The organism is Cupriavidus mimosae (assembly GCF_023952485.1).
In the GTDB taxonomy this organism is placed as follows: domain Bacteria; phylum Pseudomonadota; class Gammaproteobacteria; order Burkholderiales; family Burkholderiaceae; genus Cupriavidus; species Cupriavidus taiwanensis_C.
This window is the reverse complement of record NZ_JALHRY010000005.1, coordinates 1-56,058: the sequence shown is the minus strand read 5'-3', so window position 1 is coordinate 56,058 and position 56,058 is coordinate 1. Positions and strand designations below refer to the sequence as shown.

Genomic DNA, 56,058 nt, shown 5'->3' with positions numbered 1-56,058 from the left:
GTCACCAGCCCCGCGCCCGACTCGCAGGCGTGCAGGCGCGTGTGCTCGTAGCCTTGCTTCAGCGGCACGGCAAGCGGCGTGCCGTCGGTGCGGTAGGACCAGGCATGGTAGGGGCAGCGGAAGAACTTGCCGGTATTGCCCCGGACCTGGCACACCAGCCGCGCGCCCTTGTGGGCGCAGCGGTTCATCAGCACGCGCACGCTGCCGTCGACATGGCGCACCATGATCAGCGGCTGGCCGGCGATATCCGTGGTGTAGTAATCGCCCGCATCGGGCACCTGGCTTTCGTGGCCAACGTAGTTCCAGCTGCGCAGGAACAGGCGCTCGCGTTCGAGCTGGAACAGCGCCTCGCTCAGGCAGACGTCGCGATGCACGCGGTCTTCCTCCACCAGCGCGGCAATCGCGCCGGCGTCGTTGCGGTAGTCGGTCATGGTGAGACTCCTTGCGCGGCCGGCCGGGCCACGAAGCGGCATGTGTCATGCCCGCCCATGGCGGCGCATGCGGTTTCCTCGACTTGCACCGGGCAGGCCAGCACGGTCTCGGCGATGGTGCGGAACATGCCGGCAATCGGCGCGCAGACGGGCTGCGCGGCAGGGCCGTAGCCGGCGGCGAACGGGCTGTTGGCAACGGCGAGCACCAGCCCGTTGCCGCGCCGTGCCAGCTCCCAGCAGCCCCATCCGAGCGCCGGCGAGGTGCGGCGGATCAGGTCGAGCAGCGCCTCGCCGGCGTCCGGCCCCAGGCCGGCAACGTAGGCCAGGATGCTGCGCCGCCCGTGCACGGCCGCGGACTCGGCGAATGCAGCCAGCACGCACGCGCGGGTCGCGTCATCGAGCAGGCGCAGCGTTCCCATCAGCACGTCGGGGCGCATCAGCAGGTAGCGGCGGTCCTGGTCGCGCACCTCGCCGCGCTGCGCGTCGAACTGCAGGCGCTGCGCCAGCGGCGTTTCCAGGCGGGCGGCAACGGTGGTCATGGCAGGCTCCATCGGCTCAGGCCCGGTCCACGCCACGCGAGCCACGCGCGCTGCGCGCCTCGCGCGGCAGCGTTTCCGGCGTGAACAGCAGCGCGATCACGGTGACCAGCCCCAGCAGGATCAGGTAGATCGCCACCGGCGTGCCGGAGTGGTATTTGGCCAGCAGCGCGGTCGCGATCATCGGCGCGATGCCGCCGCCGATCACCGAGGACAACTCGCGCCCGATGCCCATGCCCGAATAGCGCACCTCGGTCCTGAACAGCTCCGCCATATAGCTCGGCTGCACGCCCACCATCGCGGCCAGCACCACCGAGTCGGCCAGCACATAGGCCAGCAGCACCAGCGACGGTTCGCGGGTATCGATCAGCCAGAAGAACGGGAACGCCACCAGCATCAGCCCGATGGCGCCGGCCATATAGACCGTGCGCCGGCCGAGCCGGTCCGACAGGTGCCCGTAGCACAGCGCCGTGACCGTGACGAGCATCATCGAGATGGTCAGCCCCTCGAGCATCACGTGGTTGGGGATGCCGCGATAGGCGCCGTACGCCAGCGAGAAGGCGAAGAAGATATAGGACGCGCCGCCTTCGGCCATGCGCAGCCCCACCACCATCAGGATCTGCTTCGGCTGCTGGCGCAGCACTTCCACCACCGGCATGCGCACGTCGTGTCCGCTGCGCCTGGCCGCGACGAACTCCGCGCTCTCCGGAATCCGGCTGCGGATGTAGTAGCCCGCCACCACCAGCACCATGCTGGCCAGGAAGGGCACGCGCCAGCCCCACGCCATGAAGTCGTCGGCAGGCAGCTTCTGCACCGCCCAGAACGCCGCCGCCGACAGCACGAAGCCGATGGTTGCGCCGCTGGGGCTCCATGCCGACAGGAAGCCACGCCGCGCCGGTGGCGCGTTCTCGCTGATGATCAGGATGCTGCCGCTCCATTCGCCGCCTGCCGCCAGGCCCTGCAGGAAGCGCAGCGACACCAGCAGCACCGGCGCCCAGATGCCGATCTGCTGGTAAGTGGGCAACAGGCCCATCGCGGTGGTGGCCACGCCCATCACCACCAGCGTCAGCACCAGCACCAGCTTGCGCCCGTAGCGGTCGCCCAGGTGGCCGCAGATCACGCCGCCCAGCGGGCGCGCGACAAAGCCCACGGCAAAGCCGCCGAATGCCGCCAGCGTGCCGACCAGCGGATCGGTGCCGAGCGGAAAGAACAGCTTGCCGAAGATCAGCGCCGCGGCCGTTCCATAAAGAAAAAAGTCATACCACTCGAGCGCCTGCCCGACGATCGACGTGATGATGGTCCTGCGCAGCGTGGCCTGCTGCGTACCGGCCGCCGCGGGCATGCCGGTGGTGATGCTTGCCTCTTCCATGCTCATGCTGTCTCCCCCTTGTCCTTTCTCGAATTTGGTCAGGTGTTGCCGGTGGTGGTCGCGTGGTCTTGCGGCATGGCGGCGCCCCGCCAGGTGCGCGCGCTGCCGTCGGTGCCGGGTGACGGAATTCCCATCGGGAATGGCCAGTCGGAGCCGAACAACAGGTGCGATGCGCCAAACACCTCCGCGGCCAGCCGCAATCCGGCCGGGTGGTGGGCAATGCAATCGGCGTAGAACCGCCTTGCCGCCTGCAATGGCGGTTCGATCCCGGCGGGCACCCCGGGCCGGCCGGTGTCGAAGCCGCGCTGCAGCCGCCCGCATGCCGCGGGGAACAGGCCGCCGGCATGCGCCAGGCAAAAACGGATGCGCGGGTACTGCCGCGGTACATCGGCCAGCACCAGTTGGGTGGCCGCCAGCGCGGTTTCGTAGGGGTTGCCGAGTAGGTTGTCCAGGTAGGCGCGCGCCAGCCGGCCATCGCCGCAGCGGCCCGGGTGCAGGAAAACGAAGGCGCCGCGCCGGTCCAGCAGCTCCCATAGCGGCCGATGCGCGGGATCGCCGTAGTCGAGCGCCGGGTTGCCGCCGGCCGCCAGCGCAAAACCCGCGCACGGTGCCCCGTCATAGCTGCCGGCAAGTGCATGCGCGATTGCGGCATGCTCCATCGGCAGGTGCAGCAGCGCGCCGAGCCGTTCGCGATGGCGCGAGGCCATCACCATCAGTCCGTCGTTCAGGTAGCGCGCCCACTCACGCGCCGCCGGCGCGTCCAGCTGCTGGCGGTACAGCGGCGGCGGCACCGACACCAGCGCACGCTGCACGCCCTGCGCTGCCATCCAGGCCAGCAGGCGCCCGGGGTGGTACAGGTCTGGCTGCCTGAGCGGCTGGCCGTCGATCACCAGCACGCCATCGGGGTCGCGCCACGAGACGCCGTCGAGCCGCCGCAGTGCCGCGGTGTCCACCGGCACCAGGTGCGCATGCACGTCCAGCGCGATCGCGGACGCGGTGCCGGCCTCGGATTGGATCGGTTCCATGGCTTAGCGCGGCTCGAGGTTGGCATTCATCTCGCCGCCCCAGAATTCCGGCGACCATTCCGGCCCCCAGATATAGGGCAGCACCGACCAGTCGCGGCTGACCCAGCGCTCGCTGATCTTGTCCATGTCGGCGTAGTACTCGACCCAGCTGCCCCAGGGATCGCGCACATACTGGAACAGGTTCGACGCCAGCGCATGGCGCCCCGGGCCGAAGCTGTCCCGGTAGCCGGCCTCGCGCATGCGCCACGCGCCCAGGCCGATATCGTCGATGCCGCCGACCTGGAAGCTGGCATGCTGGAAGCCGCGGTGCGTGCTGTGGACCAGGCCGAAACAGTGATGGTCGATCACCCCATCGCCGGCGGCGAGGAAGCTGACCTTGCCGACGGCGCGGTCGGCCACGCGCAGGCCCAGCACGTCGCACAGGAAGCGCTCGGCCTCGGCCAGCTGCGGCGTGAAGATCAGCACGTGGCCAAGCTTGCGCGGCGGTCGCGGCGCATCCAGCGCCTGCCAGGCGGCAACGTCGACGCGCGCGGCCCAGCCGGCATCGCCCGGGCCGCCTTCGCGGCGGCGCGTCGAGGCCGGAAGCTGCGGGCACAGGTGGATCCATGTGCCCCACGGGTCCTGGAACCACAAGCCGTCGCGGCCGCCGCCCGGCGGCGGCTGGTTCCGCACCGCGAGGCCGGCGCGGCCCAGCCGGTCGGCAAAGGCGTCGCGTTGCAGCGGGTCGAAGTAGAACGACAGGTGATGCAGGCGCTTGGCGCTGCCAGGCACCAGCACCAGCTCGTCGTTGCTGCGGCCTGGCGAGCGCAGCCGCAGCGCGCCCGACGGTTCGTCCGGCCCGCGCTGCGCCGCGACTTCGAGGCCGAAGGTTTCATAGAAGGTCCTGGCGGCGGCCAGGTCGGGCACTTCCAGGCCGAAGCCGTTCAGGCCCAGCACTTTGGGTCCGGCGATCATTGGGGGCTCCCTTGCGGCGCGGGCGCGCCGACGATGGCTGCATACAGGTCTTCGGCGCACCGCGGTGCGATCGGCACGATCGCGGCAACGTGGTCGTCGGGACGGACCAGCACCAGCGTGCCGTCGGGCACGCCCAGGCGTTCGCGCAACTGGTTGCCGACGTCGAGCAGCGCGCGCTCGCGCAGCCCGGAATCGAGCGGCGCATCCCAGCGCGACACCACGAAATGCCGCAGCGCCGGCGAGGTGTTGTGCGGAATCTCGGGCTGGCGGCGCACGTCGGCGAAGTACAGCGCCAGGAAGTTGCCGTCGACCAGGTCATGGAGCCGCAGCGGCCGTCCCGCCGGGCCGTGCAGCAGGAAATCCGGAATGCGCTCGCCCACGCGCAGCGGTGGCGGCTCGGCTTCGGCGCGGATCATCGACCAGTCGCCGCTGCCGTCGATGTCCAGGCGCACGCCCAGCAGCGTGCGGGTGCAGGCATTGCCCCAGTCCTGCAGCGCCGTGGGCGCATTGGCGCCGCCTTGCATGGCCATGTGGTGGCGCGCGGCCTCGGCCATCTCGCCGGCGCCTTCGGTCGCCACCGGGCGCTGCTCGCGCTCGTAGCCGTCGAGCAGGCTGCTGTCGGCCCAGCCGCGCAGCACCCACGCCAGCCGCCACGGCAGGCTGATGGCATCGAGCACGCCGGTATTCAGCCCGAGCGCCCACATCGGCGTGATCAGGTGCGCGGCATCGCCCATCAGGAATACGCGCTCGCGCCGCCACTGGCGCGCGATGCGGTGATGCACGCGGTAGGTCACGCGGCCGAGCAGCTCCACCTTGTCGACCTTGCCGATAAAGCGCAGCACCTTGGCGCGCAGCTCGTCGTCGCCGGGCTCGTCGGCATCCTTGGCCAGCGGATACAGGAAGCGCCAGCAATGCGGCTGCCGCACCAGGATCATCCACTCCTGCGCATCCGAGAAATACGCCAGGTACGGATAGTCGCGCGGGTTGGCCACGTCGAGGTCGAGCTTCAGGTCGACCAGCATGTAGCGCACGTCGAGCGACATGCCGTCGACCGTCACGCCGCATTGCGCGCGCACGGTGCTGCGGCCGCCGTCGCACGCCAGCAGGTAGCTGCCCTCGACGCTGCGCGGACCTGCCGGCGTATCCAGTTGGACCACCACGCCGTCCGGGCCGGAACTGAACGACTCGAGCCGGTGCTGCATATGCAGGCGGCCCTGCGGCACGCGCTCCACCGCCGCGCGCAGGATTGGCTCGAGGTGGTGCTGCGGCAGGTTGACCACGAACGGATAGCGGGTTTCGTCGCGCAGCACCGCGGTGCGCACCGACTGGCGCGCCAGGTTGGCTTCGCGCTCGATCTCGCCGATCTCTTCGACGCGCAGCGCGCGCGCCAGCACGTCGTCGGCCACGCCATAGCGGCGGAACGCTTCCAGCGTGCGCGTCAGCAGCGTGCCGGCCTTGGTGTCCAGCGACAGGCTGCCGTCCTCCTCGAAAATCTGGAACGGAATGCCGTAGTACGCCAGGCCGAGCGCGGTGGTCAGTCCGATCGGCCCCGCGCCCACGATCAATACGGGCTTCATGCCGGGGCTCATGGGGTGTCCTTGGTGGCGGCAGCGGGCGCGCTGGCGGGATAGGCATGGTCGCGGCTCAGCAGCGACGCGGTCATGGTGGCGGCATCCGACAGCAGGAACATCAGCGGGCCCACCACGTCTTCGGCCCGGCCCACGCCCAGGGTGTTGGCCCAGTGCGCGTCGTCGCTGCCGGCGTTGGCGTTGCGGTACTGCGCCGTGTCGATCACGCCCGGCGCAATCAGGTTCACGCGCACGCGGTGCTGCGCCACCTCCTTGGCGGCGCTCCTGACGAAGGCCCCCAGCGCGGCCTTGCTCGAGGCATAGGCCGCGGCCTGCGGCCAGCCGCTGTGGGCCAGTCCCGACGAGAACGCCACCACGCTGCCGCGCCGGCGTCGGATCATGCCGGGGACCACTGCCTGGTAGCACCACACCACGCCGTCCAGGTTGATCGCCAGTGCGTTCTGCCACGCCTGCGGCTCGGTCGCGTGAACCTCCCGGCGCGGCTGCACCGCGGCGCCGCACACCAGCCCGTCGATGCGCCCGTGCTCGGCCTCGATCGACTGCATGGCCTGCATCACCGCGTCGCGGTCGCTGACATCGAGCCGGCAGAAGCGCAGCCGCGGCTCGCGGGCCAGCAACTGGGCGGCGGCGCGCTCGTCGACATCGCACACCACCACGGTGGCGCCGGCCTGCGCGCAGCGGCGTGCCAGCTCGGCGCCGATGCCGTTGGCGCCGCCGGTGATCACGATCACATCGCCGGCCGCGTCAAAGATTGCCTGCATGGGCGCCTCCCGTGTCGTTGCCGGCCATCGCGGGGACGCTCGACTGGTGGTACAGGTCGGTGTCGACCAGCCGGTTCACCAGCTGGCCCAGCCCGGTGCCGCGCACGGTGACGGTGTCGCCAGCGCGCAGGAACACCTGCGGCTCGCGCGCATTGCCGACGCCCGCCGGGGTGCCGGTGATGACCAGGTCGCCGGCCTGCAGGGTCATGCCAAAGGACAGCTCGGCAATCAGCTCCGGGATCGGGAAGGCCATCTGCGCCACCGACGCGTCCTGCATCAGCTCGCCATTGACCAGGCACTGCAGCCGCACCGACTCGGGGTCGAGCTCGTCGGCGGTGACCAGGAACGGGCCCAGCGGCATGGTGCCGTCGATGCTCTTGCCCTTGAGCCACTGGCCGCCATGGCGCCGCTGCAGGTCGCGCTGCGAGACGTCGTTGGCCAGGCAATAGCCCCACACATGCCGCATCGCGCTGTCGGCGCGGATGCTGCGCCCGTCGGTGCCGATCACCAGCGCCAGCTCGGCCTCGTAGTCCCATTTGGCGGAGATGCGCGCATCGAAGGCGATATCGTCGCGCGGCCCGATCACGGTGTCGGGGCTCTTGGTGAAGAACGTCGGCGCCTGCGGCCGCGGCACGTCCTGGCCCTCGCGCTTGCCCTTGCCTTCGTCGAAGTGGTCCCAGTAGTTCCAGCCGACGCAAAGCACGTCGCGCCGCAACCGCTGCAGCGGCGGCAGCAGCCGCAGGCGGTCTAGCGCCAGGCGCGGCAGCTTGCCGCCACGCTGCGCCGCGGCCACCGCCTGCAGCGCGGCGCCGCCGCCCGCGATCACGTCGCGCAGGTCGCCCAGCGCCAGCGGCAGCAGCGCGACTTCCTCGCTTTCGACCACGCCGATGCGGGGCTGGCCGTCGCAGGTAAAACTTGCGAATCGCATGATTGAGTTCCGGTACGGATAAGGGTGGCGCTTCAGGCGTCCGGCACGACGGCGACGGCGCTGATCTCGATCAGGTAGTCCGGCGATACCAGCTTGCTGACTTCGACCATGGTCGAAGCCGGCAGCGGCGCGCGGAAGTATTCGCGCCGGACCTTGTGGATGCGGTCGAAGTTCTCGATGTTGCGCACATAGACGTCGACGCGGCAGATATCGTCGAGCGTGCCGCCGGCGGCCTCGACCGCCGCCTTCAGGTTTTCGCAAACCTGCCGCGTCTGCGCTTCGACATCGCCGATGCCGGCGATGCTGCCGTCGGGCCGCCGCGCGGTCATGCCGGAGATGAACACCAGCCGGCCGCGGGCCTCGATCGCGGTCGCTTGCGAGAAGTGGCCGTTGGGCTGGCGCAGGGCCTCGGAATGGATCTGGGTCTTCATGGTTGTGAGTCGGTAAGGTTGGCAATGGATGACGGAACCGGCGCCGCAAGTGCGCGCGCCACGCTGACGATTTCGGCCAGCACTACGCGTTCGATGCTGCAGCGGTTGCCGTGCCGGCAGCGCGTGACCCAGCCCAGTTCGCCGGGGCTATAGACGCGCTCGGCCCCTGGCGCGCGGTCTGAGCCGCGTACCGCGGCGGCGGCGGCGCTGGCGTTGCGCGCGAACGCGGCCGGGTCGCGGAAATGCGCCACGTCGAGTGCAAGGAAGAAATGCGCGCAGTTGTACGGGATGGCGCTGTCGCCATAGAGCGGGCGCACCGCCGCACCGGTGCCGCCGCCGGACAAGCCGCCGCACAGCAGGTCGACCATGAAGGCCAGGCCGAAGCCTTTCGCGCCCGCGGCCGGCAGCAGCATGCCGCTCAGCGCGGCCACGGCGTCGGTGGTGGGATTGCCCTGCGCATCGGTGGCCCAGCCCGGCGGCAGCTCGAGCCCCCGGGTCGCGGCCAACCGGATCTTGCCCATCGCGCTCGCGCTCATGGCCATGTCGAGTTCGATCGGAATCGGGTCGGAGCCGGGCAGCGCGATCGCCAGCGGGTTATTGCCGACCACGCTCTGCGCGCCGCCCGGTGCGGGCATCAGCGGGCGCGTGTTCGACATCACGATGCCGACGCAGCCCTCGCTGGCGAGCGCGCGCGCATACAGTCCTGCCGCGCCGAAGTGGAAGGCGTTGCGCACCGCCACGGCACCGAGGCCGTGGGCGCGCGCCCGGTCCCGCGCCAACTCCACGGCCTGGAACGCCGACAGCTGCCCCAGCATATTGGCCGCGTCGAGCACCACGCAGCCACCCTGGTCACTGACCACGGTGGCGCGCGCGGCCGGCGTGACCGAGCCGCTGCGCAGCCGCTGCGCATACATGGGCACCAGCATCACGCCGTGCGACGGAATGCCTTCGAGGTCGGCGTCGACCAGCGCATCGGCCACGCGCACGGCGTCCGCGTCGGCCACGCCAAGTCGCGCGAAGATGGCGCTCACGGCCGCGCTCAGCGCGCCCGCGTCGACTTCACAGTGGGTGAGCTGGCCGGGCGCGTCGGCGCCGGGAGTCTTAGTGGGCATCGCGTTCATCCGTGTACCAGCTCGGTTTCTGGGGATAGTGCGGACCGTCGTAGATCTCGACCACGATGGTGTCCTCATGCGCCAGCGTGGGGCCATGGACGTTGCCCTTCGGATTCCAGTAGAAGCATCCGGGCGTCAGCACCACCTGCGTGGCGGTGTATTCGTAGCGGCCCTGCAGGCAGAACATGAACTGGTTCGATGCATGCGAATGGGGCGCGGGGATCGACACCCCCTTATCGAAGCGGATCAGCGCAATCGAAGCGCCGGTCGCCTCGTCGCGCCACAGCATCTTTTCGTAGAGGCCGGGCAGGGACTTGGGGCGCCAGGGCATGTCGGCGCTTTGCAGCAGCACCTCCTCGAGCGGTGGAATGCCCGGCAGCGCCGGTTGAGGACAGGACGGGTTCATCGTGTTATCTCCGATCGTTCTGGTTTTATTGCGTGGCAGGCGCCGATGACGGCGCTTACAAGGCCAGCGACGCGGCCAGGCTGCCGCCGCCGCAGACAAAGAGGTTCTGGCCGGTGATCCAGCTGCTGGCCGGGTCGGCGAAAAACAGCGCGGCGTGGGCCACGTCTTCGGGCAGGCCCAGGCGCCGCGCCGGCAGCGAGGCGGCCAGCGCGCGGGCGCGCTCGCCGTCCTCGGGAAAATCGCTGGTCAGCATGCCGGTGACGGTTGGGCCGGGGGACACGGTATTGACCGTGATGCCCCACGGCCCCAGCTCCAGCGCCCAGGTGCGCGTCATCGCCGCCAGCGCCGCCTTGCTGGCGCCGTAGGCGGTGCGCCCGGCCAGGCCGACGATGGCGCGCGAGGCCACGTTGACGATGCGGCCGAAGTGCCGCGCCTGCATCCGCGGCAGGCATGCCTGCGCCAATTGCATGGCACAGCGCGCATGCAGGTTCATCATCAGGTCGAATTCGGCATTGCCGACGTCGGCGAGCGCGGTGTTGCGCACCACGCCGGCGTTGTTGACGAGGATGTCGATGCGGGGCTCGAGCGCAACCGCGGCGACCAGGGCCGCAACGCCGTCGGACGTGGACAGGTCGGTCACGACACTGGTCAGCAACGGGTGCGCCGTCTCCGCCGGCGCGAGGCCCGCCGCGATCACGCGGGCCCCCTGTTTCAGCAGTGCTTGGCTGATTGCCAGCCCGATGCCGGCGTTGCCGCCGGTCACCAGCGCGGTGCGCCCCGCAAAGCGCAAACCTTGTTGGGTGCGCGGGCTCATGCGTGGTCTCCGTCCTGGTTCATGGGGAGGCAGCGGGCGCGCAGCACGCCATCGGGATGTGCATCGTCTCGGTCCAGCCATACCGCCGCGCGCGTGCCGGCGGCCAGCATGGTGTCGGCGAGCGCGAACAGCGTCACGCCGGCATCCAGCCGCACCGCGGCCACGTGCACCGGCAGCCGGTCCGCGAAGCGCGGCTCGAGCGTGTAGTGCAGCACCGCCACCGACAGCACCACGCCGGCGCCGCTGTCGGGCAAGTGTTCGATATCGCCGTGCAGGCACCGCGGACAGTACCGCTGCGGCGGATAGAAGCGATGGCCGCAGGCCGCGCAATGCGGCAGCGCCAGGCCGCCGGACGGCGTCGCCGCGGCCAGCGCCTGCCAGGCGGGGGAATGGGCGCTCATGCCGGGACTCCTTCGATGATGGCGGCGCCGGTTGCCAGGCAGCGGTCGTACACGGCCATGCCATAGCCGCTGGCGAGCCCGAGCCGTGCGCCCGGCACCTGGTTGGCGCCGGCCTGCCCGGTGACCTGGCGCAGCACCTCGACCAGTCCCAGATAGCCGCCAGCCGCGCCGGCCTGGCCGCAGCCAAGCTGCCCGCCGCTGGTGTTGTGCGGAAAATCGCCGCGAAAGCCCAGGTCATGCGCCTGTATAAAAGCCGCGGCGGTGCCAGGCTGGCAAAAGCCGAGCCCTTCCAGCTGCAGGAACACCACGGCGGGGTAATCGTCATAGGTGGCCAGCACGTCGATATCTTGCGGCGTCGCGCCGGCCTGCCGGTAAAGCCGCGCCTGCTCGAGCGCCCAGCCGCCGCGCAGGATGGCGTCGTCGTCGGCATAGGCGTTGTGGCGCTCCACCACGGCGCGCAGGCGCGCGTGCGCCAGGCCCAGACGGCGTGCCCTGCCGCGCGACATCACCAGGAAACCTTCGGCGCCCGCGCACGGCATCACCAGGTCGAGCTTGTGCAAGGGCTCCGCGATCGGCCGCGCGTGCAGGTAGTCGTCCAGCGTGATCGCGGTGCCCAGCAGGGCATGCGGTACGGCGCTGGCGTTCTGGCGCTGGCTCACGCACAGGCGGCCAAAGTCTGCGCGGGTGGCGCCGGTGGCCTCCATGTAGCGCCGCGTCAGGTGCGCGAACGGCATGCCTGGTCCTGCCGCGCCGTACGGATGGATGGCGTCGATGGCCGCCCACGAGAAACGGCTGGCCAGGCCGGCGAAGCCGCCGCGCGGATTGGCGTCGGCGCCAATGCAGGCGATGACCTCGGCATCGCCCGCCTGCACCGCGCGCGCGGCGCGGCGCAGCGCGATCACGCCGCTGGCACCCCCGAACGGCACCGACTCCAGCCAGCGCAAGGAGAGGCCGAGCGAGCGCGACAGGCTTGCCACCGGGTCCGGCGGCAACGTGAAGCTGGATACCGCCAGGCCATCGACGCTGTCCTTGGACAGGCGGGCGCGCACCAGCAGCTCGCGCAGGCATTGCGCCACGTACCAGTCGGCCGGCTCGGTGCTGTAGCGCGTGTAGGCCGTGGTGACCGGCACGGCGAGCACCACATCGTCGTCCGTCGCGGCATGATCGCAGGTTCTATGCATGGATTTCCCCTGGCATGCCGCGTCAGCCGCGCCCGGCGGCGCCGGACACGGAACGTTTCTTCATCGCGCGCAGGTCGAATGCCGCCCGCTCACCGACCAGGGTGCGCATGGTTTGCTTCAGCGCGCCGCGCTGCAGCTTGTGCGACGCAGTCAGCGGCAGCTCGCTCACGAAGGCGATATAACCGGGCAGCTTGAAGTACGGCAGCCGCTGCGCCGCTGCCGCGAAGATTTCCAGCGCGAGGGCATGCGTGGGCGCATGCCCTGCGGCCAGCTCGATGCAGGCCATCACTTCCTCGCCCCGGATTTCGTCGTCGACCGGCCCCACGCCCACCTGTTGCACCATGGGCAGCTGGTTGAGCACCGCCTCCACTTCCAGCGAAGCGATGTTCTCGCCGCTGCGCCGGACGATGCTCTTCTTGCGGTCGACGAAGTACAGCGAGCCGTCGCGTCCCTGCCGGACGATGTCGCCGGTATGGAAGTAGCCGCCCGCCCACGCCGCTTCGGTCAGCTCCGGCTGGTTGGCATAGCCCGAGAAGAAGCCGGCGCGCGGATCGCTGCCGGCCGCGCGCACCTGCAACTCGCCGGCAGCTCCCGGCAGCACGTCGCAATCGTGTTCATCGACGATGCGGTACTCCATATGGGGCGCGGGCCGACCGAAGCAGCGCGTGCCCGGATGCCGCGGCTCGGCGTTAGCCACCACCGCGGCCCCCGCGCCGACCTCGGTCATCGACCAGGATTCGACCAGCGGGAAACCGAAGCGGGCTTCGAATGCGGCCTGGTGCTTGGGGTGCGCGCCGGCGCCAAAGCCGAAGCGCACCGCGTGTGCCCGATCGCCGGGCTGCGACGGCAATTGCAGCAGCATGGCCGGCATCACGCCGAGGTAATGCACGATGGTGGCGCCACTCTGTGCGACGGTTTGCCACCAGGTATTGGGATGGAAGCGGTCCAGTTGCACGATGCAGCCGCCGCTGAGGATCATCGCCATCGATGAACACGCCAGCGCATTCATGTGCACCAGCGGCAGCGGCGTGATCAGGCGCTCGGCGCCGGGCGCGAGCGCGCACAGCCCGCCCAGCGAGATATACCAGCGGCCGAACGCCAGCATGTAGGCGTTCGACAGCATGCAGCCCTTGGGCAGGCCGGTGCTGCCCGAGGTATAGACCAGCGCGCACTCGTCGTCGGCGGCATTGCAGCCACCCCGTGGCGCGGGCAGCGCCGCCATCGCGCCGTCGATGCCGTACACCGGCGGCAATGCCAGGCCAGTCGCAGCGAGTGCCGGCGCCAGGGCCTGCCAGGAGCCCGCGAGCGTCACCACCAGTGCGGCGCCGCTGTCGCGCAGCACATGCGCGATCTCCGCCGCGCTGCTCTCCGCGTTCAGCGGCACCACCGATGCGCCGACGCCGTTGAGGGCCAGCCACCACAGGAAGAATTCAGCGCGGTTGTCGAGCAGCAGCGCCACGCGCTGCCCACGGGCCAGCCCGGCATGGCGCAGCGCGGCTTCCAGTTCGCGGATGTGCTGTCCGGCCTGGCCATAGGACCACTCCACCGGTTGGCCGCCATAGGCAGCAGTAGCCTGCGCCGGGATATGGAGAAACGGCCGGCCGGCGTAGCGGCGGCAGGCGGTGTCGAACGCCTCGCGCACCGAGCGCAACGTTGCCGCGCCGTCATCGCACCGGGCCGGGCCGCCTGCCGCCGGCAAGCGGTGCGATAGATCCACTGTTAAGCCACCAGGCATGGTTGTCGTCCCCCGTTCGTTGCGGTGGCGCTTCGGCGCCTACCGATTGGTGATGGCCGAATGCTATATCTCAAGTAACTTGAATTCAAGTTATTTTTTGTCGAATGATTTGGACTCAAGTAGAATGGCCGCATGACTACTTATGACTACGTCGACCAGTTTCTTGCCGAGTGGCGCACCGCGCGCCCGGATCTGCAGTTGGAGCACGCGGACCTGCTGATCCGCGTGATACGCCTTGGCGGCATCCTGGAGCGGGAGCTCGGCCGCCTGTCGCAGGCGCACGGCATCTCGGCCGGGCAATTCCAGGTGCTGGCGGCGCTGCGCCGCCGGTTTCCGCAAACCGCGTCGCCGTCAGACCTGAGCCGGATCGCGATCCTGACCACGGGCACCATGACGGTGCTGCTGGACCGGCTGGAAGAAAAAGGGTTGGTGCGCCGCCTGCGCGACCCCAACGACCGGCGCCGCCTGGAAGTGGAACTGACACCGGCCGGCAAGGACCTGATCGACCGCGCCCTGGACGAGCGTGTGGCGCGGCTGCACGCGCTCACGGCCGGGATGGATGCCGACGACAGCAGCGCGGCGACACGCGTGCTGCGCCATCTGCTCGCCGAAATCGACGATCAGGCCGCGGGCGGCACGTGAGGCCGGACGGCGCGGGCGCTGTGCCTCAGGCCTCTTCCGACCACTGCACGCCCTCGCGCGCCATGAACGCCGACGATGCCGCCGGCCCCCAGGTGCCGGCGGTATAGGGGCGCGGGCCCTCGTCCTGCGCGCGCCAGGCCTCCAGGATCGGATCGACCCAGGTCCATGCGGCCTGCAGTTCGTCGCGCCGCACGAACAGCGCCAGCCGGCCGCGGATGACGTCGAGCAGCAGGCGCTCGTAGGCTTCTGCGCGGCGCGTGGTGAAGGCCGAGTCGAGGTTCAGCGCCAGGCTCAGCGGCTTGAGCTTCATGCCCTCGCCCGGCTGCTTCACCATCAGCGTCAGCCGCACCGATTCTTCCGGCTGCAGCCGGATCACCATGCGGTTGGGCTGGAGCGTGCTGCCCGGGTCGAAGATCGAATGCGGTACCTCGGCAAAGTGGATCACCACCTCGGTCACGCGCTCCTGCATGCGCTTGCCGGTGCGCAGGTAGAACGGCACCTGGTTCCAGCGCCAGGTGCCAAGCTCGGCCCGCATCGCGACAAAGGTCTCGGTGCGGCTGTCGGGCGGAATGCCCTCTTCCTGCAGGTAGCCGCGCACCAGCTCGCCGCCGATGGCGCCGGCAGTGTACTGGCCGCGCACGGTGTTGCGGCGCACGTCCTCGGGCGACATCGGCCGCAGCGAGCGCAGCACCTTGAGCTTTTCATCGCGCACCGCGTCGGAGTTGAGCGACGCCGGCGGTTCCATCGCCAGGATGCTGACCAGCTGCAGCAGGTGGTTCTGTACCATGTCGCGCATCGCGCCGGCCTCGTCGTAGAAGCCGCCGCGCGTGCCCACGCCCACGGTCTCGGCCACGGTAATCTGCACGCTGCGCACGAACGGCGTGCGCCACAGCGGCTCGAAAATCGAATTGCCGAAGCGCAGCGCCATCAGGTTCTGCACCGTCTCCTTGCCCAGGTAGTGGTCGATGCGGTAGGTGCGGTCCTCGCTGAAATAGCGGCTGACCACCTCGCCGATGTCGATCGCTGACGCCAGGTCCACGCCCAGCGGTTTTTCCAGCACCAGCCGGGTGTCGTCGGCAATCAGTCCGTGGCTGGCGAGGTTGTCGCAGGTGGCGGCGAACAGCCCGGGGGGCATTGCCATGTAGTAGATGCGCAGCGCGTCGTTGCGCAACTGCGCCGCCAGCGCGGGATAGTCGCCCGCCTGCGAGGCGTCGACGTGCACGAAGTCCAGCCGCTGCAGAAAGCCTTGCCATTTGCCCGCATCTAGATAGCGCGCATCGACAAACGGTTGTGCGCTTGCGTCGGCAAAATTGACAAAGGCCTCACGATCCCAGCGGTGCCGTCCCACGCCAATGATGCGGGTGCCGTCGGGCAGGTTGCCGTCGCGGTGGCACATGTAGAGCGAGGGCAGCAGCTTGCGCGCCGACAGGTCGCCGGCGCCGCCGAAGATGACGAGGTCGAGCGGCCGGGCGTCGGCAGTGCCGAAGGCGGAGACGGTGCGGGTGGTTGGCATGACGGGCTCCTTGCGTGCCGATGGGCGGATGAGGTTGGCCGGGGGCGGGGCGAGCCGGCATTGTTTGCGTTGTTCGTGCAGTCTGCCGGATCAGCATGTCCCGGTCACGTTGCGCAGGTATTGCGGCTGGCCGGCCGGCACAGCGGCAAACGCCATCGGACCATCCGCATCATCCGTGCCATCGAACACGGCCGGCCCAAGCGCTCGGAGCACGCGACTCCTGTCCGGTTCAGCGTAGCGAGGAACGGCTCGCGTCGACAACGATACCGGTCCGAGCCACTTCAACAACGATGTATTGAACTGGTATTCAACGAGGGCGCTACGGCAATATCACAGCCAGACTTGGGACGAAAGTTCGGCTCCACACAAAGGTGCGCCAACCGTAGCGTCCCGTCAGACGCGCACGGCTGTAGAGGCCGTCAGGGCACGCGCCCCTATGCAGTACCAATTGACGGATACCGTGCGCATGGCACGTGCGTCACCCTCTGCACAGGATTCCCCGCAAGGCGATTAAAAGTCCTAAAGTGGTATCACAGACATCAGGCTTTGGTACCTATGACGAGTCGCATGGATCAAAGGCTGCAGGCGCTGCGGCCCGACGAGGCCGACGCCACGCCGATCTACCTGCAGGTAGCGCGCAAGCTCACCGCGGCCATCCAGGCGGGGCAATGGCGGGCGGGCGATGCGTTGCCGTCGGAACGCACGCTGGTCGATTCGCTGGGGATTTCGCGTGTCACCGCGCGGCACGCGCTGCAGGTGCTGGCCGAGGAAGGCACCATCACGCGCAACCGCGGCGCGGGCACCTTTATCGCCCCGCGCGCCGAGCCCAGGCCGGCGCGGCTGGACAATTTCAGCGAACTGGCGCGCCGGCGCGGCATGACGCCGGCGAGCGAGCTGGTGGGGTTCGAGCGCCGCCGCGCCACGGCGCAGGAAAGCGCGGAACTGGACCTGGCCGCGGGCGACGAGATCGTCAGGCTGACGCGGCTGCGCAAGGCTGACGGGCGGATCTACTGGATGGATGTGACCACGCTGGCGCTGGCCGTGGTGCCCGACGCCAGCGCCATCGGCGAATCGCTCTACGCTTACCTGGAGCGGATCGGCAAGCCGGTGCTGCGCGTCACCGAGACGCTGCGCGCGGTCGTCGCCACGGCGGAACTGGCCGCGCGCCTGGGCATCGCGCCGGGCGAGCCGCTGCTGCATATCCACCGCACTGGCTACACCCATGGCGACAAGCCGGTCGAGCTGACCGACGCATACTGCCTGAACGACTTCTACGAACTGAAGCAATAGCGCCCGGCGACGCTGGCCACCGGTGGTTCCACCGGCGGCGGGGGCGGGTCGTCCTCGGGCGACAGCGGCAGGTCGGGCGGCACGCCCGGTGGCGCGGGCTCTTCCACCGGGGGCACGGTATGGCGCGGCTGCAGGCGCGCACCGGCGAACGGGTTCAGCGAGGCAGGCATGCGGGGACTCCGTGGTGGGCTTACTTCCTCATTGAAGCAAACCCCACCCGCGCGCGCCAGTGCGGACGCCGCGCCGGTCAGGCGTGCTGGCGGCGCACGAAGAACAGCGCCGCGCCCACCGCCATCAGCACGCTGCCGAAAAACCGGTTCTGCCACAGCACCGCGCGGGCATTACGGAACAGCCCCTGCATGCGCGACGCCAGCAGCGCGTAGCCATGCATCACCACCAGGTCGACGCAGCACATGGTGGCCGCCAGGATCGCCAGCTGCGGCGCCAGCGGCCGGTTCGGGTCGATGAACTGCGGCAGCACCGCGACCATGAAGATGATGCCCTTGGGGTTGGTCACGTTGGTCAGCAGGCCGGTGGCGAAGCGTCGGCGCCGGCTCATCACCGCCACGCGCACCGGGCCGCCGTCCTGCGCCGCATCCGCTTCCACGCGCGCGCGCCATTGCTGGATGCCGAGGTAGATCAGGTACAGCGCACCGATGGTCTTGACCACCATGAAGGCCTGTTCCGAGGCCAGCAGCAGTGCGCCCAGCCCGCCGCCGGCCACCAGCAGCACGATCACCAGCCCGGCCTGCAGGCCGAAGATGGTGGTGGTGGTCCTGCGCAGCCCGTACGACAGGCCATGGCTCATCGACAGCACCGCGCCCGATCCCGGCGACACCGCGATCACCCAACACGCGGCGAAATAGGCCAACCAGACTTCCCAACGCATTTCAACTCTCCTATGACTGCAACATGCGGGGCGGCGCATCGCCCCCCGGCATTTGTGATTCGCTGCGGCGCCGAGGCGCCTCAGAGCGGGTGGAACCCGCCCAGGAACTGTTCCACCTGTTCGGCCTGGCGCGCGTCGCGCGCGGCCGCGCCGGATTCCAGCACCACCGCCTGGAAGGCGCGCGTGCCCACCGCCACCAGCCGCGCGCTGAGCCGGCGCGGCGACTGGTCCTGCGGCGACACGCCGCTGGCCTGCAGCTCCAGTCCGGCCAGCGGGCGGCCCGGCCGGTCCGCGCTCATGATGGTGACCGGCCGCGTGCGCGGCTCGCCCGACAGCGTGCCCAGGTTGGCCAGCAGGCCGGCCTGCATCGCCGCCAGGGCCTCCCGCCGCAGCGTCTCGTCGTCGGCGGGCAGGGTCACCACGCCCACGGCGAAAAGCGTGTCGTCGATGCGCGCGGCCTCCATCGTCATCGGCAGCTTGCGCCCGGCAATGGTCACGTCGCGCGCGGCGCTGGTGGGCTTGCCGGGATAGAGCGCGGCGTAGCCGCCCTCGCCCGACTGGATGGTGCGCCAGTCATAGCGCGGCGAACAGGCGCACAGGGCCAGCGCGAGCAGCGCGGCACTGCATGTCAGGGACCAGCGGGACGCGGCAGCAGGGCTCGGCGGGGGCGGCACGGGACGCATGGAAAACGGGGCGGAAGCACAGGCTCGGGACGGCGCGCGCGGGCGCGATCGCCGGCGCGCGGAAACCGGTATTATCCCGGAAGCGGCGCGCCAGTGCTTGCCGCGCCGCCTCCTCCGCTCCACATCCGCCATGCCTGCCTCCCGCCTCGCCCCAGCTGCCACCTCTCGCTCCTGCCTGCACTGGCTGTCTGCGGGCGCCCTGCTGGCCGCCGTGGCCGGCGTGTCCGCCGCCAGCCCGCCGCACCTGCCGCCGGCCACGGACCTCGCCGCCCACGGCGCCGACGCCGCGCGCCGCGGCGAGCCGCTGGTGGTACTGGTATCGATGCCGGGCTGCAGCTATTGCGATACCGTGCGCCGCAACTACCTGGGCCCGCAGGCCGCCGCCGGCGAAATCGCCGTGCGCGAACTCGACATGACCGCCGACACCCCGCTGCGCGATGCCGACGGCAGCCCAACCACCGCGCGCGCCTGGGCCCGCGCGCACCAGGTCAGGGTGGCGCCCACGGTCCTGTTCCTGGACCGCCAGGGCCGCGCCGCCGCCGGCCCGCTGCGCGGCATGCAGCCCGACTTCTACGGCGCCTACCTGGAACAGGCGCTGGCGCAGGCGCGCGCCGCCGTCGCCGCGCGCAAGTGACGAAAGGGTTCCAGCGCGTCACCGCAAGGCGGTACCGCGCAGGCGCGCGAACGCCTGCCGCATTAGAATGTCCCACTGCTGACCGGCACTGCCCGGTCCTCCCCTGCACTTACGAAGCGGCTCCAGCCGGATTCCCATGACCACTACCCCCGCCTCCAAGACCTCCCGCAAGCCCTGGCCCATCGTCGCCGCCGTGGTGGTGCTGGCGCTGCTGGGCTGGTTCGGCTACCGCGCGCTGTCGCCGTCCGGTACCGCGCCGGCCGCCACCTTCACGCTGCTGTCGGGCGAAAAGGTCAGCACCGCCGACCTCAAGGGCAAGGTCTACCTGGTCAACTTCTGGGCCACCAGCTGCGCCACCTGCATCAAGGAGATGCCGGACATGGTCAAGACCTACGAGCAGTTCAAGGGCAAGGGGCTGGAATTCGTCGCGGTGGCGATGAACTACGACCCGCCCATGTACGTGATGAACTTCGCCAAGACGCGCGAGCTGCCGTTCAAGGTGGCAATGGACAGCGACGGCAGCGCGGCCAAGGCCTTCGGCAATGTGGGCCTGACGCCGACCACCTTCGTGATCGACAAGGAAGGCCGCATCCTGAAGCGCTATGTCGGCGAGCCCGAGTGGGACGCGCTGCACAAGCTGCTCGACGGCGCGCTGGCAAAGTCAGCGTAACGCCCGCGCCGCGAACCTGCGACAAAAGGTGCTCATCGAGCACCTTTTTTTGTTTTCGGGCCCGATCCCGCGCGCGGCGGGTTGCGCCGGCGGGCTGTATGGATATACAGTTGGCGCCAGTTTTCTCATCGCGTGTCCTGCCCGCCCCAACCCGTGACCCTGGACCTTGCCCCCGCGGCTGAATCAGCCGAAGCCGCCACCCCCGACGCCGAAGCGCTCCCCGCCTACCTGTCCCGGCTCAATCCGGAGCAGCGCGCCGCGGTCGAGCACGGCAGCGAGGCGCCGCTGCTGATCATCGCCGGCGCCGGCTCGGGCAAGACCAATACGCTGGCGCACCGGGTCGCTCACCTAGTGCTGGGCGGCGCCGATCCGCGCCGCATCCTGCTGCTGACGTTCTCGCGCCGCGCCGCCGCCGAGATGGGCCGGCGCGTCGAGCGCATCGTCGACCAGGCACTGGGCACCAGCACCGGCGCCGGGCGCGCGGCGCTGCAGTGGTCCGGCACCTTCCACGCCATCGGCGCGCGGCTGCTGCGCGAATACGCCGAGACCCTGGGGCTGTCGCCGGCCTTCACCATCAGCGACCGCGGCGACGCCGCCGACCTGATGCACGTGGTGCGCCACGACCTGGGCCTGTCCGAGACCGCCAGCCGCTTCCCGAAGAAGGAAACCTGCCTGTCCATCTATTCGCGCGTGGTCAACACCCAGGCGCCGCTGGAAGACGTGCTCAGGCAGCAGTTCCCGCGCTATGCGATGTGGGTCGATGCGCTGCGCACGCTGTTCGCCGGCTATGTCGAGGCCAAGCAGAAGCAGCACGTGCTCGACTACGACGACCTGCTGCTGTACTGGGCGCAGGCCATGGCCGAGCCCGCCATCGCGCAGGACATGGGCACGCGCTTCGACCATATCCTGGTCGACGAATACCAGGACACCAACGCCCTGCAGGCGTCGATCCTGCTGGCGCTGCGGCCCGATGGCCGCGGCCTGACCGTGGTCGGCGACGACGCGCAGTCGATCTACGCCTTCCGCGGCGCCACCGTGCGCAATATCCTGGATTTCCCCGCGCAGTTCACGCCGGCGGCGCAGCAGGTCACGCTGTCGCAGAACTACCGCTCGACGCAGCCGATCCTGCAGGCCGCCAACGCGGTGATCGGGCTGGCGGCCGAGCGCTATACCAAGGACCTGTGGTCCGAGCGCCAGTCGGCCGAGAAGCCGGGCGTGATCGTGGTCAACGACGAGGCCGACCAGGCCCGCTACGTGGTCGAGCAGGTGCTGGCGCGGCGCGAGGCCGGCCTGGCGCTGATGGCGCAGGCGGTACTGTTCCGCGCCGCCGACCACAGCGCGCAGCTGGAGATCGAGCTGGCGCGGCGCAATATCCCGTTCGTGAAATTCGGCGGGCTCAAGTTCCTGGAATCGACCCACGTCAAGGATGTGCTGGCGGTGGTGCGCTGGCTGGAAAACCCGCGCGACCGCATGGCGGGGTTCCGCACGCTGCAGCTGCTGCCGGGCATCGGCCCCAAGACCGCGGCACGCGTGCTCGATGCCATGGCGCTGGCGACCGAGCCGCTGTTCTCGCTGCAGGAATTCGAGCCGCCGCCGGCCGCCGCGCCGGCGTGGGCCGACCTGCTTGCGCTGGCGCGCGCGCTGATGGCACCGACCTCGCCGTGGCCGTCGGAATTCGAGCAGGTGCTGGCGTGGTACACGCCGCACCTCGAACGCCTGCACGACGATGCCCCCGCGCGCCAGGCCGACCTGCAGCAACTGGAGCGCATCGCCGCCACCTATGGCGCGCGCGAGCGCTTCCTGACCGAGCTGACACTGGACCCGCCCAGCGCCTCCAGCGATGAGTCCGGCGTGCCTTCGCGCGACGAGGATTACCTGATCCTGTCGACCATCCATTCGGCCAAGGGCCAGGAGTGGAAGGCGGTCTATGTGCTCAATGCCGTCGACGGCTGCATGCCGAGCGACCTGGCCACCGGCACCACCGAAGAGATCGAGGAAGAGCGGCGACTGCTCTATGTGGCGATGACGCGGGCCAGGGACCACCTCGATGTCATCGTGCCGCAGCGGTTCTACGTGCACCAGCAGGTGGGCTTCGGCGACCGGCATGTGTATGCGTCGCGCACACGGTTTTTGCCGAACCGGGTGATGCCCAACTTCTACAGCCGCTCGTGGCCGCCGCCGCCGATGCCGGGGGAAGGCGCAGTGAAGCCGACGCTGGCGCCGGTGGATCTGGCCAGTCGGATGCGGAATATGTGGCGGTGATGGGAGTTAGCCTTCAGCTCAGGCCACTTTTTCCAGTAGCAACCCCTTCAAATACTCTCCTTCCGGGAACGCCGCCAGCATCGGATGATCGGTTCCCGCCGACAGCCTGCGCAGGATGCGCGCATCCGCCCGAGCATCGGTCACCGCGCCGGCGACGATCTTCTGGAACAGCTCCATGCTGATCGCTCCCGAGCATGAGTACGTGAACAGCAGCCCGCCCGGGCGCAGCAGCTGCGTGCCGACCAGATTGATTTCCTTGTAGGCGCGCGCGGCACGGTCGATATGCTGCGCCGACGGCGCGAACTTGGGCGGGTCCAGCACGATCAGGTCGAACTGGCGGCCCTCGGCGCGGAATTCGCGCAGCGTCTTGAACACGTCGGCATCGAGCCAGGTCGCGCGCTCCGGATCAAACCCGTTCAGCGTCACGTTGCCCGCGGCGATCTTCAGCGCCTCGCCCGAGGAATCGATCGATGTCACCGAGCTGGCCCCGCCGCGCAACGCCGCCAGCGAAAAGCCGCCGGTATAGCAGAAGCAGTTGAGCACCTCGCGCCCTTCGGCAAGGTCGCCCACCAGCTTGCGGTTGTCGCGCTGGTCGACATAGAAGCCGGTCTTGTGGCCGTTGCGCACGTCGACGTAATAGCGCACGCCGTGCTCGGTCACGGACAGTGCCGGATCGGGCTCGGCGCCGGCGAGCACGCCGGTCACCAGTTCCAGCCCCTCGCGCTGGCGCACGGCGGCGTCGGAGCGCTCATAGACATTGGGACAGCCGGTCTCCTTGACCAGCGCCTGCACGATCGCGCTCTTCCAGTGCTCGACGCCGGCGGAATTGAACTGGCACACCAGCTGGCCCGTGGCGCCGCTGCCGTAGTAGTCGACGATCAGGCCGGGCAGGCGGTCCGATTCACCGAAGATCAGCCGCACGGCGTCGCTGTCCCGCACCCACTGGCGCCGGTAGGCAATGGCCGCCGCCACGCGACGCTTGAACAGCGCGTGGTCGACCGGCTCGTTCTCGTCGAAGGTCCATACCCGTGCGCGGATCTGCGATTCGGGGCTGTAGGCGGCCTTGGCCAGGAAGCGGCCGTCGGCGGCGCGCACGATCACGGTGGCACCCGGCTCGCAGCGGCCTTCGGTGGTGGCGATGCCGGTGGCATAGATCCACGGGTGGCGGCGCAGCAGGGATTTTTCCTTGCCGGGTTTCAGGGTGATGGTGTTCATGTTGGTATGGGAATTGGCATGCCGGAGCGGACAATCGCCAGGGCTGCGGAAGGCTCCCCTCTCCCGCCTGCGGGAGAGGGGAGCAAACAGGGCGGGAAAGAAACGCCGGCGCGTTACAGCACCACCTTCACCATCGGATGCGAAGTCAGCGCCCGGTACAGGTCATCCAGCTGCTCGCGGCTGGTGACCCATACCGTCACGGTCAGGCCCAGGTAGTTGCCCTTGCTCGACGGGCGCATTTCCATCTTGCCGGCGTGGAAGTCCGGATCGAACTCCTGCACCAGCGCGACGATGGCTTCGGCGAAGCCGTCCTGCATCGCGCCCATCACCTTGATCGGGAAATGGCTCGGGTATTCGATCAGCGACTGCTCCGGCAGAATATCGCCGGGCTTGTTGCCGCTGCCTTGGTTGTCGGTCGTCATCTCGGATTCTCCGGCGCGAGGCCGGCGCGCCGCGGGGCGCACCGGCTCGCGCGCATTCAGGTCACTTGCGCTTGAACCACAGGCGGATGGTGTCCCACAGGCGGCCGAAGAAGCCGGCCTCGGGCACCTCTTCCAGCGCCACCACCGGGAATTCGGCCACCTTGTTGTTGCCGTCCATCAGCTTGACCATGCCCACCTGCTGGCCCGCCGAGATCGGCGCGATCAGCAGTTCCTGGCGCTCCAGCACCGGCTTTAGGCGCCCGCCCGTGCCCTTGGGCACGGTGACGAAGGTCTCGTTCTGCACGCCGATCTTGACCGTGCCGCTCTTGCCCTTGTAGATGTCCGGCGTGGCCAGCACCTGGCCCTTGTCGTACAGGCGCAGCGTGTCGAAGAACTGGAAGCCGTAGTTGAGGATCTTCAGGCTTTCCTGGGTGCGCACCTGTTCGGTGGTGGTGCCGATCACGATCGAGATCAGGCGGCGCGAGCCGTCCGGCACGTTGGCCAGTGGCCGCTTGGCCGACGAGATCAGGCAGTAGCCGGCCGACTTGGTGTGGCCGGTCTTGACGCCGTCGACGGTCGAGTCGATGTACAGCAGGCGGTTGCGGTTGGGCTGCCTGATCTTGTTATAGGTGAACTCCTTCTGCGAGTACATGCTGTAGTACTCGGGGAAGTCCTTGATCAGGCGCGTGGTCAGCGTCGCCAGGTCGACCGCGGTGGTGTAGTGGTTGGGGTCGGGGATGCCGTCGGTATTGGTAAAGTGGGTGTTCTTCATGCCCATGCGCTGGGCCTCGCGGTTCATCATCGCGACGAAGCCCTCTTCCGAGCCGCCGACGGCCTCGGCCAGCGCCAGCGCGGCGTCGTTGCCCGACTGCACGATCAGGCCCAGCAGCAGGTCCTGCACCGTGACCGGCTTGTTAGGCTCGATGAACATGCGCGACTCGTCGCTTTTCACCTTGAGCACCAGATTGGTCGGCACCACCGCCTGGTCCAGCGTCAGGCGCTTTTCCTTGAGTGCCTCGAACGCCAGGTAGGCGGTCATCAGCTTGGTCAGCGAAGCCGGCTCGATGCGCGCATCGGCGTTCTGCGAGGCCAGGGCCTGGCCGCTGGTGACGTCATACAGCATCCACGACTTGGCTGCGACCTGCGGCATCGGCACGCCCTGCGCCAGCACGGCGGCGGGCGCGGTAGCCAGCACGATGGCGGCGGCGATGGCGGCGGGAGCAAAGGCGGACGAAAGGCGTGTCGTGGCTCTATTCAGCATGTTTCTGTTTTCCGACAGTAAGAAGGTGGCGCGGGAAGTTCCGGGACGGCGGCGTGCCGGCCTTACCGGTCCCACGCATTGACGACGAGCTGCTTGATCAGGTGCAGCTTGCGGTGAAAGAAATGGTCGGCGCCGGGAATCACGATCACCGGCAGTTCCTGCGGGCGGGCCCAGTCGAACACGCTGGCCAGCGGCACGGTGTCGTCCTGTTCGCCATGGATCACGATGGTGTCGGCCGGCACCTGCGCGACTTCCCAGCGGCTGGCGGCGGTGCCCACCAGCACCAGGCGCTGCACCGGGGTGCCGGCCTCGGCCAGGCGGCGCGCTACGTGGGTGCTGACAAAGCTGCCGAACGAAAACCCGCCCAGCGCCAGCGGCAGCGTCGCCGCCTGCGCCGACCACGCGGTCTGCTGGCGCATCCAGGCCGCCACGGCGAGCAGGTCGTCCTGTTCGCCGATGCCGTTGTCATGCTCGCCGGCGGTTGCGCCGACGCCGCGGAAGTTGGGGCGCACGGTGGCATAGCCCAGCTGCACGAAGGCGCGCGCCAGCGTCTGCGCGACCTTGTTGTCCTTGGTGCCGCCGAACAGCGGATGCGGATGTGCCACCAGCGCCAGGCCTCGGGGCTCGCCTTGCGGCAGGTCCACCGACACGTCGATCGCGCCGACGGGGCCGGCGATGGAAAGTACCTGGGTATGCGCGTTCATAGGGCGGTCTGGAGCGATCAGGAGGCCGGCTGGCTCAGGTGGGAAACTCAGGCGGGAAATCCCGGGGCAAAAATGAAAAAACCGTCCGGCGTGCGGGCGGCGGGGTCTGGCATCGGCGCTGCGGCATCGGCAGCGCCGCGGACTTCGTTCTCGTTCAGCGGTCCACCATCAGCGGTCCACCATCAGCCGCTCGACCGGCTTGCCCTTGAGCAGGTGGCTGTCGATGATTTCATCGATGTCATGCTCGTCGACATAGGTGTACCAGATGGCCTCGGGGTAGACCACCAGCACCGGGCCGAGTTCACAGCGGTTCAGGCAGCCGGCCTTGTTGATGCGCACGCGGCCTTCGCCGCCGGCGATGCCCAGTTCCTTGCAGCGCTTCTTGGCGTATTCCTGCATGGCCTTGGCGTTGTAGTTGGCGCAGCAGTTCTCGCCGGCCTCGCGCTGGTTCAGGCAGAAAAAGACGTGGTGCTGGTAGTAGCTGCGCATGCGTACGGTGTGAAGTCGGCCCCGGACGGCGGCAGGGCCCGACGGCATTGAACGGAAGCTCGGAATTATACGGCGTTGCGAGCGCCAGGCCGCGATACGCGGCAGGTTTGCGCACGCCGCCGTTCACCGCAGCCGCCACCAGGTGGCGCCTCGCGCACCCTGCGCCCGCCGGCCATTCCGGATCGCCGGAGCCGAGCCGTCCGGGATTCCGGAATCCCGGAGGCCCCGCCCGCGCCCGCCGCCGCCCTTTCCTTGTGAATCAACCAGTTAGCGATACCGGTTGGACTGGCATGCCGGTTGCGAATTCCCGTCCCGGAACGCGCCGCAACCGTGACGGCGCGCGCCCGCGCGGACCCGCCCGGGTACGGTCAACACCGAGGACGACATCATGAGGAAACCCTTCTACAAGATCCTGTACGTGCAGGTCCTGTTCGCCATCTGCATCGGCATCCTGCTCGGCCACTTCTGGCCCGACACCGGCGTCGCCATGAAGCCGCTGGGCGATGGCTTTATCAAGCTGATCAAGATGATCATCGGCCCGATCATCTTCTGTACCGTGGTGACCGGCATCGCCGGCATGAGCGACATGAAGAAGGTCGGCCGCGTCGGCGGCAAGGCGCTGCTGTACTTCGAGGTGGTGTCGACCTTTGCGCTGCTGATCGGGCTGGGCGCCGCGCATCTGCTCAAGCCGGGCGTGGGCTTCAACATCGATCCGGCCACGCTCGACACCAAGGCCATCGCCCAGTACGTGTCGAAGGCGCACGGCCAGAGCACGGTCGAGTTCCTGATGCACATCATCCCCGACACCGTGTTCAGCGCCTTCGCCAACGGCGACATCCTGCAGATCCTGCTGGTGTCGCTGTTCTTCGGCGCCGCGCTGGCGGTGCTGGGCGAGCGCGCCCGCATCGTGGTGCAGCTGATCGAGCAGGTCTCCAAGGTGTTCTTCCACATCGTCCACGTGATCACCAAGGTGGCCCCGATCGGCGCCTTCGGCGCGATGGCGTTCACCATCGGCAAGTACGGCCTGGGCTCGCTGGTGCCGCTGCTCAAGCTGATCGGCACCTTCTACTTCACGGCTATCGTGTTCGTGCTGGTGGTGCTGGGCACGATCGCGCGCATGACGGGCTTCAGCATCGTGCGCTTTATCTCGTACATCAAGGAAGAGCTGCTGATCGTGCTGGGCACCAGTTCGTCCGAGGCCGCGCTGCCGCACATGATGGAAAAGCTGGAGAAGCTGGGCTGCTCCAAGTCCGTGGTGGGCCTGGTGGTGCCGACCGGCTACTCGTTCAACCTGGACGGCACCAACATCTACATGACCATGGCGGTGATCTTCATCGCCCAGGCCACCGGCATCGAGCTGACGCTGATGCAGCAGCTGACCATCCTGGCGGTGGCGATGATCACCTCCAAGGGCGCCAGCGGCGTGACCGGCTCGGGCTTCATCACGCTGGCGGCGACGCTGGCGGTGGTGCCGACCATCCCGGTGGCGGGCATGGTGCTGATCCTGGGCATCGACCGCTTCATGAGCGAGTGCCGCGCCCTGACCAACATCATCGGCAACGGCGTCGCCACGGTGGTGGTGTCGGCGTGGGAACGCGAGCTGGACCGCAAGCGCCTGGCGCGCGTGCTGCAGCACGGTGCCGGCGACGATGCCGACACGCTTGGCGAAGCCGGCCAGCGCGCCGCCTGAATCGGCCGCGCCCGCGGCCGCAACTACGGCCGCCCCCGCGCGCGCGGCTGCCCTCGCCGCGCGCCTGCGGGTATCATCGGCGCGACACCCCTCGCGCGCGCCGATGCCACACTCCGACGACTTTCTCGCCGTGCATGACCCCGCCGCCACCCGCCCGGTGCACGCGCCGGCGGCCGGCAGCGGGCGCTGGTGGGGCTTTGCCGTCGCCCTTGCCGCGGGCCTGCTGCTGCTGTGCGCGCTGACCTGGCTGGTCTCGGTCCAGCGCGGCCTGGCCAGCCTGCAGCAAGGCACCGCGACGCGCGCCGACCGCTACGCCGCCACGCTCGAAAGCACGCTCGACCGCTACGAGTTCCTGCCCGCGCTGGTGTCGCTGCATCCGTTCGTGCGCGAACTGCTCGCCGCCCCCGGCGACGCGCAGCGCGTCGCCGCCGCCAACCAGTACCTGGCCGAGGTCAACCGGCGCGCGCATGCGTCGGCCACCTATGTGATCGCCGCCAACGGCATTGCGCTGGCGGCCAGCAACCACGGCCAGCCCGGCAGCTTCGTCGGCACCGACTACCGCTTCCGCCCCTACTTCCAGACCGCCGCGGGCGGCAGGATGGGACGCTTCTACGCCATCGGCATTACCAGCGACGAACCCGGCTACTACCTCGCGCAGCCGATCGAAGCCGGCGGCAAGGTCATCGGCGTGACCGTGGTCAAGCTCAACCTGGAGTGGTTCCAGCGTGCCGGCAGCGGCGCCGAGCCGCTGATGGTCAGCGACGACCACGGCGTGATCTTCCTGTCGTCGGTGTCGGCGTGGCAGTACCGCACGCTGCGCCCGCTGCCGCCGGCGCTGCGCGCGGAAATGGATCGGACCCGCCAGTACCACGGCCGCGCGGTGACGCCGCTGCCGCTGGAGCCGCTGGCATCGCCGCTCACGCGCTGGCTGGCCGACACCACGCTGGCGCACGGCGCGCGCCTGGTGCGCGTGCGCGACGAGGCCGCGGCCGGCCGCACCACCTTCGCGCCGGACGGCGCCGGGCGCGCCGACCGCTATCTGGCGCTGAACCGCACCGTGGGCCCGGCCGGCTGGACCATGCAGGTGATGGCGCCGCTGGACCCGGTGCTGGCCAACGCGCGCAACGCCACCGTGGCTGCGGCGCTGGGCTATGCCTGCATCTGCCTGCTGCTGGTCAACTGGCGCCAGCGCCGCCAGCGCGCGCGCGACATGCAGTACAGCCGCCGTTTGCTGGAGGCTGCCTACGACCAGCTGGAGCGCCGCGTCGAGGCCCGCACCGCCGACCTGATGGCGATCAACGAAAAGCTGGAAGACGAAGTGGCCGAGCGCACCCGCGCCGAAAGCGAGCTGCGCGCGGCCCAGGACGAGCTGGTGCAGGCCAGCAAGCTGGCCGCGCTGGGACAGATGGCGGCCGGCATCACGCATGAGCTGAACCAGCCGCTGGCGGCGCTGCGCACGTTCTCGGACAACACCCGCGTGCTGCTTGAGCGCGGCCAGCTGGCCGCGGCCGAGGGCAACCTGACGGCGATCGCCGACCTGACCGAGCGCATGGGCAAGATCACCGGCCAGCTCAAGCTGTTTGCCGGCAAGGCCCGCCCGGTGCGCCGCCCGGTGGCGCTGCGCGCGGCCGTCGAGCACGTGCTGGCGCTGCTGGCGCCGCGGCTGGGCGCGGTCACGGTCAGCGTCGCCGGGCTGGATGCGGTGCCAGGCCTCGCCGTGCGCGCCGACGAGCTGAAGCTGGAACAGGTGCTGCTGAACCTGCTCGGCAACGCGCTCGATGCGATCGCCGCGGCCGCGCCGGCCGCTCCGGCACACGGCCGCATCGACCTGGAAGTGCAGGCCGGCGAGCACGCCGTCACCATCGTCGTGCGCGACAACGGCACCGGCATCGCGCCGGAAGCGCTGCCGCGCCTGTTCGAACCCTTTTTCACCACCAAGGAAACCGGCCAGGGGCTGGGCCTCGGGCTGGCGATCTCGTCGTCGATCGTGCGCGAGTTCGGCGGCCAGCTCAGCGTCGCCAATGTCCCCGGCGGCGGCGCGCAGTTCACGCTGGTGCTGGCGCGCGCGCCGGCCGTCGATCCGGCGCCATCGGTTTCCGCGTCCTGATGAGTATTGCCATGCAAGATGGTCTGCGTGTCCTGTTTGTCGAAGACGAGCCGCTGGTGCGGCAGGCCACCGCGCAAAGCCTGGAACTGGCCGGCTTCCGGGTGCTGGCGCTGCCCTCGGCCGAGGCCGCGATCCCGCACCTGCACGGCGCCTTTGCCGGCGTGGTGGTGACCGACGTGCGCCTGCCCGGCGCCAGCGGGCTGGACCTGCTGCAGCACTGCCGCAACGCCGCGCCCGGCGTGCCGGTGATCCTGGTGACCGGCCACGGCGACATCACCATGGCGGTGCAGGCCATGCGCGAGGGCGCCTATGACTTCATCGAAAAGCCCTTCGGCGCCGACCGCCTGACCGACACCGTGCGCCGCGCGCTGGAACGGCGCGCACTGGAGCTGGAAAACCAGGCGCTGCGCCGCGAACTGGCGGGGCCCGCCGCCGGCACGCGCATCATCGGCCGCTCGCCGGCGATCGAGCAGGTGCGCGCGCTGGTGGCCAATGTCGCGCCCACCGACGTGCCGGTGATGATCAACGGCGAGACCGGCACCGGCAAGGAACTGGTGGCGCGCAGCCTGCACGCGCTGTCCGGGCGCGCCGAGGGGCCCTTTATCGCACTGAACTGCGGCGCGGTGCCCGAGGCCATCTTCGAGAGCGAGATGTTCGGCCACGAGGCCGGCGCCTTCACCGGTGCCGGCAAGCGCCGCATCGGCAAGCTCGAGCATGCCTCGGGCGGCACGCTCTTCCTCGACGAGATCGAAAGCATGCCGCTGGCGCTGCAGGTCAAGCTGCTGCGCGTGCTGCAGGAGGGCTCGCTGGAGCGGCTGGGCTCGAACGCCTCGGTGCAGATCGATGTGCGCATCGTCGCCGCGGCCAAGGGCGACATGGACGCGCTGGTGGCGCAGGGCACGTTCCGCGAAGACCTGTATTACCGGCTCAATGTCGTCACCATCGCGCTGCCGCCGCTGCGCGAGCGGCGCGAGGACATCGTGCCGCTGTTCGAGCATTTCTCGCTGGTGTCGGCGGTGCGCTACCAGCGGCCCGCGCCGCTGCTGTCCGAGGCGCAACGCCAGGCGCTGGCCCAGCGGCCGTGGCCGGGCAACGTGCGCGAGCTGCGCAATGCCGCCGACCGCATGGTGCTGGGCGTGCCCGAGGGCGGCCAGGCCGGCGCGCAGGCGGCGGGCCCCGACGAAACCGCGCCGCTGCGCGAGCGCATGGAGCACTTCGAGCGTGCCGTGATCGCCGACGCGCTGGCGCGCACCGGCGGCGCGGTCAGCCAGGCGGCGGACCTGCTGCAGGTGGGCAAGGCCACGCTCTACGACAAGATCAAGCGCTACGGGCTGTGATGTCATGCGCGGTTCATGTCGCTGCCACGGCGCCGTCACATTGGCGGCCTATGCTTCGTGTGCGGCTGCGGCATTGGCAGGTGCCCGCCGTGTGTATCAGTCTTCGTGGTAATTGATGGCCCCGCGCATGCGGGGCGTTTTTTTTGCGCGCTTGGGTCGGATCTGGCGCCGCCGCGCCGCTTCACACCCGCCACACATTGCCCTCACCCCGGCTGGCCAGACTGGAGCCCTTCGCTCTCCGGACAACGCCATGCCCTCCTTCGACTACGACCTCGTCATCGCCGGCGCCAGCTTTGCCGGTGCCGCCTGCGCCCTGGCCGCCGCGCGCGCCGGCCTGCGCGTGCTGGTGCTGGAACGCAAGACCGATCCGGGCGACAGGCTCCACACCACCGGCATCCTGGTCAAGGAAGCCATCGAACAGACCTGGATGGGCCAGGCGCCGGCCGACTGCGTGCATCGCGTCGAGCAGGTGCGGCTGTACTCGCCGCGGCTGCGCAGCCTCGACCTGCGCGCGCCTGGCTACTACTTCCACACCACCGACACGCCGCGCCTGATGCGCTGGCTGGCCGCGGAGCTGGTGCGCCACCGGGTCGAGCTGCGGCTGGGCCAGGCCTTCATCGGCGCGGTGCCGCGCCACGGCGGCTGGCATGTCACGGGCGCGGGGCATACGCGTTATCTGGTCGGCGCCGATGGCGCGCAGTCGCGCGTGGCGCAATGCGCCGGGCTGGGGCGCGTGCACAGCTTTCTGTACGGCGTGGAATATGAATTCCCCGGACTGGCCTTGCCCGAGCCGAACGCGCTGCACTGTTTCATCACGCGCCGCTTCGCGCCCGGCTATATCGGCTGGATCGCGCAGAACCCCACTGGCGTGCAGGCCGGGCTGGCGCTGCGCTACCTGCCGCGGCGCGGCCGCGCGCCGGACCTGGACGGGCTGCTGGCGCACGTGCGCGAACGCGCCGGCCTGCCGCAGCTGACGCGGCCGGCGGCGACGCGCGCCGGGCTGATCCCGTGCGGTGGGCCGGTGTGGCCGCTGGCTCGCGACGGCGCGATCCTGACCGGCGATGCCGCGGGCATCGTGTCGCCACTCACCGCGGGCGGCATCCACCATGCCTTTGCCCACGGCGAAGCGGTCGGCGACGCAGTGGCCGCGCACCTGCTGCGCGGCGGCCCGGCGCCGGAAGCCGTGGCCAGCGCCAGCGCGCCGCGCTTTCGCGCCAAGCGCGCGCTGCGCTGGATGTTCGAGCGCTTCCAGTGCGACTGGCCATTCGACCTGATGCTGTATTCGCCGCCGCTGCGCCGGGCCGCCGAGCAGATCTATTTCCACCAGCGCGGCGCGGAAGCGGCGCCTCCCGCGGCGCCGGCGCGCGCGGCGGCCCGCGGCTGAGCGGCTAGAATGCCGGGCATGGAACAACCGCGCATCCTGGTGGTGGAAGACGAGCAGGCCATCGCCGACACCATCCTCTATGCCCTGCGCACCGACGGCATGCTGGCCGAGCACTGCACGCTGGGCGGCGACGCGCTGGCTTGCCTGCGCGCCGCGCGGGCCGACCTGGTGATCCTGGACGTGGGGCTGCCGGACCTGAGCGGCTTCGAGGTCTGCCGCACGCTGCGCACCTTCAGCGACGCGCCGGTGATCTTCCTGACCGCCCGCCATGAAGAGATCGACCGCATCGTCGGGCTGGAGATCGGCGCCGACGACTACGTGGTCAAGCCGTTCTCGCCGCGCGAGCTGGCCGCGCGCGTGCGCGCCATCCTGCGCCGGGCCCGCGCCGCCGCGCCGCCGGCAACGCCTGGCGCGGCGGCCGGCTTCACGCACGACCCGGACGGCGCCCGCCTGGCCTACCACGGCCACTGGCTGGCGCTGACGCGCTACGAGTACCTGCTGCTGGCCTGGCTGGTGGCGCATCCGGGCCGCATCTACTCGCGCGCGCAGCTGATGGACGGGGTCTGGGCCGGCGCGCTCGACACCAGCGACCGCACCGTCGACACCCATGTCAAGACCCTGCGCGCCAAGCTGCGGGAGGCGTCCCCCGACGGCGCCGAGCGCATCCGCACCCATCGCGGCATGGGCTATTCGCTGGAGCCCTGAGCGCGCGCCATGCACATCGGCCTGCGCATCTTCTTCGGCTTTTTCCTGATCGTGGGCCTGGCCACGGTGCTGACGCTGCGCGTGTTCGTGCAGGAGGTCAAGCCCGGGGTGCGCCAGGCCATGGAAGACACGCTGATCGATACCGCGCACGTGCTGGCCGCGCTGGCCGCCGACGACCTCAAGGCCGGGCGCATCGCCGACGGCGCTTTCGCCCGGCATATGGCGGCGCTGCGCGAGGTGCCGGTCAATGCCGAGGTCTCGGGGCTGCACAAGGACAGCATCGGCTACCGCGTCTACGTCACCGATGCCGGCGGCATCGTGCGCTTCGATTCCACCGGCACCGACGTGGGCCGCGATTATTCGCGCTGGAACGACGTCTACCTGACCCTGCGCGGCAAGTACGGCGCGCGCAGCACGCGCGCCGACCCCGCCGACGAGGCCAGCACCGTGATGCACGTGGCGGCGCCGGTGCGCGATGGCGAGCGCATCATCGGCGTGCTGACCGTGGCCAAGCCCAATGCGGCGATGGCGCCGTTTATCGCGCGCAGCCAGCGCAAGATCCTGCTCTACGGCGGCCTGCTGATCGGCACCGCCTGCGTGATCGGGCTGGCCTGCACGCTGTGGCTGGTGCATGGACTGAGCCGCCTGCGCGGCTACGCGCGCGCGGTGGCGGCCGGCGAGCGCGCCGAGATGACGCTGCGCGGCGCGGGCGAGCTGGCCGAACTGGGGCGCGCGGTGCAGGGCATGCGCGAGCGGCTGGAAGACAAGCAGTATGTCGAGCACTACATCCACACGCTGACGCACGAGATGAAGAGCCCGCTGGCGGCCATCGGCGGCGCGGCGGAGCTGCTGCAGGAAGAGATGCCGGCGGCCGACCGCCAGCGCTTCGTCGCCAATATCCGCACCCAGTCCGGACGGCTGGAAACCATGATCCGCAAGCTGCTGGCGCTGGCCGAGGTGGAACAACGGCAACGGCTGGAAACCCGCGAGCCGGTGCGGTTGGGCGAGCTGCTGGCGCAGCTGTGCGCAGAACTGGAACCGCGCGCGCGGCAGCGCGGCGTGGTGCTGCGGCTGGAGCCGGCGCCAGGCCCCGACGTGGTGGCGGGCGACCCGTTCCTGCTGCGCCAGGCCATCGCCAACCTGCTCGACAACGCCATCGACTTCGCCCCGCCGGGCACCCCGGTCACGGTGCGGCTGGAGCGCCGCGGCGACGCACTGGCCATTGCCGTGGCCGACCAGGGGCCCGGCATTCCCGACTACGCGCTGCGGCGCGTGTTCGAGCGCTTCTACTCGCTGCCGCGCCCGTACGGTGCGGACAAGAGCACCGGCCTGGGCCTGTGCTTTGCGCGCGAGGTGGCAACGTTGCATCATGGCGACGTGACGCTGGCCAACCGCCCGGACGGCGGCGCGCTGGCCGAGCTGGTCTTGCCGGCGGCCTGGCGCCCCGCGCCGGCCGGACCGGCATAGACTGGGGCTTCTAACGTGACCGCGCTGAAACTCCCTATAATCGAACGACCGTTCATTTAGGGCACTTCCAATTGCCCGCCAGTAGTTCAGGAGACACCATGCCCGCCGCCAAGCAACTGCCCCAGGCCCTGCAGAACCTGGCCCTGCCCGTGATTGCCTCGCCCATGTTCATCGTCAGCTACCCGGAACTGGTGCTGGCGCAGTGCAAGGCCGGCATCGTCGGCTCGTTCCCCGCGCTCAATGCGCGCCCGGCCGAGCTGCTCGACGAATGGCTGACCCGGATCGGCGACGAACTGGCCGCCTTCAAGGCCGCCAATCCCGGCGCACCGGTGGGCCCGGTCGCGGTGAACCAGATCGTGCACGCCTCCAACGCGCGCCTCGAGCATGACATCAAGGTCTGCGTCGAACACAAGGTGCCGATCTTCATCACCTCGCTGCGCGCGCCGCCCAGGGAGCTGATCGACGCCGTGCACAGCTACGGCGGCATCGTGCTGCATGACGTGATCAGCATGCGCCATGCCGAGAAGGCGATCGAATCCGGCGTCGACGGCCTGATCCTGGTCGCGGCGGGCGCCGGCGGCCATGCCGGCATGCTGTCGCCGTTCGCGCTGGTGGGCGAGGTGCGCAAGATCTTCGACGGCCCGATCGCGCTGTCGGGCTCGATCGCCACCGGCGAGGCCGTGCTGGCCGCGCAGGCCATGGGCGCCGACTTTGCCTACGTCGGCACGCGCTTCATCGCCTCGCAGGAGGCGCACGCGGCAGAGACGTACAAGCAGTCGATCACCAGCTCGGCCGCCGCCGATATCGTCTACACCAACCTGTTCACCGGCGTGCACGGCAACTACATCCGCGAAAGCATCAGCAACGCGGGCCTGGATCCGGACAACCTGCCGATGGCCGACAAGAGCAAGATGGACTTTTCCAGCGGCAGCTCCAAGGCCAAGGCATGGAAGGATATCTGGGGCGCAGGCCAGGGCGTGGGGCAGATCCACGACATCCCCAGCGCCGGCGAGATCGTCGCGCGCATGAAGGCGGAGTACGATGCCGCCAAGGCGCGACTCGGGATTTCGCGCTGACCGATCCATCACCGGGGCCGCTTAGCGGCCCTTCGTTCGACCATTGCCCCCTTCCGGCCCTGACCTTTCGCCCGATCCTGAAGCGGTGCTGAGCCACCGCCAGCGCGTGCTGCGCGCCGTCTGGGTGGCGCTGGGCGGGCTCTGCCTGCTGCTGGGCGTGATCGGGATCTTCCTGCCGGTGCTGCCGACCACGCCATTCGTGCTGCTGGCGGCGGCGTGCTTCGCGCGCGGCTCGACGCGCTTCCATGAATGGCTGATGGGACATCCGCGCTTCGGGCCGCTGGTCAGCGACTGGCAGCGGCATCGGAGCATCCCGTTCAAGGCGAAGTGCCTGGCGCTGTCGATGATGTGGCTGTCGATGGGGACCACGGCGTGGGTGCTGCGCGGGCGGCCGCTGGTGTCGGCGGCGTTGCTGGCTTGTGCGGTGGGGGTCAGCGTGTGGATGATCCGGTTGCCGACGCGGCCGGAGGATGGGAAGACTTGACTGTGGTCGATAGTGGCGACTGACTTCGTTGACGCTTCGGCCCTCTCCCCCGGCCCCTCTCCCGCTAGCGGGAGAGGGGCCGGGGGAGAGGGCCGGCGCATGATCAGCGTCGCGCCCGTCAGCCGCCACTGGTTTCAATCGTACTTGCGTGCATCCTCGATCAGCCGCCCGTCCTGCGGCAACGACCCCGCCGCCACGAACGCCACCTCGCCTCTTAGCCGCATCACCTCGCGCAGCGACTCCGCCACCGCGCGCTGCAGGTCGGCGTCTTCTCGCGTGGCCTCGCAGCGCAGCGTCATCACGTCGGCGCCCGGATCGCCGGTCACCACCAGCCGCGCGGCGCGGATTTCCGGGTGGCGGCGCAAGACGTCGGCCACCTGGCCCGGATGCACGAACATGCCCTTGACCTTGGTCGCCTGGTCCGCGCGCCCCAGCCAGCCCTTGAGCCGGATATTGGTGCGCCCGCACGGGCTCGGACGCCGCGAGGACTCCGCCACCACCGCCGACAGGTCGCCGGTGCCGAAGCGGATCAGCGGATAGTCGCCGTTGCCCAGCACCGTCACCACCACCTCGCCGGTCTCGCCTTCGGGCATGGGGCGCGAGCCGCCGGGCTCGACGATCTCGACCAGCACGCCCTCGTCCACCACCCAGCCGTCGCCGCCTTCGGTTTCATACGCGATCAGGCCGACATCGGCGGTGCCGTACATCTGCTGCACGCGCACCCCGCGATCCCGGAACCAGTTGCGCAGCGACGGCGGCAGCGCCTCGCCCGAGACCAGCGCCTTGGCCAGGCTGGTGCAGGGCGTGCCGAGTTCATCGCCGCGCTCCAGCAGCAGCTTGAGGAACGACGGCGTGCCGGCATAGGCGGCCGGCTGCAGGCTCGCCAGCGCCTGCACCTGCGAATCGGTCTGGCCGACGCCGGCCGGGAACACGCAGCAGCCCAGCCGGTGGGCGCCGCTTTCCATCATCATGCCGGCCGGCGTGAAGTGATAGGAGAAGGTGTTGTAGACCAGGTCGCCGGCGCGAAAGCCGGCGGCGTGCATGGCGCGGGCGGTGCGCCACCAGTCGGCGTCGTGGCCGTCGGGCTCGTGGATCGGGCCGGGCGACTGGAACACGTGGCGCAGCTTGCCCAGCGGCGTCGCGTTGAGCCCGCCCAGCGGCGGCAGCGCGCGCTGGCGTGCGCTCAGGTCGGACTTGCGCGTCACCGGCAGTTGGGCCAGTGCCGCGCGCGAAGTCAGCAGGCGCGGATCGACGCCATCCAGCAGTTCGGCAAAGTAGGGCGCTTGGTCGCGCGCATGGGCCACCTGGCGTGCCAGGGCGGCAAGGAGCGCCTGCTCGCGGACTTCCGGCGCGCGGGTTTCGAGCGGATCGAAGTGTTCTGGCATGGTCAATGCTGCCGGGGGTGGCAAAGGTTTGCGTTAATGGTGGAGCGTTTCCGAGAAGGGCGCAGAGACCGCCGCGAGCGGGCCGTAGCGAGTCCGATAAGCGCAGCCGTACACCGGTACGGCGAGCATCGCAGGGCTCGATACGGCCCGCGCAGCCGGTCTATGCGTCCTTCTCAGGCCAGCCAGCGCTTGCGGCGGCGGTAACTTTTGACGTCGCGGAACGACTTGCGGCCAGGGCCGTCGGCGTCGTTGGCGGCCACGCCCAGGTAGAACTCCTTGACGTCCTCGTTGGTGCGCAGCGACTCGGCGTCGCCATCCATCACCACGCGGCCGTTCTCGAGGATGTAGCCGTAGTCGGCGTAGCGCAGCGCCACCATGGTGTTCTGCTCCGCCAGCAGGAAGCTGACGTTCTCGCGCGAATTCAGGCCGCGCACGATCTCGAAGATCTCCTCGACGATCTGCGGCGCCAGCCCCATCGAGGGCTCGTCGAGCAGGATCATCGCGGGCTTGGCCATCATGGCCCGGCCGATCGCGCACATCTGCTGCTCGCCGCCGGAGGTGTAGCCGGCCTGCGACTTGCGGCGCGTCTTCAGGCGCGGGAAGTATTCGTAGATCTTCTCCAGCTCGTCGCGGGTCTGGCCGCGCGACAGGCCGCGCGTGTAGGCGCCGGTGAGCAGGTTTTCCTCGATGGTCAGGTGCGCGAAGCAGTGGCGCCCCTCCATCACCTGGATCACGCCGCGGCGCACCAGGTCATTGGGCGTGAGCTGGTCGACACGGTCGCCGCGGTATTCGATCGAGCCCTTGGTGACATCGCCGCGCTCGGCCTGCAGCAGGTTGGAGATGGCCTTGAGCGTGGTGGTCTTGCCCGCGCCGTTGGCGCCGAGCAGCGCCACGATCTTGCCTTCCGGCACTTCGAGCGAAACGCCCTTGAGCACCAGGATCACGTGATCGTAGATGACTTCGATATTGTTGACGGACAGGAGGCTCATGGTGCGGCTCGTGGTGGTGTGGCGATGTTGCGTTGGACTTTCAGCTTGCTGCCGGTGTACTCCCTCTCCCGCTAGCGGGAGAGGGAAGCAAACCGTCGGGAGTCGAGGGCCATCAGCTCTTCGAGCACCCCGGCGTAATCCCCTTCTCCTTCGCATACTGCGCCGCGGTGGCCTTGAACAGCGGGTGGATCAGGCCCTTGTTGCCCTCGATCCAGTCCGACACCACCACCCACTTGCTGCCGTCCCACTGCTGGATCTTCACCTTGCCCGAGCCCTCGTGGTTCTCGCAGCTGGTCTTGATTTCAGGCAGCAGGCCGGTGGCACCCAGCTGCTGCAGCCGTGCGTTGGTCAGGTTCAGGTTCTCGAAGGCCCAGCGCATCTGCTCGCCGCTCATGGGCTTGCCCTTTCCGAACTTGGCCTGCGCCACGCGCACCGCTTCCACCGTCACCACCGCCGCCGACACGCCGCGGTTGTACAGCACCGAACCGACCTTGTTCTTGTCCTGCATGTTGCCCTTGCCGGCACCGTAGACCACCTTCTCGATATCGGCGATCAGCGGCACGCTCTTGCCCGCCACGTTCCAGGTCGCGCTCATGTAGCCCTTGGAGGCATCGCCGGCCGGCACCGTGTCTTCCTCGGAGCCCGCCCACCAGGAGCCGATCATCTTCTCGCGCGAGAAGCCCACCTTCTGCGCCGCCTTCAGCGCGGTCTGGTTCATCACGCCCCAGCCCCAGAAGATCACGTAGTCGGGATTTTCCTGGCGGATCTTCAGCCATTGCGCGCCCTGCTCGTTGCCCGGGTGCGCCACCGGGATCTCCACCAGGTTGAACTTGCCCAGCCGCGCCTCGGCCTGCAGCGCCACGATCGGCTCCTTGCCATAGGCCGAGTCGTGGTACAGGTAGACGATCTTCTTGCCGGCCAGCGAGCCGCCGCTCTTGCTGGCCAGGTACTTGACGATGGCCGAGACCTGCATCTGGTACGTGGTCACCAGCGGGAATGCGTACGGGAACACCGAGCCGTCGACTGCGTCGGTGCGGCCATAGCCCATCATCACCAGGGGCACCTTGTCGGCCGCGGTCTTGTCGACCAGCGCATAGGAAATACCGGTCGACATGGCGTGGTAGGCCGTGCCCTTGGTGGTGGCGTTCTTGGACTTCAGCCGCTCATAGCACTCGACGCCCTTGGCGTTGTTGTACTCGGTCTCGCACTCTTCCCAGCTCAGCTTGACGCCGTTGACGCCGCCATCCTTCAAATTGACGTAGTTGAGGTAGTCGATGAAGCCGCCATACCAGGACTGCCCGTTGGCGCCGTATGGTCCCACGCGATAGCTCGGCAGCGCGATGAACTGCTCGTTGCTTTGCGCCAGTGCCGGCGCCGCCGGCGCCAGCAGTGCAGCCGCGGCGCTGACCACCAGGGCGGCGCGTTGCACGTTGCGGATCAGGTTGGTCATGACAGTCTCCTTCGCCCTCGGTGGAGCGTTTCGTTATGCGTAGGCTTCAGTACTTCACTCGGGACCTGCGTTCAGACAATAGACCCCGCTCCGTCAGTGCGGGAACGGCCACAGCCTCAGCTTCTCCTTGGCGATCTGCCACAGCCGGGCCAGCCCGTGCGGCTCCACGATCAGGAAGAAGATGATCAGCCCGCCGAACACCATCAGCTGGATGTGCGACACGGTGGCATTGGTAAAGGGCAGGTGCAGCAGCGACGCCAGCGGCGGCAGCACGTTGTCCAGGAAGATCGGCAGCAGCAAGATGAAGGCGGCGCCCAGGAACGAGCCCATGATGCTGCCCACGCCGCCGATGATGATCATGAACAGCACCCGGAACGACAGGTCCAGCGAGAAGCCGTCCGGCTCCACCGAGCCCAGGTAGCAGAACGCATACAGCGCGCCGGCCACGCCGCAGTAGAACGAGCTGACCGCGAACGCCAGCAGCTTGGTGCGCATCAGCGGGATGCCGATCACCTCGGCCGCCACGTCCATGTCGCGCACCGACATCCAGGCGCGGCCGGTGGCCGAGCGCACCATGTTCTTGGCCGCCAGCGCCAGCACCGTGACGATGGCCAGCACGAACAGGTACTTCTTCACCGGCGTGTCGATGGCGTAGCCGAACAGGTCCAGCCGCTGCGCCGTGATCACGCCCGACGAGCTGTTGTTGGAGAACCAGGGAAACTTGGTCAGCGCCCACACCACGAAGAACTGCGCCGCCAGCGTCGCCACCGCCAGGTAGAAGCCCTTGATGCGCAGCGACGGCAGCCCGAACGCCACCCCCACCAGCGCCGCCGACAGCCCGGCCAGCAGGAACGACAGCAGCACCGGGATGCCTTCGATGCGCAACTGGAAGTTATAGGCCGCGTAGGCACCCACCGCCATGAAGGCCGCGGTGCCGAGCGACAGCTGGCCGGCATAGCCGGTCAGGATATTCAGCCCCAGCGCCGCCAGCGAAAAAATCAGGAACGGGATCAGGATGGCCGAGAACCAGTATTCCGAGCCGATGAACGGGATCGCCACGAAGGCGACCGCCATCAGCACCGCAAAGCCGATGCGGTCCTGGCGGATCGGGAAGATCTGGCTGTCGGTAACGTAGCTGGTCTTGAACTGGCCGGCTTCACGATAAAACATCTTTGTCTCCTTGCCTGCGTCGCTCCCGCGAAAGCGGTAGCCCAGCGGCTTTCAGTGCGCGTCAAAGACGCTGGATTCCCGCCTGCGCGGGAATGACGTGCTTAGACGCGATCGATGTGTTTTTCACCAAACAGCCCTTCAGGCCGCACCAGCAGGAACAACAGCGCGAACACATACGGGAACCATCCCTCGATGCCGCCGAAGTTGCCGCCGAACATCGACTGGAACACCGGCGGGATATAGATCTCGGCCAGCTTCTCCGACGCGCCGATGATCAGCCCGCCGACAATGGCGCCGGGCACAGAGGTAAAGCCGCCGAGGATCAGCACCGGCAGCGCCTTCAGCGCGGTCAGCGTCAGCGCGAACTGCACGCCATTGCGCGAGCCCCACAGCATGCCCGCCACCAGCGCGACGAAGCCGGCCACGCCCCACACGATGGCCCAGATGTTCTGCAGCGGGATGCCCAGCGACAGCGCGGCCTGGTGGTCATCCGCCACCGCGCGCAGCGCGCGGCCGACCTTGGTGTACTGGAAGAACAGCGCCAGCGATCCCACCAGCACGCCGGCGATGGCGGCGGCGGCAAGGTCGAACTTGGAGATGACGATGTTGAAGTTGGTCAGGATCGCTTCGATTGGCTCGTCGACGATGCCCAGGTTGATCGGGCGCACTTCATTGCCGAACAAGAGCGGCCCCAGCCCTTCCAGGAAGAACGACAGCCCGATCGTGGCCATGAACAGCGTGATCGGCGGCTGGTTGACCAGCTTGCGCAGCACGAAGCGCTCGGTGCTCATGCCGACCAGGATCATTACCACGAAGGCGCCGATCACCGCCGCCCACATCGGCATGCCCTTGTCCATCAGCCCCACCACCGCCAGCGCGGCAAAGTAGACCATCGCGCCCTGGGCAAAGTTGAATACGCCCGAAGCCTTGTAGATCAGCACGAAGCCCAGCGCCACCAGCGAGTACATCAGTCCCGACAACAGGCCGCCAAGCAGGATTTCAATGAAGAACGTCATGGTTCAGACCCTCAGTGCGAAGTGCCCAGGTATGCCTTGATCACGTCAGGGTTGCCCTTGACCTCTTCCGGCGTGCCGTCGCCGATCTTCTTGCCATAGTCCAGCACCACCACGCGGTCGGAGATATCCATCACCACGCCCATGTCATGCTCGATCAGCACGATGGTGGTACCGAACTGCCGGTTCACATCGAGGATGAAGCGGCACATGTCCTGCTTCTCTTCCACGTTCATGCCGGCCATGGGTTCGTCGAGCAGCAGCATCGACGGCTCGGCCGCGAGCGCGCGCGCCAGCTCCACGCGCTTCTGCAGGCCGTACGGCAGGCGCCCCACGGGGGTCTTGCGGATCGACTGGATTTCCAGGAAGTCGATCACCTCCTCCACCTTCTGCCGGTGCCGCATTTCCTCGTTGCGCGCCGGGCCCCACCACAGCGCATGCGCGAACCACGAGGTGCGGAACTGCGTGTTGCGCCCGGTCATGATGTTGTCCAGCACCGTCATGCCCTTGAACAGCGCGATGTTCTGGAACGTGCGCGCAATGCCCTGGCGCGCCGCGGCGGTCGGGTGCATCTGCTTGCGCTCCTCGCCGCGGAACACGATGCGTCCCTGCTGCGGGTGATAGACGCCGTTGATCACGTTCAGCATCGAACTCTTGCCGGCGCCGTTCGGGCCGATGATGGCGCGCACCTCGTGCTCGCATACGTCGAACGAGATATCGGTCAGCGCCTTGACCCCGCCGAACGACAGCGAGATGTGCTGCAGGTCGAGGATCACCTCGCCGCCGGTGCGCGCCTGCGCGCCGGTGCGCTGCGCGTGGCGCGTACCGGGATGCACCCCGCTGTCGTCCGCCAGCCCCGCCGGGGGCAACGGACCTGCCGGCGCCATCGCACCGCCACCGCCGGCACCGCTTGCATCGGTGCGTGCCGCCGCGCTCCATTCGCGCTTGCCGGCGCCTTGCCAGGCCACTTGTGTCATGTTGCTGCCTCCACCTGTGCTGTTATGGCGCTTATGCCGCGCGCGCCGCTACCGGCAGCCGCCTGGCATCCACCAGCTTCAGCGTGGCCGACACGCTGCCTTCGCGCCCGTCTTCGAACTTGACGCGCGTCTCGATGAACTGCTCCGACTTGCCCGCATAGAGCGCGTCGACCAGCACGCCGTACTTTTCCGCGATAAAGCCGCGCCGTACCTTGCGCGTGCGGGTCAGCTCGTCGTCGTCCGGGTCCAGCTCCTTGTGCAGCACCAGGAAACGCGCCACCTGCGAGCCGGCCAGCATCGGGTCGTTGGCAAGGTCCGCATTCACCTGGTTCACGCATTCGCCGATCATCTCCAGCACGTCCGGCTGCGCGGCCAGGTCGACGTAGCCGGCATACGGCAGGTGGCGGCGCTCGGCCCAGTTGCCCACCGCCTCGAAGTCGATATTGATAAAGGCGCAGACCTGGTCGCGGCCGTTGCCGAAGGCCACCGCCTCCTTGATGTACGGGAAGAACTTGAGCTTGTTCTCGATGTACTTGGGCGCGAACATCGAACCATCGGCCAGCTTGCCCACGTCCTTGGCGCGGTCGATGATCTTCAGGTGGCCGTCGGCGTCGATCACGCCGGCGTCGCCGGTCATGAAGTAGCCCTCGTCGTTGATGGCCTCGCGCGTGGCGTCGTCGCGCTTGTAGTAGGACTTGAGCAGGCCCACGCCGCGCACCAGCACCTCGCCGTTGTCGGCGATGCGGATTTCCATGCCCGGCGCGGCCGGACCCACGGAATCGAACTTGACCTTGCCGTCGGGCTGCAGGCACACATAGGCGCAGGTCTCGGTCTGGCCGTAGAACTGCTTCAGGTTCACGCCGATCGAGCGATAGAAGCGGAACAGGTCCGGGCCGATCGCCTCGCCCGCGGTATAGCCCACGCGGATGCGGCTCATGCCCAGCACATTGCGCAGCGGGCCGTAGACCAACGCTTCGCCCAGAGCGTAGCGGGCGCGGTCCGCCAGGGATACCGGCTGGCCGTCAAGGATATGGGTGCCGCAGCGCTTCGCCACGTCCATGGCCCAGTGAAACAGCTTGCGCTTGAGCCACCCGGCGTCATCCATGCGGATCATCACCTGCGTCAGCAGCCCTTCGTAGATGCGCGGCGGCGCAAAGTAGTAGGTGGGGCCGATCTCGCGCAGGTCGGTCATCACCGTCTCGCGCGATTCCGGGCAGTTCACCGTAAAGCCCGCCACCATCGCCTGCGCATACGAGAACAGGTTGTCGCCGACCCACGCCATCGGCAGGTAGGACAGCACGTCGTCGTCGGCGTTGAGCTTGTCGAAGGCGCAGCCGTTGCGTGCCGAGCCGATCAGGCCATGGTGCGAATGGCACACGCCCTTCGGCTTGCCGGTGGTGCCGGACGTATAGAGGATGATCGCGGTGTCGTCGGACTGCCCGGCGGCGATGGCCTCGTCATAGAAGCCCGGATGGGCCTGGTCGAACTCGCGCCCCAGCTCCTGCAGGCGCTCGTACGACATCAGAGACGGGTGATCGTAGTCGAGCAGCCCGCGCGGGTCTTCGAAGATGACGTGGCGCACGGCGCGGCCGGATTCGGCCAGCTGCGCTTCGACTTCGAGCAGCTTGTCGACCTGCTCCTGGTCCTCGACGATGGCGAACTCGATCTCCGCATCGTTGAGTACGTAGACCATCTCGTTGGCGATGGCGTCCTGGTACAGCGGCACCGGCACGCCGCCCAGCGCCTGCGCCGCGGTCATGGCCCAGTACAGGCGCGGGCGGTTGTCGCCCACCACTGCCAGGTTCATGCCACGCTTGAAACCGAGCGCGGCCAGACCACATGCCAGCGCCCTCACCTGCTGTGCCGCCTGGGCCCAGCTGTATGTCTGCCAGATGCCGAGATCCTTCTCGCGATACGCCGGATGCTCCGGCCGCTGCTGGGCGTGCGCCAGCAGCCATCGCGGGAAGGTCGTCGCCGACGATTCCTGCATCGCTGTCTCCTGTCCCTCCGGCGTGGGGGTCCACGCCCGGTGTCAAGCGCCGGTCCGGTCGTTATACTTGGCTTGCTTTGCCCGGCGGCATCTGCCGCATCGCATCAAGCCCGTCGTGCCTTGTCTTGAGGGGCCGGGAGAAGCGTCTTCTGCCTTCCCGGCGTGCCCCTGGTGGCACCCGCGGTTCCGTTGTGATCGTACGATAGCCCATGCCAACACCCCCGGTTGTCACGCCGGTGACAATTCCGGGTTAATCCCTACCGGAGCCATTTCAGGCCATGCTGAACGATTTTGTCGACCGCTGCGTGTGGGCAGCAGACCTGAGTCCGGAGCAGCGCGAGCGCGTGCGCCGCGCCATGTTCGTGCACGAATACAGCCAGGGCGACTACGTCTGCCACAAGGGCGACAAGGCCGAGCACTGGCTGGGCGTGCTCGAAGGGATCGTCAAGATCACCACGGTGTCGCCGTCGGGCAAGTCGGTCACCTTCACCGGCGTGCCCACCGGCGGCTGGTTCGGCGAAGGCGCGGTGCTGAAGTCGGAGATCCGCAAGTACGACGTGATGGCGCTGCGCCGCTCGACCATCGCCTTCCTGCCGCGCGACACTTTTCAGTGGCTGCTGGATACCAGCCTGCCGTTCACGCGCTTCCTGCTGACGCAGTTCAACGAGCGGCTGGGGCAATTCATTGCGGCGGTGGAATATGAACGGCTGCTCGACATCGATTCGCGCGTGGCGCGCGCGGTGTCGTCACTGTTCAACGAGCACCTGTATCCGGGCATCGGCAAGACGCTGGAGATCTCGCAGGAAGAAATCGGCCTGCTCGCCGGCATCTCGCGCCAGCGCGCCAACCAGGCGCTGAAGGTGCTGGAACAGCAGGGCCTGGTGCGGGTGGACTACGGCGTGATCGAGGTGCTGGACCTCGACGGACTGCGGCAGTACGGGGAGTAAGGTGGGAAATAAGGTGGCCAGCGCCATCGACGCCGAGACCCTGCGGGCGTATCGCGAAACGCACTACCGGGTGCTGGGCGACATGCCGATGAGCTTGCGCATCGACCAGCCCAGCGCCGCGCTGGCCGCGCTGCACCGCGCACTCGGGGTGGGCTGCAGCGCCTTCATTACCGCTGCCAATCCCTTCAGCCAGCGCTGCGACGATGCGGCCAACGCGCGCCGGCAACAGGCGTTGGCAAAGGATCTTAGCGCGCTGGGGCGGCGCGCGATCGAAGCCGCTGGCGAGCATCCCGACAACGGCTGGCCCGCCGAACCAAGCTTCCTGGTGCCCGGGCTGGCGCTGGCCGAAGCGCGGGCCCTCGGCCAGGCCTACCAGCAGAACGCCGTGGTCTGGAGCGGCGCCGACGCGGTCCCGCGACTGGTGCTGCTGCGCTAGCCGGGCCGACCCGGCCTGTCAGCGCCGCGGTCAGGTCGATCAGTGCCCGTGGCCGCGATGGCCGTGATGACCGTGATGACCGTGATGACCACGGTGTCCATGGCCATGGTGGCGGTAGTGGTGATGCCGGCCGCGCCACTCATGCCGCCCATACCAGCGCCGGCCGTCCCAGTAACGGTCGCCATGCCAGCCGTGATAGCGCGGCGCGTACACCACGGGAGGCGGCGGCGCCACATAAACCGGCGCCGGCGCGGCATAGACCGGAGTGCCGATATGCACCCCCACGTCCACATGCGCCATCGCCGAACGCGCCGCGAGCATGGACATGATGCCAGCGAGCAGCGCTGCGAAAAGAAACGGATGAGCCATGATGCGGTATTGTCGTAAACGGAATGGTGCACTCTACCGCGCATTCCTGTTACCAGATGCGGCGGATTGTTTCGGGATATAACGCGGTGTAAGCGGGATTACAGATGCTTGGGAATAAGGCGATGGTCACGGTTTTTTGACCACGGTACCGTCAAGCTGCTGCTCGATTCGTTCCAGCGCCGCGACATCCTCGGCGTCGGCGGCGAGGCGCTCGGCGTCGCGCCGTTTTGTCTCGAATTCGGTATAGCGCTCGAGCGCCAGGCGCTCTGCCACTTCCGCTGAGATCTTGCCGGCATGCGTCAGGACTTCGCGTTCGTTGAACGCCAGGAACGCATCCAGCTTGTCCGCCCAATCCTGCATCGTCATCGTCTTGCGACGCAGGGCCATGCTTTCGGCGTAGTCGAGATACATCACCACAATGCGGTTGAGCGCGTCGACCTCCGGCTGCTGCAGATAATTCTTGGCAACGCCCACGTCGCCCCGCCGCACCCGGCCGCCCTTCCAGCTCGTCAGCCCCATATTCGGCTGGCTCGAATCAGATCGGGCTGCAATCAGCTCCGCGGCGGTGTGGCCGGTAATGGCCCACAGCATCTTGTTCTGGGTCTTGGCGAAAAAGCGCTGGGCCTGTTCGGTAGTGCCGTCGTAATCGACGGCCGTCGCATAGATATCGCGAATCTTCTGGTAGAACCGCTTTTCGGACGCCCGGATGTCCCGGATGCGTTGGATCAGTTCATCGAAATAATCCCAGCCGCCGGGGTCCTTGAGCCGTTCGTCATCCATGACGAAGCCCTTGACCAGAAATTCGCGCAGGTGGGTGGTGGCCCATTGGCGAAACTGGGTGCCACGATGGGAGCGAACCCGATAGCCTACTGCCAGGATCATGTCGAGGTTGTAGAGCTTGACCGCGCGCCGTACCTGCCGGGTGCCTTCCTGACGAACTATTAAGGATTCCTTAATAGTTGCTGACTCACTTAGCTCGCCCTCTTCAAGCACGTTCTTGACGTGCATATTGATATTGGGAACAGACGTTTGAAACAGATCCGCCATCTCCAGTTGCGACAGCCAGACCGTCCCACCTTCGGCCCGCAGCCGGATCCGCGTCCCCCCGTCCTCGGTGGTGTACAAGATGAGTTCGCCAGTACGCATAGGCGGGATTCCTCTACCAGTTCCTTGATCGCGTCATCGCGAACGACCCCATAGACTACCCGAAGGCATCGCCCGGTTTGTTGCAGAGTGTGCCGATACCGTGTCGATGGGCACTACAAACGAAAAGGCCGGCGCTGACCCAAGTCCAGCCGCCGGCCTCGCTCAGACCAGACCAGCCCATTGCACGGGCCGGTCCCGGTCCGATTTACTTGCTATACACGTACACCCCGCGCCCCGTCTTGCGCCCCAGATACCCCGCGGCCACCATCTCGCGCATCAGCATGGCCGGACGGTACTTCGGATCGGCGAACTCGGTGTACAGCACCTCCATCACCGCCAGCATGGTGTCCAGGCCGATCATGTCGGCCAGCGCCAGCGGACCGATCGGATGGTTGCAGCCCAGTTTCATGCCCTCGTCGATCTCTTCCGGCGAGGCCAGGCCTTCGCCCAGCACGCAGAAGGCCTCGTTGATCATCGGGCACAGGATGCGGTTGACGACGAAGCCCGGGCTGTTCCTGACCGTGATCGGGTACTTGCCCAGTTGCTTCGACAGGGCCTCGACGGCTGCATGGGTGGCGTCGCTGGTCTGCAGGCCGCGGATCAGTTCGACCAGCGCCATCACCGGCACCGGGTTGAAGAAGTGCATGCCGATGAAGCGGTCGGCGCGCGAAGTCACGGCGGCGAGCTTGGTGATCGAGATCGACGAGGTGTTCGACGCGATGATGACGTTGTCGCCGACGATGCCGTCGATCTGCTTGAGGATCTTGACCTTGAGGTCGTAGTTCTCGGTCGCGGCCTCGATCACGATGTCGGCGGCCTTGAGGTCGTCATAGGCGGTACTGCCCTTGATCAGCGCCAGCGCGGCGGCCTTCTGCGCCTCGGTCAGCTTTTCCTTCTTGATCAGCCGGTCCAGGCTGCCCGACACCGTGGCCACGCCCTTCTGCACGGCGGCGTCGCTGATGTCGACCATCACCACGTTCAGTCCTACGACCGCGCAGGCCTGCGCGATGCCATTGCCCATGGTGCCGGCACCGACGATGCCTACAGTCTTGATTGCCATCTTGTCTTCCTCTGCTTGCTTGGTTGAATGCTTGGATGCGTGGTTCAGGACGCCTGCTCGCGCAGCGCGGCGATGATGCGTTCGGCATGCCCCTGGAGCACTTCCGGCTCCTGCATGTCGCGCGCGTGGCCGCGCAGCGACTGGTCGTTGTAGCGCGGCACGATATGGAAATGGATGTGCGGCACGGTCTGGCCCGCCGCGGCGCCGTTGAACTGGCCGATCGAGATGCCGTCCGGGCTGAAGGCCGCGCGCACCGCGCGCGCCACGCGCTGGGTGGCGACGATGGCGGCCTGGGCACCGCGCTCCGACAGGTCGAACAGGTTGACCGCGGCTTCCTTGGGCACCACCAGCGTATGGCCGTCGGCCTGCGGCATGATGTCCATGAAGGCGATGGTGTCGTCGTCCTCGTACACCTTGATGCACGGCATTTCGCCGCGCAGGATCTTGGCAAAGATATTGTTCGGGCTGTACTGGGTGTCCATGGTCTTGTGTTGCGGTGGTCTCGGAATGGGTTGCCGCCAGGCGCCGGGTTGTCGGGCTTGCCTGCGATGACGGTGCGGCGCAGCATCCGAGTGTAACGCAGGGCGGCCCTCCATCGCGGCCGCCCTGCGCGATTACCGGTCAGCGCGTGGACCGGGGTCTACATATTGCGCCGGTATTGTCCGCCGACCTCGAACAGCGCATGCGTGATCTGCCCCAGCGAGCAGACCCGCACCGCATCCATCAGCACCGCGAACACGTTCTGGTTGTCGATCACGGCCTGGCGCAGCCGCTGCAGCATCGCCGGGGCCTCGCCGGCGTGCGCATGCTGGAACGCCTGCAGGCGCTCGAGCTGGCTTTGCTTCTCGGCTTCGCTGGAACGTGCCAGCTCCAGCTTCTGCGGCACCGGGTCGCCGTCCGGATTGCGGAAGGTGTTCACGCCGATCAGCGGCAGCGTGCCGTCGTGCTTGAGCTGCTCGTAGTAGAGCGATTCCTCCTGGATCTTGCCGCGCTGGTAGCCGGTCTCCATCGCGCCCAGCACGCCGCCGCGCTCGGCAATGCGCTCGAACTCCTGCAGCACCGCCTCTTCCACCAGGTCGGTCAGCTCCTCGATCAGGAAGCTGCCCTGGTTGGGATTCTCGCACTTGGCCACGCCCCATTCGCGGTTGATGATCAGCTGGATCGCCAGCGCGCGGCGCACCGATTCGCCGGTAGGCGTGGTGATGGCCTCGTCGTAGGCGTTGGTGTGCAGCGAATTGCAGTTGTCGTAGATCGCGATCAGCGCCTGCAGCGTGGTGCGGATATCGTTGAAGTCGATCTCCTGCGCATGCAGCGAGCGGCCCGAGGTCTGGATGTGGTACTTCAGCTTCTGGCTGCGCTCGTTGGCGCCGTACTTGTCGCGCATGGTCACGGCCCAGATGCGGCGCGCGACGCGGCCCAGCACGCTGTACTCGGGGTCCATGCCGTTGGAGAAGAAGAACGACAGGTTGGGCGCGAAATCGTCGATATGCATGCCGCGCGCCAGGTAGGCCTCCACATAGGTGAAGCCGTTGGACAGCGTGAAGGCCAGCTGCGAGATCGGGTTCGCCCCCGCCTCGGCGATGTGGTAGCCCGAGATCGACACCGAATAGAAGTTGCGCACCTGGTGGTGCACGAAGTACTCCTGGATATCGCCCATCACCTTGAGCGAGAACTCGGTGGAGAAGATGCAGGTGTTCTGGCCCTGGTCTTCCTTGAGGATATCGGCCTGCACCGTGCCGCGCACGTTCTGCAGCACCCAGGCGCGGATCTTGGCCTCTTCGTCGGCGGTGGGGTCGCGGCCGTTGTCGGCGCGGAACTTGTCGAGCTGCTGGTCGATGGCGGTGTTCATGAACATCGCCAGGATGGTCGGCGCGGGGCCGTTGATGGTCATCGACACCGAGGTGCTCGGGCTGGTCAGGTCGAAGCCGTCGTACAGCACCTTCATGTCGTCGAGCGTGGCGATCGACACGCCCGAGTTGCCGACCTTGCCGTAGATATCGGGGCGCACGTGCGGGTCTTCGCCATACAGCGTGACCGAGTCGAACGCGGTCGACAGGCGCTTGGCCTCCATGCCCTGGGACACCAGCTTGAAGCGCCGGTTGGTGCGGAAGGCATCGCCTTCCCCGGCAAACATGCGCGTGGGATCTTCGTTCTCGCGCTTGAAGGCGAACACGCCAGCGGTGTACGGGAAGCTGCCGGGCACGTTTTCGCGCATCAGCCACTTCAGCACCTCGCCGTCGTCATCGAAGCGCGGCAGCACCACCTTGCGCACCTTGGTGCCCGACAGCGTGGTGGTGACCAGGCCGGTGCGGATCTCCTTGTCGCGGATCTTCACCACGTATTCGTCGCCGCTGTAGGCTTCGCGCATCTGCGGCCACATCGCCAGCAGCTTGCGTTCGACCTGGCCCAGCGCGCTGTCGCGCTCCGCGGCCAGCGCGTCCAGCGCGGCGCCATCGCCCTGCGCGGCCTGCAGCATGCGGCTGGATTCGCGCAGCTGCTGGCGTTCGCGCGCGATGCGGCTCTGCTCGGCGACGCGGCGATGGTAGGCGCGCACGGTGTCGGCCAGCTCGGCCAGGTAGCGGCTGCGCGCGGGCGGCACGATCACGTTCTGGCCGGTGGAGATGCGTCCCGCCAGGACCGGCAGCGTGCCCGCCTTCACCTTCAGTCCGTGTCCGGCCAGCGCCTCGCGCAGGCCCTGGTACAGCATGGTGACGCCATCGTCATTGAAGCGCGACGCCTGGGTGCCATACACCGGCATGTCTTCCGGCTTGCCGTGCCATTGCTCGCGGTTGCGCTGCACCTGCTTGGCCACGTCGCGCCAGGCATCCTGCGCGCCCTTGCGGTCGAACTTGTTGATGGCGACGAAGTCGGCGAAGTCCAGCATGTCGATCTTCTCGAGCTGGCTGGCGGCGCCGAACTCGGGCGTCATCACGTACAGCGACAGGTCCACGTGCGGCACGATCGCGGCATCGCCCTGGCCGATGCCGGAGGTCTCGACGATCACCAGGTCGAAGCCCGCCACCTTGCACGCGGCGATCGCGTCGGGCAGCGCCTGCGAGATCTCGGAACCCGCCTCGCGCGTCGCCATCGAGCGCATGAAGATGTTCGGGTGGTTGATCGCGTTCATGCGGATGCGGTCGCCCAGCAGCGCGCCGCCCGACTTGCGCCGCGACGGGTCGATCGAGATCACGGCGATCGACAATGCGTCCTGCTGGTCCAGCCGGAAGCGGCGGATCAGCTCGTCGGTCAGTGACGACTTGCCGGCGCCGCCGGTGCCGGTGATGCCGAGCACGGGAATCGATGCCTGCTGCGCCTGCGCATGCATCGCCGCCACCAGCGCCGCATCGGCCTTGCCGTTCTCGAGCGCGGTGATCAGCTGTGCCAGCGCGCGGCGGTCGCCGCCGGCAACGGGATCGAGCGTTGTCGGCGCGTAGCGGCTCAGGTCCAGGTCGCAGCGCTGCACCATATCGGCAATCATGCCGGCCAGGCCCATGCGCTGGCCGTCCTCGGGGCTGTAGATGCGCGCCACGCCGTAGGCCTGCAGCTCGCGGATCTCGTCGGGCACGATCACGCCGCCGCCGCCGCCGAACACCTGCACCTGCTCGCCGCCCTTGTCGCGCAGCAGGTCGACCATGTACTTGAAGTACTCGACATGGCCGCCCTGGTAGCTGGAGATGGCAATGCCCTGCGCGTCTTCCTGCAGCGCCGCGGTCACGATCTCTTCGACCGAGCGATTGTGGCCGAGGTGGACCACCTCGCAGCCATGCGACTGCAGGATGCGGCGCATGATGTTGATCGAGGCATCGTGGCCGTCGAACAGCGATGCGGCGGTGACGAAACGCACCTTGTTGGCCGGGCCGGTGCCGGGCTGCACCGGCTTGGGCTGGGGCGCGCCGCGGCGCACGTCATGGACATCGGAAAGGTCGGTCATTGTCTCCACCGTGTCGGGTGTTGGCTGCGACCGCGGCGTCCGCCGGCGCCGCTCTGTGCCGGCTTGGCTGGAAACGCGCGGGCCGCGCCCCGGGGTTGGGGCGGGTCGATTGTATGACGTTGACGTTAACGTAAATCAATGGGGCGGAACCCGGACGGCGGGGTGCCGGCGTCCTTATAGAGTAGGTGTCTGCGGGCCGCGGACAAACAAAAGGCCACCTTATCGGTGGCCTCTGCGCCGCATCCTGTTTTGACTGCCGGCCAACTCACCGGCACAGCGCCCCGATCCGCGGGCACTCGCCGAAGGCATCGGTGCTGTGCTCGTCGACCCGATGCCGCAGCGCCCGCAGCCACGCCGCCATCCGCTGCATCGACCACGGCGCCGGCGTCTGCGCCAGCGTGAAGCGTGCCCCCGCACCATCGCCGGACAGCCACACCCGATAGCCCTCCGGCAGCGCCAGTTCCTGGCCCGGTTCCAGCCAGATATCGTTGGGATCGCCTTCCACCGTCACCCACAGCTTGCCCGCCACCGCGCAGACGGTCTGCCCGTAACCGGCGCGCCAGCTCACCGGCAGTCCGGGTTGGTCCAGTTCGAAAGTCCGTAGTTCGCGCATGTTGCACTCCTTGTCAGCCCGGCGGTCATCGCGGGGGCCGGAGCATCGCGGATGCGGATGCCGGCGCCTTCGTCCGCCACGCTTCCATTATTCGCATCCCTCACTACAATCCCATGTACAGTTGTGAACAGTTTTCGATGGACTGTTCAGTAGTTTTTCCTGACAGTTGCTTGCGCACCGCACCTCCCCGGCAGCCCGCCCATGAAACTCATCTTAGATGCTTCCACCGGAATTCCGCTGACCGAGCAGATCGTCGAAGGCGTGAAGGCGTGGATCGGCAACCGCGAGGCGCGCCCCGGCGCGCGGCTGCCGTCGATCCGGCAGCTGGCGGCCGAGAACGGCATCAGCCGCTTCCCGGTGATCGAGGCCTATGACCGGCTGGTGTCGCAGGGGCTGCTCGACTCGCGGCAGGGCTCGGGTTTTTATGTGGCGGACAGTCCGCTGGCGGGGCGCTCGGCGCGCGGCTGGTCGGATCCCAGCCTGGCCGAGGACCTGTCCGACCATATCCTGGAGCAGTTCAACCACCCCAGCGGCACGCTCAAGCTGGCGGGCGGCTTCGTCCCCGAGAACTGGGCGCGACGTCGAGGGGCTGACGCAAGCGATCCGCGCGATCTCGCGCAACGAGATCGACAGCGTGATCCACTACGCCACCCCGATGGGCCATCCGGAGCTGCGCCGCCAGGTGCTGCTGCGCGTGCGCCAGCTTGGAATTGCGGCGGAGCTGCCGCAGGTGCTGATCACCACCGGCGCCAGCCAGGCGCTGGACCTGGTGGTGCGCCACCTGCTCAAGCCGGGCGACACGGTGTTCGTCGAAGACCCGGGCTACTACAACCTGTTCGGCCTGCTGCGGCTGCACGGGGTGCAGCTGGTGGGCGTGCCGCACACGCCCGACGGCCCCGACCCGGACGCGACCGAGGCGCTGCTGCGCCAGCACAAGCCCAAGCTGTTCTTCACCAACAGCGTGCTGCAGAACCCGACCGGCTCGACCCTGGCGCCGCCGGTGGCGTTCCGCCTGCTGGAGCTGGCGCGCCGGCATGGCTTCCGCTTTGTCGAGGACGATATCTTCTCGGACTTCCAGACCCACTTCACCGACCGGCTGGCCACGCTGGACCAGCTCGAGCACGTGATCTACATCGGCGGGTTTTCCAAGACGGTGTCGGCGTCGCTGCGGATCGGCTACCTGGTCGCCGACAAGGCGCTGGTCAAGGACCTGGTCGACGTGAAGGTGCTGACCAGCGTGGCCGGCTCGCACTTTGCCGAGGCGGTGACCGCGGCGCTGCTTGAGCGCGGCGGCTACCGCAAGTACGTGGAGCGGCTGCGGCTGCGCGTGCGCGAGGCCGTCGCCAATGCGGTGCGGCAGCTGCACGGCAACGGCTGGGAGGTGTTCTGCCAGCCCTCGGGCGGCAACTTCCTGTGGGCGCGCCCGCCGGGCATCGAGGATTCGCGCGAACTGGTGGCGCTGGGCGAGCAATTCGGCGTAACGCTCGCGCCAGGCAACTACTTCCGCCCGGGCGGCGAGACCTCGGCGTGGATCCGCATCAACGCCGCCTATGCCAACGAGCCGCGCGCCGTGGCGTTCATGCAGGCGGCAGCGCAGCGCGGCGCGCGCTGAGGTTCAGCCGCCGTGGTTATGCAGCACGGCATTGCGCCGCGCATAGGCGAAGTAGATCACCAGCCCCAGCGCCAGCCACACCAGGAAGGCGGCCCAGGTCAGCGCCTGCAGGTGCGCCATCAGGAACAGGCAGAAGCCGATCGACAGCAGCGGCACCACCGGCACGCCCGGGCAGCGGAACGCGCGCGGCAGTTCGGGCCGGGTCTTGCGCAGCACCAGCACTGCGACCGAGATCAGGGTGAAGGCGGCCAGCGTGCCGATATTGATCAGCTCCGCCAGCACGTTCAGCGGCACGAAGGCGGCAATCGCGGCAAACACCACGCCCACGGTCCAGGTGGCGAAATACGGCGTGGCATGCACCGGGTGCACCGAT

53 protein-coding genes and 1 pseudogene (1 of these 54 only partly in view) are annotated in these 56,058 nt (G+C 68.5%); 16 read left to right on the top strand and 38 right to left on the bottom strand.

Translation table 11 applies throughout. From position 1 onward, the window contains the following. The 15 genes in view from MKD50_RS10875 to MKD50_RS10805 are tightly spaced (at most 55 nt apart) and all read right to left on the bottom strand, a layout consistent with a single transcriptional unit that may run on beyond the window. Positions 1-431: the start of an aromatic ring-hydroxylating oxygenase subunit alpha gene (locus MKD50_RS10875; protein ID WP_252667137.1), read on the bottom strand. Its footprint begins 907 nt before the window's first position; only the first 431 of its 1,338 coding nucleotides appear in the window; it begins with the start codon at positions 429-431; the stop codon falls past the left edge of the window. After that, a complete protein-coding gene (locus MKD50_RS10870; protein WP_172582599.1) occupies positions 428-970 on the bottom strand; it encodes a V4R domain-containing protein in 543 nt (180 codons plus the stop codon). Before MKD50_RS10870 ends, MKD50_RS10875 begins: the two co-directional genes overlap by 4 nt. A gap of 16 nt (positions 971-986) precedes the next feature. Continuing rightward, positions 987-2,342: an MFS transporter gene (locus tag MKD50_RS10865; RefSeq protein WP_115705657.1), complete on the bottom strand. Its 1,356-nt coding sequence runs from the start codon at positions 2,340-2,342 to the stop codon at positions 987-989. A 32-nt stretch (positions 2,343-2,374) separates the two neighbouring features. Beyond that, complete coding sequence (locus tag MKD50_RS10860) at positions 2,375-3,361, bottom strand: amidohydrolase family protein (RefSeq protein WP_252667136.1); 987 nt, start codon at positions 3,359-3,361, stop codon at positions 2,375-2,377. A 3-nt stretch (positions 3,362-3,364) separates the two neighbouring features. After that, the gene (locus tag MKD50_RS10855; RefSeq protein ID WP_252667135.1) at positions 3,365-4,315 is read right to left on the bottom strand and encodes a VOC family protein; all 951 of its coding nucleotides are present in this window, start codon (positions 4,313-4,315) and stop codon (positions 3,365-3,367) included. Continuing rightward, a complete protein-coding gene (locus MKD50_RS10850; RefSeq protein WP_252667134.1) occupies positions 4,312-5,892 on the bottom strand; it encodes an FAD-dependent monooxygenase in 1,581 nt (526 codons plus the stop codon). The genes MKD50_RS10855 and MKD50_RS10850 overlap by 4 nt, the downstream gene beginning before the upstream one ends. 8 nt (positions 5,893-5,900) lie before the next feature. Beyond that, positions 5,901-6,665 carry an SDR family NAD(P)-dependent oxidoreductase gene (locus MKD50_RS10845; protein ID WP_252667133.1) on the bottom strand — a complete coding sequence of 255 codons (765 nt, stop codon included), beginning with the start codon at positions 6,663-6,665 and terminating at the stop codon, positions 5,901-5,903. Continuing rightward, a complete protein-coding gene (locus MKD50_RS10840) occupies positions 6,649-7,593 on the bottom strand; it encodes a fumarylacetoacetate hydrolase family protein (protein WP_252667132.1) in 945 nt (314 codons plus the stop codon). The genes MKD50_RS10845 and MKD50_RS10840 overlap by 17 nt, the downstream gene beginning before the upstream one ends. Positions 7,594-7,625: 32 nt before the next feature. Next, a complete protein-coding gene (locus MKD50_RS10835; protein ID WP_115705646.1) occupies positions 7,626-8,024 on the bottom strand; it encodes a RidA family protein in 399 nt (132 codons plus the stop codon). Next, positions 8,021-9,136 (bottom strand): Ldh family oxidoreductase, encoded by a 1,116-nt coding sequence (locus MKD50_RS10830; protein WP_252667131.1) that lies wholly within the window; start codon positions 9,134-9,136, stop codon positions 8,021-8,023. Before MKD50_RS10830 ends, MKD50_RS10835 begins: the two co-directional genes overlap by 4 nt. Next, the gene (locus MKD50_RS10825; RefSeq protein WP_115705642.1) at positions 9,126-9,542 is read right to left on the bottom strand and encodes a cupin domain-containing protein; all 417 of its coding nucleotides are present in this window, start codon (positions 9,540-9,542) and stop codon (positions 9,126-9,128) included. The genes MKD50_RS10830 and MKD50_RS10825 overlap by 11 nt, the downstream gene beginning before the upstream one ends. A gap of 55 nt (positions 9,543-9,597) precedes the next feature. After that, the gene (locus MKD50_RS10820; protein WP_252667130.1) at positions 9,598-10,356 is read right to left on the bottom strand and encodes an SDR family NAD(P)-dependent oxidoreductase; all 759 of its coding nucleotides are present in this window, start codon (positions 10,354-10,356) and stop codon (positions 9,598-9,600) included. Beyond that, on the bottom strand, positions 10,353-10,757 hold the full coding sequence (locus MKD50_RS10815; RefSeq protein WP_115705638.1) for a Zn-ribbon domain-containing OB-fold protein: 405 nt from the start codon (positions 10,755-10,757) through the stop codon (positions 10,353-10,355). The genes MKD50_RS10820 and MKD50_RS10815 overlap by 4 nt, the downstream gene beginning before the upstream one ends. Further along, on the bottom strand, positions 10,754-11,938 hold the full coding sequence (locus MKD50_RS10810; RefSeq protein ID WP_252667129.1) for a thiolase family protein: 1,185 nt from the start codon (positions 11,936-11,938) through the stop codon (positions 10,754-10,756). Before MKD50_RS10810 ends, MKD50_RS10815 begins: the two co-directional genes overlap by 4 nt. Positions 11,939-11,960: 22 nt before the next feature. Next, the gene (locus tag MKD50_RS10805) at positions 11,961-13,655 is read right to left on the bottom strand and encodes an AMP-binding protein (RefSeq protein WP_252667128.1); all 1,695 of its coding nucleotides are present in this window, start codon (positions 13,653-13,655) and stop codon (positions 11,961-11,963) included. A 150-nt stretch (positions 13,656-13,805) separates the two neighbouring features. Between MKD50_RS10805 and MKD50_RS10800 the strand changes: the two genes are divergently transcribed. After that, entirely contained in the window at positions 13,806-14,315 is a 510-nt protein-coding gene (locus MKD50_RS10800) for a MarR family winged helix-turn-helix transcriptional regulator (protein ID WP_115705633.1), read from the top strand. 25 nt (positions 14,316-14,340) lie between these two features. Here MKD50_RS10800 and zwf read toward each other — a convergent pair whose 3' ends face one another. After that, entirely contained in the window at positions 14,341-15,828 is a 1,488-nt protein-coding gene (gene zwf / locus MKD50_RS10795) for a glucose-6-phosphate dehydrogenase (RefSeq protein WP_115705631.1), read from the bottom strand. Positions 15,829-16,395: 567 nt separating this feature from the next. On the opposite strand from zwf, the gene MKD50_RS10790 reads away from it, so the two are divergent. Then, positions 16,396-17,118 (top strand): GntR family transcriptional regulator, encoded by a 723-nt coding sequence (locus tag MKD50_RS10790; RefSeq protein WP_252667127.1) that lies wholly within the window; start codon positions 16,396-16,398, stop codon positions 17,116-17,118. Here MKD50_RS10790 and MKD50_RS10785 read toward each other — a convergent pair. From MKD50_RS10785 to MKD50_RS10775, 3 genes are all read right to left on the bottom strand, one after another. After that, positions 17,100-17,288 (bottom strand): hypothetical protein, encoded by a 189-nt coding sequence (locus MKD50_RS10785; protein WP_115705627.1) that lies wholly within the window; start codon positions 17,286-17,288, stop codon positions 17,100-17,102. The two genes, MKD50_RS10790 and MKD50_RS10785, sit on opposite strands and share 19 nt — an antisense overlap. Before the next feature lie 77 nt (positions 17,289-17,365). Then, positions 17,366-18,007 (bottom strand): LysE family transporter, encoded by a 642-nt coding sequence (locus tag MKD50_RS10780; RefSeq protein WP_252667126.1) that lies wholly within the window; start codon positions 18,005-18,007, stop codon positions 17,366-17,368. A gap of 80 nt (positions 18,008-18,087) precedes the next feature. After that, positions 18,088-18,690 (bottom strand): hypothetical protein, encoded by a 603-nt coding sequence (locus MKD50_RS10775; protein ID WP_115705623.1) that lies wholly within the window; start codon positions 18,688-18,690, stop codon positions 18,088-18,090. A 130-nt stretch (positions 18,691-18,820) separates the two neighbouring features. On the opposite strand from MKD50_RS10775, the gene MKD50_RS10770 reads away from it, so the two are divergent. From MKD50_RS10770 to MKD50_RS10760, 3 genes are all read left to right on the top strand, one after another. After that, positions 18,821-19,324 carry a SoxW family protein gene (locus tag MKD50_RS10770; protein ID WP_252667125.1) on the top strand — a complete coding sequence of 168 codons (504 nt, stop codon included), beginning with the start codon at positions 18,821-18,823 and terminating at the stop codon, positions 19,322-19,324. Positions 19,325-19,460: 136 nt separating this feature from the next. Continuing rightward, a complete protein-coding gene (locus MKD50_RS10765) occupies positions 19,461-19,994 on the top strand; it encodes a TlpA disulfide reductase family protein (RefSeq protein WP_115705621.1) in 534 nt (177 codons plus the stop codon). Between the two features lie 153 nt (positions 19,995-20,147). Further along, entirely contained in the window at positions 20,148-22,256 is a 2,109-nt protein-coding gene (locus MKD50_RS10760; RefSeq protein WP_252667124.1) for an ATP-dependent helicase, read from the top strand. An 18-nt stretch (positions 22,257-22,274) separates the two neighbouring features. Here MKD50_RS10760 and MKD50_RS10755 read toward each other — a convergent pair whose 3' ends face one another. The 5 genes from MKD50_RS10755 to MKD50_RS10735 form a co-directional block, all read right to left on the bottom strand. After that, a complete protein-coding gene (locus MKD50_RS10755; RefSeq protein WP_252667123.1) occupies positions 22,275-23,471 on the bottom strand; it encodes a class I SAM-dependent rRNA methyltransferase in 1,197 nt (398 codons plus the stop codon). 113 nt (positions 23,472-23,584) lie between these two features. Beyond that, the gene (locus MKD50_RS10750; protein ID WP_252667122.1) at positions 23,585-23,893 is read right to left on the bottom strand and encodes a YbeD family protein; all 309 of its coding nucleotides are present in this window, start codon (positions 23,891-23,893) and stop codon (positions 23,585-23,587) included. 61 nt (positions 23,894-23,954) lie between these two features. Continuing rightward, a complete protein-coding gene (locus MKD50_RS10745; protein WP_062796514.1) occupies positions 23,955-25,154 on the bottom strand; it encodes a D-alanyl-D-alanine carboxypeptidase family protein in 1,200 nt (399 codons plus the stop codon). 62 nt (positions 25,155-25,216) lie between these two features. Then, positions 25,217-25,858: an alpha/beta hydrolase gene (locus MKD50_RS10740; RefSeq protein ID WP_012351581.1), complete on the bottom strand. Its 642-nt coding sequence runs from the start codon at positions 25,856-25,858 to the stop codon at positions 25,217-25,219. A 168-nt stretch (positions 25,859-26,026) separates the two neighbouring features. Continuing rightward, positions 26,027-26,347 (bottom strand): (2Fe-2S) ferredoxin domain-containing protein, encoded by a 321-nt coding sequence (locus MKD50_RS10735; protein ID WP_012351580.1) that lies wholly within the window; start codon positions 26,345-26,347, stop codon positions 26,027-26,029. Positions 26,348-26,735: 388 nt separating this feature from the next. Here MKD50_RS10735 and MKD50_RS10730 point away from each other — a divergent pair, with 388 nt between their 5' ends. The 8 genes from MKD50_RS10730 (at position 26,736) to MKD50_RS10695 (ending at position 36,597) form a co-directional block, all read left to right on the top strand. Next, a complete protein-coding gene (locus tag MKD50_RS10730; RefSeq protein ID WP_092307412.1) occupies positions 26,736-28,037 on the top strand; it encodes a dicarboxylate/amino acid:cation symporter in 1,302 nt (433 codons plus the stop codon). Positions 28,038-28,140: 103 nt separating this feature from the next. Further along, the gene (locus MKD50_RS10725; protein WP_252667121.1) at positions 28,141-30,144 is read left to right on the top strand and encodes a sensor histidine kinase; all 2,004 of its coding nucleotides are present in this window, start codon (positions 28,141-28,143) and stop codon (positions 30,142-30,144) included. 11 nt (positions 30,145-30,155) lie between these two features. Beyond that, on the top strand, positions 30,156-31,481 hold the full coding sequence (locus MKD50_RS10720) for a sigma-54-dependent transcriptional regulator (RefSeq protein ID WP_115679231.1): 1,326 nt from the start codon (positions 30,156-30,158) through the stop codon (positions 31,479-31,481). Positions 31,482-31,731: 250 nt separating this feature from the next. After that, entirely contained in the window at positions 31,732-32,865 is a 1,134-nt protein-coding gene (locus tag MKD50_RS10715) for an NAD(P)/FAD-dependent oxidoreductase (protein ID WP_252667120.1), read from the top strand. Between the two features lie 9 nt (positions 32,866-32,874). Further along, positions 32,875-33,570 (top strand): two-component system response regulator CreB, encoded by a 696-nt coding sequence (creB, locus tag MKD50_RS10710; RefSeq protein ID WP_277343476.1) that lies wholly within the window; start codon positions 32,875-32,877, stop codon positions 33,568-33,570. A gap of 9 nt (positions 33,571-33,579) precedes the next feature. Then, the gene (gene creC / locus MKD50_RS10705; RefSeq protein ID WP_115705611.1) at positions 33,580-35,037 is read left to right on the top strand and encodes a two-component system sensor histidine kinase CreC; all 1,458 of its coding nucleotides are present in this window, start codon (positions 33,580-33,582) and stop codon (positions 35,035-35,037) included. Between the two features lie 98 nt (positions 35,038-35,135). Continuing rightward, complete coding sequence (locus MKD50_RS10700; RefSeq protein ID WP_252667119.1) at positions 35,136-36,113, top strand: NAD(P)H-dependent flavin oxidoreductase; 978 nt, start codon at positions 35,136-35,138, stop codon at positions 36,111-36,113. An 85-nt stretch (positions 36,114-36,198) separates the two neighbouring features. Continuing rightward, positions 36,199-36,597 (top strand): YbaN family protein, encoded by a 399-nt coding sequence (locus MKD50_RS10695; RefSeq protein ID WP_115705607.1) that lies wholly within the window; start codon positions 36,199-36,201, stop codon positions 36,595-36,597. A gap of 134 nt (positions 36,598-36,731) precedes the next feature. Here the strand turns inward: MKD50_RS10695 and MKD50_RS10690 are convergent, their stop codons facing one another. From MKD50_RS10690 to MKD50_RS10660, 7 genes are all read right to left on the bottom strand, one after another. Next, complete coding sequence (locus MKD50_RS10690) at positions 36,732-37,982, bottom strand: phenylacetate--CoA ligase family protein (RefSeq protein ID WP_252667118.1); 1,251 nt, start codon at positions 37,980-37,982, stop codon at positions 36,732-36,734. 173 nt (positions 37,983-38,155) lie between these two features. Further along, positions 38,156-38,971 carry an ABC transporter ATP-binding protein gene (locus MKD50_RS10685; protein WP_018003769.1) on the bottom strand — a complete coding sequence of 272 codons (816 nt, stop codon included), beginning with the start codon at positions 38,969-38,971 and terminating at the stop codon, positions 38,156-38,158. A 112-nt stretch (positions 38,972-39,083) separates the two neighbouring features. Continuing rightward, entirely contained in the window at positions 39,084-40,421 is a 1,338-nt protein-coding gene (locus MKD50_RS10680) for an ABC transporter substrate-binding protein (RefSeq protein ID WP_115679227.1), read from the bottom strand. Between the two features lie 93 nt (positions 40,422-40,514). After that, on the bottom strand, positions 40,515-41,591 hold the full coding sequence (locus MKD50_RS10675; protein WP_252667117.1) for a branched-chain amino acid ABC transporter permease: 1,077 nt from the start codon (positions 41,589-41,591) through the stop codon (positions 40,515-40,517). Positions 41,592-41,692: 101 nt separating this feature from the next. After that, positions 41,693-42,607 (bottom strand): branched-chain amino acid ABC transporter permease, encoded by a 915-nt coding sequence (locus MKD50_RS10670; RefSeq protein ID WP_240073552.1) that lies wholly within the window; start codon positions 42,605-42,607, stop codon positions 41,693-41,695. Positions 42,608-42,618: 11 nt separating this feature from the next. Further along, positions 42,619-43,581 (bottom strand): ABC transporter ATP-binding protein, encoded by a 963-nt coding sequence (locus MKD50_RS10665; RefSeq protein ID WP_115705600.1) that lies wholly within the window; start codon positions 43,579-43,581, stop codon positions 42,619-42,621. A gap of 31 nt (positions 43,582-43,612) precedes the next feature. Continuing rightward, on the bottom strand, positions 43,613-45,571 hold the full coding sequence (locus tag MKD50_RS10660; protein ID WP_240073551.1) for an AMP-dependent synthetase/ligase: 1,959 nt from the start codon (positions 45,569-45,571) through the stop codon (positions 43,613-43,615). A 278-nt stretch (positions 45,572-45,849) separates the two neighbouring features. Between MKD50_RS10660 and MKD50_RS10655 the strand changes: the two genes are divergently transcribed. Together MKD50_RS10655 and MKD50_RS10650 are read left to right on the top strand one after the other, a co-directional pair. Then, positions 45,850-46,518: a Crp/Fnr family transcriptional regulator gene (locus tag MKD50_RS10655; protein ID WP_012351564.1), complete on the top strand. Its 669-nt coding sequence runs from the start codon at positions 45,850-45,852 to the stop codon at positions 46,516-46,518. A 13-nt stretch (positions 46,519-46,531) separates the two neighbouring features. Further along, positions 46,532-46,954, top strand: coding sequence for a DUF3293 domain-containing protein (locus MKD50_RS10650; protein WP_115705596.1), 423 nt, complete (start codon positions 46,532-46,534; stop codon positions 46,952-46,954). A 39-nt stretch (positions 46,955-46,993) separates the two neighbouring features. Here MKD50_RS10650 and MKD50_RS10645 read toward each other — a convergent pair whose 3' ends face one another. The 6 genes from MKD50_RS10645 to MKD50_RS10620 form a co-directional block, all read right to left on the bottom strand. Continuing rightward, on the bottom strand, positions 46,994-47,281 hold the full coding sequence (locus tag MKD50_RS10645) for a hypothetical protein (RefSeq protein ID WP_371925328.1): 288 nt from the start codon (positions 47,279-47,281) through the stop codon (positions 46,994-46,996). Between the two features lie 168 nt (positions 47,282-47,449). Next, on the bottom strand, positions 47,450-48,469 hold the full coding sequence (locus tag MKD50_RS10640; RefSeq protein WP_252667115.1) for a virulence RhuM family protein: 1,020 nt from the start codon (positions 48,467-48,469) through the stop codon (positions 47,450-47,452). A gap of 205 nt (positions 48,470-48,674) precedes the next feature. Then, a complete protein-coding gene (locus MKD50_RS10635) occupies positions 48,675-49,529 on the bottom strand; it encodes a 3-hydroxybutyryl-CoA dehydrogenase (RefSeq protein WP_115705592.1) in 855 nt (284 codons plus the stop codon). A 44-nt stretch (positions 49,530-49,573) separates the two neighbouring features. After that, on the bottom strand, positions 49,574-50,011 hold the full coding sequence (locus tag MKD50_RS10630) for an HIT family protein (RefSeq protein WP_115679221.1): 438 nt from the start codon (positions 50,009-50,011) through the stop codon (positions 49,574-49,576). 158 nt (positions 50,012-50,169) lie between these two features. Next, positions 50,170-53,460, bottom strand: coding sequence for a fused isobutyryl-CoA mutase/GTPase IcmF (gene icmF, locus MKD50_RS10625; RefSeq protein ID WP_252667114.1), 3,291 nt, complete (start codon positions 53,458-53,460; stop codon positions 50,170-50,172). Positions 53,461-53,725: 265 nt separating this feature from the next. Continuing rightward, positions 53,726-54,073: a DUF2917 domain-containing protein gene (locus MKD50_RS10620; protein ID WP_115705590.1), complete on the bottom strand. Its 348-nt coding sequence runs from the start codon at positions 54,071-54,073 to the stop codon at positions 53,726-53,728. Between the two features lie 201 nt (positions 54,074-54,274). Between MKD50_RS10620 and MKD50_RS10615 the strand changes: the two are divergent. Next, a pseudogene (locus MKD50_RS10615) lies at positions 54,275-55,685 on the top strand (aminotransferase-like domain-containing protein). Positions 55,686-55,688: 3 nt separating this feature from the next. Here the strand turns inward: MKD50_RS10615 and MKD50_RS10610 are convergent. Beyond that, positions 55,689-56,058: amino acid permease (locus MKD50_RS10610; RefSeq protein WP_252667113.1), on the bottom strand; the 370-nt coding region annotated here is incomplete at its 5' end.

Excerpts from the sequence above, each read along its gene's own strand:
- MKD50_RS10675 (WP_252667117.1), bottom strand. The coding sequence starts at position 41,591 with ATGTTTTATCGTGAAGCCGGCCAGTTCAAGACCAGCTACGTTACCGAC.
- MKD50_RS10700 (WP_252667119.1), top strand. The coding sequence starts at position 35,136 with ATGCCCGCCGCCAAGCAACTGCCCCAGGCCCTGCAGAACCTGGCCCTG.
- MKD50_RS10855 (WP_252667135.1), bottom strand. The coding sequence starts at position 4,315 with ATGATCGCCGGACCCAAAGTGCTGGGCCTGAACGGCTTCGGCCTGGAA.
- MKD50_RS10755 (WP_252667123.1), bottom strand. The coding sequence starts at position 23,471 with ATGAACACCATCACCCTGAAACCCGGCAAGGAAAAATCCCTGCTGCGC.
- MKD50_RS10660 (WP_240073551.1), bottom strand. The coding sequence starts at position 45,571 with ATGCAGGAATCGTCGGCGACGACCTTCCCGCGATGGCTGCTGGCGCAC.
- MKD50_RS10840 (WP_252667132.1), bottom strand. The coding sequence starts at position 7,593 with ATGCGATTCGCAAGTTTTACCTGCGACGGCCAGCCCCGCATCGGCGTG.
- MKD50_RS10745 (WP_062796514.1), bottom strand. The coding sequence starts at position 25,154 with ATGCTGAATAGAGCCACGACACGCCTTTCGTCCGCCTTTGCTCCCGCC.
- MKD50_RS10655 (WP_012351564.1), top strand. The coding sequence starts at position 45,850 with ATGCTGAACGATTTTGTCGACCGCTGCGTGTGGGCAGCAGACCTGAGT.
- MKD50_RS10750 (WP_252667122.1), bottom strand. The coding sequence starts at position 23,893 with ATGACGACCGACAACCAAGGCAGCGGCAACAAGCCCGGCGATATTCTG.
- MKD50_RS10690 (WP_252667118.1), bottom strand. The coding sequence starts at position 37,982 with ATGCCAGAACACTTCGATCCGCTCGAAACCCGCGCGCCGGAAGTCCGC.
- MKD50_RS10820 (WP_252667130.1), bottom strand. The coding sequence starts at position 10,356 with ATGAGCCCGCGCACCCAACAAGGTTTGCGCTTTGCGGGGCGCACCGCG.
- MKD50_RS10810 (WP_252667129.1), bottom strand. The coding sequence starts at position 11,938 with ATGCATAGAACCTGCGATCATGCCGCGACGGACGACGATGTGGTGCTC.
- MKD50_RS10865 (WP_115705657.1), bottom strand. The coding sequence starts at position 2,342 with ATGAGCATGGAAGAGGCAAGCATCACCACCGGCATGCCCGCGGCGGCC.
- MKD50_RS10680 (WP_115679227.1), bottom strand. The coding sequence starts at position 40,421 with ATGACCAACCTGATCCGCAACGTGCAACGCGCCGCCCTGGTGGTCAGC.
- MKD50_RS10815 (WP_115705638.1), bottom strand. The coding sequence starts at position 10,757 with ATGAGCGCCCATTCCCCCGCCTGGCAGGCGCTGGCCGCGGCGACGCCG.
- icmF (WP_252667114.1), bottom strand. The coding sequence starts at position 53,460 with ATGACCGACCTTTCCGATGTCCATGACGTGCGCCGCGGCGCGCCCCAG.
- MKD50_RS10715 (WP_252667120.1), top strand. The coding sequence starts at position 31,732 with ATGCCCTCCTTCGACTACGACCTCGTCATCGCCGGCGCCAGCTTTGCC.
- MKD50_RS10630 (WP_115679221.1), bottom strand. The coding sequence starts at position 50,011 with ATGGACACCCAGTACAGCCCGAACAATATCTTTGCCAAGATCCTGCGC.
- MKD50_RS10870 (WP_172582599.1), bottom strand. The coding sequence starts at position 970 with ATGACCACCGTTGCCGCCCGCCTGGAAACGCCGCTGGCGCAGCGCCTG.
- MKD50_RS10800 (WP_115705633.1), top strand. The coding sequence starts at position 13,806 with ATGACTACTTATGACTACGTCGACCAGTTTCTTGCCGAGTGGCGCACC.
- MKD50_RS10845 (WP_252667133.1), bottom strand. The coding sequence starts at position 6,665 with ATGCAGGCAATCTTTGACGCGGCCGGCGATGTGATCGTGATCACCGGC.
- MKD50_RS10665 (WP_115705600.1), bottom strand. The coding sequence starts at position 43,581 with ATGACACAAGTGGCCTGGCAAGGCGCCGGCAAGCGCGAATGGAGCGCG.
- MKD50_RS10790 (WP_252667127.1), top strand. The coding sequence starts at position 16,396 with ATGGATCAAAGGCTGCAGGCGCTGCGGCCCGACGAGGCCGACGCCACG.
- MKD50_RS10860 (WP_252667136.1), bottom strand. The coding sequence starts at position 3,361 with ATGGAACCGATCCAATCCGAGGCCGGCACCGCGTCCGCGATCGCGCTG.
- MKD50_RS10780 (WP_252667126.1), bottom strand. The coding sequence starts at position 18,007 with ATGCGTTGGGAAGTCTGGTTGGCCTATTTCGCCGCGTGTTGGGTGATC.
- MKD50_RS10640 (WP_252667115.1), bottom strand. The coding sequence starts at position 48,469 with ATGCGTACTGGCGAACTCATCTTGTACACCACCGAGGACGGGGGGACG.
- MKD50_RS10735 (WP_012351580.1), bottom strand. The coding sequence starts at position 26,347 with ATGCGCAGCTACTACCAGCACCACGTCTTTTTCTGCCTGAACCAGCGC.
- MKD50_RS10770 (WP_252667125.1), top strand. The coding sequence starts at position 18,821 with ATGCCTGCCTCCCGCCTCGCCCCAGCTGCCACCTCTCGCTCCTGCCTG.
- MKD50_RS10670 (WP_240073552.1), bottom strand. The coding sequence starts at position 42,607 with ATGACGTTCTTCATTGAAATCCTGCTTGGCGGCCTGTTGTCGGGACTG.
- MKD50_RS10785 (WP_115705627.1), bottom strand. The coding sequence starts at position 17,288 with ATGCCTGCCTCGCTGAACCCGTTCGCCGGTGCGCGCCTGCAGCCGCGC.
- MKD50_RS10775 (WP_115705623.1), bottom strand. The coding sequence starts at position 18,690 with ATGCGTCCCGTGCCGCCCCCGCCGAGCCCTGCTGCCGCGTCCCGCTGG.
- zwf (WP_115705631.1), bottom strand. The coding sequence starts at position 15,828 with ATGCCAACCACCCGCACCGTCTCCGCCTTCGGCACTGCCGACGCCCGG.
- MKD50_RS10635 (WP_115705592.1), bottom strand. The coding sequence starts at position 49,529 with ATGGCAATCAAGACTGTAGGCATCGTCGGTGCCGGCACCATGGGCAAT.
- MKD50_RS10850 (WP_252667134.1), bottom strand. The coding sequence starts at position 5,892 with ATGAAGCCCGTATTGATCGTGGGCGCGGGGCCGATCGGACTGACCACC.
- MKD50_RS10765 (WP_115705621.1), top strand. The coding sequence starts at position 19,461 with ATGACCACTACCCCCGCCTCCAAGACCTCCCGCAAGCCCTGGCCCATC.
- MKD50_RS10620 (WP_115705590.1), bottom strand. The coding sequence starts at position 54,073 with ATGCGCGAACTACGGACTTTCGAACTGGACCAACCCGGACTGCCGGTG.
- MKD50_RS10725 (WP_252667121.1), top strand. The coding sequence starts at position 28,141 with ATGCCACACTCCGACGACTTTCTCGCCGTGCATGACCCCGCCGCCACC.
- MKD50_RS10830 (WP_252667131.1), bottom strand. The coding sequence starts at position 9,136 with ATGCCCACTAAGACTCCCGGCGCCGACGCGCCCGGCCAGCTCACCCAC.
- MKD50_RS10825 (WP_115705642.1), bottom strand. The coding sequence starts at position 9,542 with ATGAACCCGTCCTGTCCTCAACCGGCGCTGCCGGGCATTCCACCGCTC.
- creC (WP_115705611.1), top strand. The coding sequence starts at position 33,580 with ATGCACATCGGCCTGCGCATCTTCTTCGGCTTTTTCCTGATCGTGGGC.
- MKD50_RS10730 (WP_092307412.1), top strand. The coding sequence starts at position 26,736 with ATGAGGAAACCCTTCTACAAGATCCTGTACGTGCAGGTCCTGTTCGCC.
- MKD50_RS10740 (WP_012351581.1), bottom strand. The coding sequence starts at position 25,858 with ATGAACGCGCATACCCAGGTACTTTCCATCGCCGGCCCCGTCGGCGCG.
- creB (WP_277343476.1), top strand. The coding sequence starts at position 32,875 with ATGCCGGGCATGGAACAACCGCGCATCCTGGTGGTGGAAGACGAGCAG.
- MKD50_RS10835 (WP_115705646.1), bottom strand. The coding sequence starts at position 8,024 with ATGAAGACCCAGATCCATTCCGAGGCCCTGCGCCAGCCCAACGGCCAC.
- MKD50_RS10720 (WP_115679231.1), top strand. The coding sequence starts at position 30,156 with ATGCAAGATGGTCTGCGTGTCCTGTTTGTCGAAGACGAGCCGCTGGTG.
- MKD50_RS10685 (WP_018003769.1), bottom strand. The coding sequence starts at position 38,971 with ATGAGCCTCCTGTCCGTCAACAATATCGAAGTCATCTACGATCACGTG.
- MKD50_RS10645 (WP_371925328.1), bottom strand. The coding sequence starts at position 47,281 with ATGTCCATGCTCGCGGCGCGTTCGGCGATGGCGCATGTGGACGTGGGG.